This is a genomic window from Ruegeria sp. YTSA219, assembly GCF_059609985.1.
The window spans coordinates 277,688-334,313 of record NZ_JBXWMT010000003.1 but is presented as its reverse complement, the minus strand read 5'-3'; the positions used below and the strand labels follow the sequence as shown (position 1 = coordinate 334,313).

General features: G+C 58.0%; 53 protein-coding genes and 1 tRNA gene (2 of these 54 cut by a window edge). 18 read left to right on the top strand and 36 right to left on the bottom strand.

What is annotated here, in order from left to right:
* Positions 1-104: the 3' end of a hypothetical protein gene (locus AC2FFB_RS07155; RefSeq protein WP_281995326.1), read on the top strand. It extends 916 nt beyond the left edge of the window; the window shows 104 of its 1,020 coding nt (coding positions 917-1,020); its start codon lies off the left edge, out of view; its stop codon occupies positions 102-104.
* A gap of 145 nt (positions 105-249) precedes the next feature.
* On the opposite strand, the gene AC2FFB_RS07150 is transcribed toward AC2FFB_RS07155, so the two are convergent.
* Positions 250-325: transfer RNA gene (locus tag AC2FFB_RS07150), tRNA-Trp, on the bottom strand.
* A 143-nt stretch (positions 326-468) separates the two neighbouring features.
* Between AC2FFB_RS07150 and AC2FFB_RS07145 the strand changes: the two genes are divergently transcribed.
* Positions 469-1,176 (top strand): lysophospholipid acyltransferase family protein, encoded by a 708-nt coding sequence (locus tag AC2FFB_RS07145; protein WP_496688816.1) that lies wholly within the window; start codon positions 469-471, stop codon positions 1,174-1,176.
* On the opposite strand, the gene AC2FFB_RS07140 is transcribed toward AC2FFB_RS07145, so the two are convergent.
* From AC2FFB_RS07140 to AC2FFB_RS07120, 5 genes are all read right to left on the bottom strand, one after another.
* Positions 1,173-1,418, bottom strand: a complete 246-nt coding sequence (locus AC2FFB_RS07140) for a MoaD/ThiS family protein (RefSeq protein ID WP_142635798.1) — start codon at positions 1,416-1,418, stop codon at positions 1,173-1,175. The genes AC2FFB_RS07145 and AC2FFB_RS07140 overlap by 4 nt on opposite strands.
* Positions 1,411-3,666, bottom strand: coding sequence for a xanthine dehydrogenase family protein molybdopterin-binding subunit (locus AC2FFB_RS07135; protein ID WP_496874709.1), 2,256 nt, complete (start codon positions 3,664-3,666; stop codon positions 1,411-1,413). The genes AC2FFB_RS07140 and AC2FFB_RS07135 overlap by 8 nt, the downstream gene beginning before the upstream one ends.
* Positions 3,666-4,145: a (2Fe-2S)-binding protein gene (locus AC2FFB_RS07130; protein ID WP_142635794.1), complete on the bottom strand. Its 480-nt coding sequence runs from the start codon at positions 4,143-4,145 to the stop codon at positions 3,666-3,668. Before AC2FFB_RS07130 ends, AC2FFB_RS07135 begins: the two co-directional genes overlap by 1 nt.
* Positions 4,142-5,008, bottom strand: coding sequence for an FAD binding domain-containing protein (locus AC2FFB_RS07125; protein WP_496874708.1), 867 nt, complete (start codon positions 5,006-5,008; stop codon positions 4,142-4,144). The genes AC2FFB_RS07130 and AC2FFB_RS07125 overlap by 4 nt, the downstream gene beginning before the upstream one ends.
* A gap of 128 nt (positions 5,009-5,136) precedes the next feature.
* On the bottom strand, positions 5,137-8,349 hold the full coding sequence (locus AC2FFB_RS07120; RefSeq protein ID WP_496874707.1) for a reductive dehalogenase: 3,213 nt from the start codon (positions 8,347-8,349) through the stop codon (positions 5,137-5,139).
* A 76-nt stretch (positions 8,350-8,425) separates the two neighbouring features.
* Here AC2FFB_RS07120 and AC2FFB_RS07115 point away from each other — a divergent pair, with 76 nt between their 5' ends.
* Positions 8,426-9,331, top strand: coding sequence for a LysR family transcriptional regulator (locus AC2FFB_RS07115; protein ID WP_496688822.1), 906 nt, complete (start codon positions 8,426-8,428; stop codon positions 9,329-9,331).
* On the opposite strand, the gene AC2FFB_RS07110 is transcribed toward AC2FFB_RS07115, so the two are convergent.
* From AC2FFB_RS07110 to AC2FFB_RS07095, 4 genes are read right to left on the bottom strand one after another with little or no spacing between them, the layout of a single operon-like run.
* Complete coding sequence (locus AC2FFB_RS07110; protein ID WP_496688824.1) at positions 9,318-10,586, bottom strand: NAD(P)/FAD-dependent oxidoreductase; 1,269 nt, start codon at positions 10,584-10,586, stop codon at positions 9,318-9,320. The genes AC2FFB_RS07115 and AC2FFB_RS07110 overlap by 14 nt on opposite strands.
* 41 nt (positions 10,587-10,627) lie before the next feature.
* Complete coding sequence (locus AC2FFB_RS07105) at positions 10,628-11,662, bottom strand: ACP S-malonyltransferase (RefSeq protein WP_282021580.1); 1,035 nt, start codon at positions 11,660-11,662, stop codon at positions 10,628-10,630.
* A complete protein-coding gene (locus tag AC2FFB_RS07100; RefSeq protein WP_496693645.1) occupies positions 11,659-13,851 on the bottom strand; it encodes a dehydrogenase E1 component subunit alpha/beta in 2,193 nt (730 codons plus the stop codon). The genes AC2FFB_RS07105 and AC2FFB_RS07100 overlap by 4 nt, the downstream gene beginning before the upstream one ends.
* A 10-nt stretch (positions 13,852-13,861) precedes the next feature.
* Positions 13,862-15,031 (bottom strand): pyridoxal phosphate-dependent aminotransferase, encoded by a 1,170-nt coding sequence (locus AC2FFB_RS07095; RefSeq protein WP_496693680.1) that lies wholly within the window; start codon positions 15,029-15,031, stop codon positions 13,862-13,864.
* Between the two features lie 98 nt (positions 15,032-15,129).
* On the opposite strand from AC2FFB_RS07095, the gene AC2FFB_RS07090 reads away from it, so the two are divergent.
* Positions 15,130-16,023 carry a LysR substrate-binding domain-containing protein gene (locus AC2FFB_RS07090; protein ID WP_496693644.1) on the top strand — a complete coding sequence of 298 codons (894 nt, stop codon included), beginning with the start codon at positions 15,130-15,132 and terminating at the stop codon, positions 16,021-16,023.
* A 55-nt stretch (positions 16,024-16,078) separates the two neighbouring features.
* Here AC2FFB_RS07090 and AC2FFB_RS07085 read toward each other — a convergent pair whose 3' ends face one another.
* Both AC2FFB_RS07085 and AC2FFB_RS07080 read right to left on the bottom strand, forming a co-directional pair.
* Positions 16,079-17,236 (bottom strand): acyl-CoA dehydrogenase family protein, encoded by a 1,158-nt coding sequence (locus AC2FFB_RS07085; protein ID WP_496874706.1) that lies wholly within the window; start codon positions 17,234-17,236, stop codon positions 16,079-16,081.
* Positions 17,237-17,342: 106 nt separating this feature from the next.
* Positions 17,343-17,918: a TetR/AcrR family transcriptional regulator gene (locus AC2FFB_RS07080; RefSeq protein WP_496874705.1), complete on the bottom strand. Its 576-nt coding sequence runs from the start codon at positions 17,916-17,918 to the stop codon at positions 17,343-17,345.
* A 296-nt stretch (positions 17,919-18,214) separates the two neighbouring features.
* Here AC2FFB_RS07080 and AC2FFB_RS07075 point away from each other — a divergent pair, with 296 nt between their 5' ends.
* From AC2FFB_RS07075 to AC2FFB_RS07045, 7 genes are all read left to right on the top strand, one after another.
* Entirely contained in the window at positions 18,215-18,679 is a 465-nt protein-coding gene (locus AC2FFB_RS07075) for a nuclear transport factor 2 family protein (RefSeq protein ID WP_142635774.1), read from the top strand.
* 72 nt (positions 18,680-18,751) lie between these two features.
* Complete coding sequence (locus AC2FFB_RS07070) at positions 18,752-19,312, top strand: pyridoxamine 5'-phosphate oxidase family protein (protein WP_496874704.1); 561 nt, start codon at positions 18,752-18,754, stop codon at positions 19,310-19,312.
* A 47-nt stretch (positions 19,313-19,359) separates the two neighbouring features.
* Positions 19,360-19,521 carry a hypothetical protein gene (locus tag AC2FFB_RS07065; protein WP_496790931.1) on the top strand — a complete coding sequence of 54 codons (162 nt, stop codon included), beginning with the start codon at positions 19,360-19,362 and terminating at the stop codon, positions 19,519-19,521.
* A gap of 103 nt (positions 19,522-19,624) precedes the next feature.
* Positions 19,625-22,105, top strand: coding sequence for a heavy metal translocating P-type ATPase (locus AC2FFB_RS07060; protein ID WP_496874703.1), 2,481 nt, complete (start codon positions 19,625-19,627; stop codon positions 22,103-22,105).
* Positions 22,102-22,491 carry a Cu(I)-responsive transcriptional regulator gene (gene cueR, locus AC2FFB_RS07055; RefSeq protein ID WP_142635768.1) on the top strand — a complete coding sequence of 130 codons (390 nt, stop codon included), beginning with the start codon at positions 22,102-22,104 and terminating at the stop codon, positions 22,489-22,491. Before AC2FFB_RS07060 ends, cueR begins: the two co-directional genes overlap by 4 nt.
* Positions 22,492-22,588: 97 nt before the next feature.
* On the top strand, positions 22,589-23,461 hold the full coding sequence (locus tag AC2FFB_RS07050) for an NAD(P)-dependent oxidoreductase (protein WP_281972465.1): 873 nt from the start codon (positions 22,589-22,591) through the stop codon (positions 23,459-23,461).
* A gap of 108 nt (positions 23,462-23,569) precedes the next feature.
* Positions 23,570-26,635 (top strand): aminotransferase class III-fold pyridoxal phosphate-dependent enzyme, encoded by a 3,066-nt coding sequence (locus AC2FFB_RS07045; protein WP_496712055.1) that lies wholly within the window; start codon positions 23,570-23,572, stop codon positions 26,633-26,635.
* Between the two features lie 52 nt (positions 26,636-26,687).
* Here the strand turns inward: AC2FFB_RS07045 and AC2FFB_RS07040 are convergent, their stop codons facing one another.
* Both AC2FFB_RS07040 and hemP read right to left on the bottom strand, forming a co-directional pair.
* Entirely contained in the window at positions 26,688-27,164 is a 477-nt protein-coding gene (locus AC2FFB_RS07040; protein ID WP_142635764.1) for a hypothetical protein, read from the bottom strand.
* The gene (gene hemP / locus AC2FFB_RS07035; RefSeq protein ID WP_142635762.1) at positions 27,161-27,328 is read right to left on the bottom strand and encodes a hemin uptake protein HemP; all 168 of its coding nucleotides are present in this window, start codon (positions 27,326-27,328) and stop codon (positions 27,161-27,163) included. The genes AC2FFB_RS07040 and hemP overlap by 4 nt, the downstream gene beginning before the upstream one ends.
* Before the next feature lie 220 nt (positions 27,329-27,548).
* Here hemP and gph point away from each other — a divergent pair, with 220 nt between their 5' ends.
* Complete coding sequence (gene gph / locus AC2FFB_RS07030; protein ID WP_496688840.1) at positions 27,549-28,214, top strand: phosphoglycolate phosphatase; 666 nt, start codon at positions 27,549-27,551, stop codon at positions 28,212-28,214.
* Between the two features lie 324 nt (positions 28,215-28,538).
* Here the strand turns inward: gph and AC2FFB_RS07025 are convergent, their stop codons facing one another.
* The 5 genes from AC2FFB_RS07025 to AC2FFB_RS07005 form a co-directional block, all read right to left on the bottom strand.
* Positions 28,539-29,294, bottom strand: a complete 756-nt coding sequence (locus tag AC2FFB_RS07025) for an ABC transporter ATP-binding protein (protein WP_142635758.1) — start codon at positions 29,292-29,294, stop codon at positions 28,539-28,541.
* Between the two features lie 9 nt (positions 29,295-29,303).
* Positions 29,304-30,059: an ABC transporter ATP-binding protein gene (locus tag AC2FFB_RS07020; RefSeq protein WP_142635756.1), complete on the bottom strand. Its 756-nt coding sequence runs from the start codon at positions 30,057-30,059 to the stop codon at positions 29,304-29,306.
* A 9-nt stretch (positions 30,060-30,068) separates the two neighbouring features.
* A complete protein-coding gene (locus tag AC2FFB_RS07015; protein WP_142635754.1) occupies positions 30,069-31,274 on the bottom strand; it encodes a branched-chain amino acid ABC transporter permease in 1,206 nt (401 codons plus the stop codon).
* Positions 31,275-31,277: 3 nt separating this feature from the next.
* Positions 31,278-32,309, bottom strand: coding sequence for a branched-chain amino acid ABC transporter permease (locus tag AC2FFB_RS07010; protein WP_496874702.1), 1,032 nt, complete (start codon positions 32,307-32,309; stop codon positions 31,278-31,280).
* Between the two features lie 96 nt (positions 32,310-32,405).
* Positions 32,406-33,752, bottom strand: coding sequence for a substrate-binding protein (locus tag AC2FFB_RS07005; protein ID WP_142635750.1), 1,347 nt, complete (start codon positions 33,750-33,752; stop codon positions 32,406-32,408).
* Between the two features lie 781 nt (positions 33,753-34,533).
* Between AC2FFB_RS07005 and AC2FFB_RS07000 the strand changes: the two genes are divergently transcribed.
* The gene (locus tag AC2FFB_RS07000; protein WP_246097200.1) at positions 34,534-35,379 is read left to right on the top strand and encodes a helix-turn-helix transcriptional regulator; all 846 of its coding nucleotides are present in this window, start codon (positions 34,534-34,536) and stop codon (positions 35,377-35,379) included.
* On the top strand, positions 35,379-35,870 hold the full coding sequence (locus AC2FFB_RS06995; protein WP_142635747.1) for an A24 family peptidase: 492 nt from the start codon (positions 35,379-35,381) through the stop codon (positions 35,868-35,870). The genes AC2FFB_RS07000 and AC2FFB_RS06995 overlap by 1 nt, the downstream gene beginning before the upstream one ends.
* Positions 35,871-35,883: 13 nt before the next feature.
* Here AC2FFB_RS06995 and AC2FFB_RS06990 read toward each other — a convergent pair whose 3' ends face one another.
* The 9 genes from AC2FFB_RS06990 to AC2FFB_RS06950 all read right to left on the bottom strand — a co-directional run bounded on the left by AC2FFB_RS06990 (position 35,884) and on the right by AC2FFB_RS06950 (position 44,401).
* On the bottom strand, positions 35,884-36,867 hold the full coding sequence (locus AC2FFB_RS06990; RefSeq protein WP_142635745.1) for a type II secretion system F family protein: 984 nt from the start codon (positions 36,865-36,867) through the stop codon (positions 35,884-35,886).
* 13 nt (positions 36,868-36,880) lie between these two features.
* Positions 36,881-37,909 (bottom strand): type II secretion system F family protein, encoded by a 1,029-nt coding sequence (locus AC2FFB_RS06985; protein ID WP_496688845.1) that lies wholly within the window; start codon positions 37,907-37,909, stop codon positions 36,881-36,883.
* Positions 37,910-37,920: 11 nt separating this feature from the next.
* Positions 37,921-39,318: a TadA family conjugal transfer-associated ATPase gene (locus tag AC2FFB_RS06980; protein WP_496693638.1), complete on the bottom strand. Its 1,398-nt coding sequence runs from the start codon at positions 39,316-39,318 to the stop codon at positions 37,921-37,923.
* 48 nt (positions 39,319-39,366) lie between these two features.
* Positions 39,367-40,572: a CpaE/TadZ family protein gene (locus AC2FFB_RS06975; protein WP_142635739.1), complete on the bottom strand. Its 1,206-nt coding sequence runs from the start codon at positions 40,570-40,572 to the stop codon at positions 39,367-39,369.
* A gap of 11 nt (positions 40,573-40,583) precedes the next feature.
* Positions 40,584-41,222: a TadE/TadG family type IV pilus assembly protein gene (locus tag AC2FFB_RS06970; RefSeq protein WP_496693637.1), complete on the bottom strand. Its 639-nt coding sequence runs from the start codon at positions 41,220-41,222 to the stop codon at positions 40,584-40,586.
* Positions 41,219-41,710, bottom strand: coding sequence for a TadE/TadG family type IV pilus assembly protein (locus AC2FFB_RS06965; protein ID WP_271948250.1), 492 nt, complete (start codon positions 41,708-41,710; stop codon positions 41,219-41,221). The genes AC2FFB_RS06970 and AC2FFB_RS06965 overlap by 4 nt, the downstream gene beginning before the upstream one ends.
* Positions 41,707-43,191 (bottom strand): pilus assembly protein TadG-related protein, encoded by a 1,485-nt coding sequence (locus tag AC2FFB_RS06960; protein WP_496712060.1) that lies wholly within the window; start codon positions 43,189-43,191, stop codon positions 41,707-41,709. The genes AC2FFB_RS06965 and AC2FFB_RS06960 overlap by 4 nt, the downstream gene beginning before the upstream one ends.
* A 30-nt stretch (positions 43,192-43,221) precedes the next feature.
* On the bottom strand, positions 43,222-44,049 hold the full coding sequence (cpaB, locus tag AC2FFB_RS06955) for a Flp pilus assembly protein CpaB (RefSeq protein WP_142635731.1): 828 nt from the start codon (positions 44,047-44,049) through the stop codon (positions 43,222-43,224).
* 163 nt (positions 44,050-44,212) lie between these two features.
* Positions 44,213-44,401: a Flp family type IVb pilin gene (locus AC2FFB_RS06950; protein ID WP_271948255.1), complete on the bottom strand. Its 189-nt coding sequence runs from the start codon at positions 44,399-44,401 to the stop codon at positions 44,213-44,215.
* Between the two features lie 381 nt (positions 44,402-44,782).
* On the opposite strand from AC2FFB_RS06950, the gene AC2FFB_RS06945 reads away from it, so the two are divergent.
* Positions 44,783-45,781, top strand: coding sequence for a LacI family DNA-binding transcriptional regulator (locus tag AC2FFB_RS06945; RefSeq protein ID WP_496693635.1), 999 nt, complete (start codon positions 44,783-44,785; stop codon positions 45,779-45,781).
* On the opposite strand, the gene AC2FFB_RS06940 is transcribed toward AC2FFB_RS06945, so the two are convergent.
* Complete coding sequence (locus AC2FFB_RS06940; protein ID WP_496874701.1) at positions 45,782-46,915, bottom strand: Gfo/Idh/MocA family protein; 1,134 nt, start codon at positions 46,913-46,915, stop codon at positions 45,782-45,784. It lies immediately after the preceding gene.
* A gap of 37 nt (positions 46,916-46,952) precedes the next feature.
* Positions 46,953-48,056, bottom strand: a complete 1,104-nt coding sequence (locus AC2FFB_RS06935; protein WP_496693633.1) for a Gfo/Idh/MocA family protein — start codon at positions 48,054-48,056, stop codon at positions 46,953-46,955.
* 126 nt (positions 48,057-48,182) lie between these two features.
* Here AC2FFB_RS06935 and iolC point away from each other — a divergent pair, with 126 nt between their 5' ends.
* Genes iolC through AC2FFB_RS06920 form a run of 3 tightly spaced genes read left to right on the top strand, consistent with a single transcriptional unit; the run spans position 48,183 to position 50,833 of the window.
* Positions 48,183-49,151, top strand: a complete 969-nt coding sequence (gene iolC / locus AC2FFB_RS06930) for a 5-dehydro-2-deoxygluconokinase (protein ID WP_496790951.1) — start codon at positions 48,183-48,185, stop codon at positions 49,149-49,151.
* Between the two features lie 9 nt (positions 49,152-49,160).
* Positions 49,161-49,997: a 5-deoxy-glucuronate isomerase gene (locus tag AC2FFB_RS06925; RefSeq protein ID WP_496874700.1), complete on the top strand. Its 837-nt coding sequence runs from the start codon at positions 49,161-49,163 to the stop codon at positions 49,995-49,997.
* On the top strand, positions 49,994-50,833 hold the full coding sequence (locus tag AC2FFB_RS06920; protein WP_496874699.1) for a class II fructose-bisphosphate aldolase: 840 nt from the start codon (positions 49,994-49,996) through the stop codon (positions 50,831-50,833). The genes AC2FFB_RS06925 and AC2FFB_RS06920 overlap by 4 nt, the downstream gene beginning before the upstream one ends.
* A gap of 49 nt (positions 50,834-50,882) precedes the next feature.
* Here the strand turns inward: AC2FFB_RS06920 and AC2FFB_RS06915 are convergent, their stop codons facing one another.
* The 6 genes from AC2FFB_RS06915 to AC2FFB_RS06890 all read right to left on the bottom strand — a co-directional run.
* A complete protein-coding gene (locus AC2FFB_RS06915) occupies positions 50,883-51,641 on the bottom strand; it encodes an SDR family NAD(P)-dependent oxidoreductase (RefSeq protein ID WP_496874698.1) in 759 nt (252 codons plus the stop codon).
* Positions 51,638-52,444 carry a 5-deoxy-glucuronate isomerase gene (iolB, locus tag AC2FFB_RS06910; protein ID WP_281972475.1) on the bottom strand — a complete coding sequence of 269 codons (807 nt, stop codon included), beginning with the start codon at positions 52,442-52,444 and terminating at the stop codon, positions 51,638-51,640. Before iolB ends, AC2FFB_RS06915 begins: the two co-directional genes overlap by 4 nt.
* Positions 52,445-52,483: 39 nt before the next feature.
* Complete coding sequence (locus AC2FFB_RS06905) at positions 52,484-53,665, bottom strand: phytanoyl-CoA dioxygenase family protein (RefSeq protein WP_496874697.1); 1,182 nt, start codon at positions 53,663-53,665, stop codon at positions 52,484-52,486.
* A 48-nt stretch (positions 53,666-53,713) separates the two neighbouring features.
* Positions 53,714-54,613, bottom strand: coding sequence for a myo-inosose-2 dehydratase (iolE, locus tag AC2FFB_RS06900; protein ID WP_142635712.1), 900 nt, complete (start codon positions 54,611-54,613; stop codon positions 53,714-53,716).
* Positions 54,610-56,442 (bottom strand): 3D-(3,5/4)-trihydroxycyclohexane-1,2-dione acylhydrolase (decyclizing), encoded by a 1,833-nt coding sequence (gene iolD, locus AC2FFB_RS06895; protein WP_496693679.1) that lies wholly within the window; start codon positions 56,440-56,442, stop codon positions 54,610-54,612. Before iolD ends, iolE begins: the two co-directional genes overlap by 4 nt.
* Positions 56,443-56,525: 83 nt before the next feature.
* Positions 56,526-56,626: the final stretch of an ATP-binding cassette domain-containing protein gene (locus tag AC2FFB_RS06890; protein ID WP_142635708.1), read on the bottom strand. 721 nt of this gene lie beyond the right edge of the window; the window shows 101 of its 822 coding nt (coding positions 722-822); the start codon falls outside the window, past its right edge; its stop codon occupies positions 56,526-56,528.

Here is a 56,626-nt window from a genome sequence, read left to right as displayed (position 1 = left end):
ATAAGCTGACAGAAGGAACAGGTGACATCATCCGCGCCGGCTTCGCCCTGACGGCCCCAATCTTGGCCGCTTTTGCCGGTGGCATATCACCGATTTTGGGTTAGACCGTGATTTGTTGAGCAACCAGAACGCGGTTTATCGCATCGGTCGAATGCTCTGCTGGTCCAAGTTGTAACAGCTAGGCTGCGCAAAGGGTCACACGTGTCCCATTCCGCCCAAGCTGGCACAAACTTCTGGCAATGGAGAGAATGGCAGGGGCAGCAGGGTTCGAACCCGCGACCTACGGTTTTGGAGACCGTCGCTCTACCAACTGAGCTATACCCCTAAGGTGCGCCTCAAATATGCTAGCCGCGCGGCGGACTCAAGAGGCTTTTTCAGATTCCTCCTCAGTTATGCGCACGACAAACAAGTTGCGTATGGCGTTGAGTTCTATAAGACACGGTTTGATCAATATGAGGGTCACCATTAGTGAGTATCCGCAAGAAAATCGCCGATAGCGAGGCCGTCCTGAATTGGACCGCCCGCCGCATCGCGAGCTATATTCGGATGGTTAACCGCAACACCCAATGGCAACGCATCGGCTATGAAGAGCTGGACCAACTGGCCGATCAGGGCGAGCCGGTCATCGTTGTCCTTTGGCATCAGCGACTGGCACAATCGCCCTATTTCTTTCCGTTGGATAAGGGGCGTATCTGCTCGATCACATCCTCGGCACGCGCTGGCAGCATGGTTGGTCGGGTGCAGAAACTGTTCGGCATGGACACCATCGCCATGACCAGCAAAAACGCCAACAACATCGCGGTGTCACGCGAAGTGATCGGCAAGATCAAGCGCGGCATTTCCATCGGGATCGCTGCTGACGGCCCGCGCGGCCCGGAACGGGTGCTGTCGACCGTGCCTCTGGTTTGGGCCCGCACCTCGGGCAAGCGGGTCTTCGGGATCACCTTTTCCGCTCGCCACGGCAGCGAGGCCGGAACCTGGGACCGCCTGCTGATGCCACGCCCTTGGCGCAATCAGGGCGTCTTTTTGTGCCGGGAATGGACCGAAAACGTTCCCCGCAAGGCCAGTGAAGAAGAACTCGAGGCCCTTCGCCTCAGCCTTGAGGCGCATATGAACGACATCACCGCCGAAGCAGACAGGATGGTCGGGCGCGAACCTTGGTCTCCCCAAGGCTAACCGCCGCGCAGCCTTTGCATCAGATAGACTTCGCTGCCCTCGGGGATCGGTTCAGTCAGCCCGCTGGCGATCACGCGCCCGTTGATTGAGATAGATACACCGGCATCAATCGGTGCCTGAAGCTGCGGATGAACCCGCGCAAGTTCCCGCAGCAGCTCGCCGGTGGTTTTGGCCTCGACCTCGACCACCTGTTGACCCCCGGTCAGAGACCGGAGGCCGGACCAAAGGTGGACCTCAACCATTGTCCTTGAGCGCCGCCAAAATGCGCGGCGGTGACATTGGCAGTTGCTTCATCCGCACTCCTGCAGCGTTCGAAACCGCGTTGGCGATGGCTGCCAGCGGCGGCACAATGCCGGTTTCACCCACACCACGCACCCCAAACGGGTGGCCGGGGTTGGGAACTTCGACGATCACCGTATCGATCATCGGCAAGTCGCTGGCGACCGGGATACGATAATCGAGGAAGATCGAGTTCTGCAGACGACCATCCTCGCCATAGACATATTCCTCGTTCAGCGCCCAACCGATGCCCTGCGCCGCGCCACCCTGATACTGGCCTTCCACATAGGTCGGGTGGATCGCCTTTCCGGCGTCTTGAATGACCGTATAGCGGGTGATGCTGGTCTTGCCGGTTTCCGGGTCGACCTCGGCATCGACGATATGTGTGCCGAATGACACGCCTGCGCCTTCCGGGGTCGCTTCGAAATGGCCCGAGATCGGACCACCGGTCGCACCCATATCGGCGGTGATATCGGCCAGCGGCATCGGATCGAAATCGCCCGCATTGGGGCCCGAGGGCACCGCGCAGCCGTTTTCCCATTTCACCGCATCTACCGAGATGCCCCACTTGGCCGCCGCGCGTTCGCTCAGCTTTTCAACCGCATGCCGGGCCGCCTTGATCGTGGCCAGCCCTGAGGCATAAGTCACGCGCGAGCCGTGCGAAACGTCGTTATAGCCGAGTGTTGCCGTGTCCGCGATGGTTACGCGAATATTCTCGTAGGGAATGCCCAACACCTCGGCTGCCATCAGCGCCATCGACGCGCGCGAACCGCCGATATCGGGCGTGCCGACCATCAGCTGGGCCGAACCATCCTCGGACAGGGCCAGCGACACGGATGTCTCGCCCCCGTGATTGAACCAGAATCCACAGGATATCCCACGCCCCTGCCCTGGTTTCAGTGGCGCAGAATAGTGCGGATGCGCCTTGGCGGCCTCAAGCGTTTCGACCAGACCGATGCGTTCGTAGCGCGGGCCATAGCTGGCCTTGGTACCTTCGTAGGCGGCGTTTTTCAGGCGCACATCCACGGGGTCCAGCCCCAGCTTCTTGCACAGCTCGTCAATCACCGATTCAACCGCAAACGCCCCCATCGGCGCGCCGGGCGCGCGATAGGCGGCCTGTTTCGGGCGGTTGGCCATGACATCATAGCCCACCTGCTTGACGTTAGTCAGGTTATAAGGAGCAAAGGCACACATGGCCGTCATATCACCCGGCGCGCCGGGGAAGGCCCCACCCTGCAGGCGGAACACGCCTTGCGCTGCGGTGATCGTGCCGTCATTCTTCATCCCGATCTTGATATCCATCGACGCGGAGGCCGTCGGACCGGTGGCCCGGAATACCTCGGATCGGGTCATCACCAGCTTGACCGGGCGGTTGGCCTTGCGGCTCAGCGCCAGCGCGACCGGCTCGATGAATACGGTTGTCTTGCCACCAAAGCCGCCGCCAATCTCGGACGCCGTCACCCGCAGTTGCGATGTTTCGATCCCCAGCAAAGCCGCACAGGTTTTCTGCGCGATCCAGTGCCCTTGGGTGGTGCACCACAGCTCACCCTTGCCGTCATTTCCCAGCGTCGCCAAACAGGCATGAGGTTCGATATAGCCCTGATGGGTTGCCTCGGTGACGAAGCTGTCTTCAACAACCAGATCCGCTTCGGCAAAACCGACCTCGACATCGCCATGCCCGCTTTCGTGATAGCGCACGACGTTCGGGTGCATCCCTTCGGGCACGGAATAATCCGCCGCCCCCTCGCGTATAACCGGAGCGTCCGGGGCCATCGCTTTGTCGACATCGGTCACATGGGGCAGCACCTCATATTCGACCTCAATCAGATTGAGTGCGTCACGAGCCGACAGCGCCGAAGTTGCCGCAATAGCTGCCACCGCGTGGCCGTCATACAGGGCCTTCTCGCCTGCCATAACGTTTTCCAGCACGTTCCAGAACTCACCTTCAAGACCGGGCTTAAACGGCACCTCAGCGAAATCGTCACGGGTCACAACGGCTTTGACGTCTTTATGCGCTTGGGCCTTGGAGGTGTCGATCTTTACGATCCGCGCATGGGCATGGGGCGAGCGCAGAATAGCCCCGTGCAACATGCCCGGTGCGGTGGCGTCAGCACCAAATTTCGCGCGCCCCGTGACCTTGTCCAGCCCGTCAGGGCGGTTCGGTCGGGTGCCAACGAAAGTGAATTCAGATTTGCGATCGTCGAGTGCCATTACGAAGCCTCCCGCAGTTCAGCCGCTGTATCCATCACGGCGCGAATGATCTTGTCATACCCGGTGCAGCGGCAGAGATTACCAGCCAACCAATACCGTGTCTCTTCCTCGGTCGGGTTCGGGTTCTTTTCCAGCAACGATTTGGCCGCGACCAGAATACCGGGGGTGCAGATACCGCATTGAAGAGCAGCATATTCAATCATCTTCTTCTGCAGCGGATGCAGAACGTCCCCGTCTGCAATACCTTCGACCGTCTCGATCTGTTTACCCTCTGCTTCGATCCCAAGCATCAGGCAGGAACAAACCAAACGGCCATCGACAGTTACCGAGCAGGCACCGCAATCGCCGGTGCCGCAGCCTTCTTTCGCACCGGTAAGGTTCAGCTTGTCGCGCAGACAGTCCAGCAGGGTCTCGCGTGGGTCACATAGGTATTCGACCGTGTCACCATTGACGGTGGTGGATACGTGGAACTTGCTCATGCTTGCTCTCCCTTGGCGCGGGCATAGGCGATTTTCGCGGCGCGTTTGGCCAGAACCCCGGCCACTTCTGTACGGAATGCGATCGTGCCGCGCTTGTCGTCGATCGGGTTACAGGCAGTAGATGCGGCAGCGGCAAGCGCGTCCAATGCAGCATCGTCAAGGGTGCTGCCCATGATCGCCTTGGCGCAGTCTTCGACAAGTAGAACAGTCGGAGCCACAGCGCCCAGCGACACGCGGACCTCGGTGATGGTATCCCCGTCCAGACGGAGATTTACACCTACGCCAACCACCGCAATATCCATCTCGGTCCTTGGGATGAACCGCAGATAGGCATCACCTCCGTTTTCGCCGCGTGCAGGAATATTGACCGCCGAGATCAGTTCACCCTTGGTCAAGGACGTTCTGCCCGGGCCGGTCGGAATATCTTCGACGGCAACCTCACGTGTGCCACTTGGTCCGGTGACTGTCACGGTCACGCCCGCTGCCACCATGGCTGGCACCGAATCCGCCGCAGGCGAGCCATTGCACAGGTTGCCAGTCAGCGTCGCCCGCCCCTGCACCTGAGTCGATCCGATCAAATCCATCGCTTCGACCACGCCGGGCCAGTCGAGGCCCAACCCAGGGTGTTCGCTCATTTCCGCACCTGTCGCCGCCACGCCCAGCGTCCAGCTGCCGTCAGCATTGCGGGTGATATCGCTTACGCCATTGATTTTCTTGATGTCTATCAATGTATCAGGCGTCACCAATTCCGAGCGCAACTGCACCAGAACATCGGTGCCACCGGCAAGAAACCGTGTAACGCCTTTTGCATTTTCTGCCAGAGCCGACGCCTCGGCAAAGCTGGCAGGGCTGTGATAATCCATGATTTTACCTCGCGCCTGTTGGTCAGGATCCACTGGGGTTCGCAGGGACGTTAATGCAGCAACACACTGGCGTCCATGGCAAGAACGACCTATTTTTCGATCCCGAAATGACGTTTCCAGACCTCGGATCAGAGGTCGATCTCGACCACCCCGTCCGGGTCCGCAGCACGGCTTTGGCACAGGATGATTGCGCCTTCGCGCTGCTTGTTCGACAGCACGAAATCCCTATGCTCGATTTCACCCGAAATCACACCGCATTTACAGACGCCGCAAATTCCGTCCGAACATTTCACATCGACCTGAATTCCGGCTTCGTTCAGCACCTGCGCCGCGTGTTTGTCGGCGGGAACCTGCAGCTCTCGCCCCGATTTGACCAGTTTCAGCGTGAAAGAATGGTTCTCATATTCGGGCTGCTCGGGAACGGAGAAATACTCCAGATGCCGCGCCTCGTCTGGGAACCCCTGACGTTCCGCTGCCTGCATCACGCCTTCCATGTACCGATCCGGGCCGCAGGTATAGACGTGCCAACCTGCCTGATATCCCGACAGGATTGACTGTAAATCAGCGCGCGTACCTTCGTCCGAGAAATGATAGTGCACGTGATCGGCCCAGGGCATTGCGGCCAGATCGTCCAGATACCCCGCCCCGGCGCGGGTACTGGCCGAGTAATGCAGGTCAAAGGGTTTGCCCAGACTGTGCAGGCGGTGGGCAAAGGCGATCATCGGCGTGATGCCGATCCCGCCGCCCATCAGGAATGTCCTGGTGGCGGTCTCATCCAGTTCGAAATGGTTGATGGGTTTCGAGATGAAAACCTTGCGCCCTTCGGTAAAAATCCGGTGCAACAGGGCCGAGCCGCCCCGCCCCTCATCCTCGCGCAAGACACCGATCTGATAGGTCGCTGGGTTCGCCGGATTGCCGGACATTGAATATTGCCGCAGGAACTCTGGCGCGACCAGCACGTCCAGATGGGCGCCTGCGGTCCACTGAGGCAGCGGCGCGCCATCCAGCGTCGCGAACTCATATTTGGTCACATCATCCGTCATCCGGTCGACCATGCTCAGCTCGACCCGCATGACAGGGGCATCACCTGCGATCGAATAGTTGTGAACAACAGACATGTCCCCGGCGGCCTTGCGTGCCTTGTACTCCTCTGCCGTGACCATCGCTTCATAAGCTGCAATCCCGGCTTCGCGGTCCATGGCAAAAGGATAGGGCCAGGGATGCGGGGCCAGATAGGCGGGATAGACCGCCAGCGTCTGATCCTCATATTTCAGGGCAAGGTCCGTCTGCAGGTTGCGCCGGTTCAGCGGATGCTGGGTCGGGCGATACGCGCCGTCGGGCTGCAATTCGATATCCCACCACCATTTCTTGGTGTCGTTCAAGCCACCATTGCCCACTGCATCGTCCAGTTTCGCCAGCGCTGGCGCGGCTTGGGGGAAGTTCATCGCGGCCCAGCGGAAGGGACGTTCCTTGAAGATGCCTTCCAGATTCCATGGGCAGGTTTTCATGCACCGCCCGCACATCGCACCACCCGATGTTGTCACCCGATAAGTGGCGCATTTCTGGCTGTCGGATTTCCAGATTTCATAGCCATTGAACATCAGTTTTGGCCCAGCGGTGATCGCCCCCGAGGGGCATTCTCGCGCGCATTTGTTGCAGCTTTCACAAAAACTCTGCAGTCCAAAATCTATCGGCTTGTCATGAGCCAGAGGCATGTCCGTTGTCACCGCGCCGGATTTCAGACGCGGACCCAGATAGGGGTTCAGGATGACCTCGCCAATCCGGCTGACCTCTCCCAGTCCCGACAAGAGCAAAAGCGGAGGCTGCAGCACCTCGCCATCCATCACCGTATGGGCCTTTGCCTTGTACCCAAGGTTGCGGATCTGCTGTGCAACGACCCCACCCATAAGCGAGAACCGCAGATAGGCGCGCATGGATTGGGCCACTGCAATCCAGTCGTCACCACTGGACCCTTCCATGGTCTCGTAACCCTGATCAATGATCATGCTGATGGCTTGATCATGCGGCGGCGTGATCTCTTCTCCGGCAGCATCATGTGAATACCACGCCCATACGGGGCAGCAGCTGAGGCCCACCGCATCCGCACCAAGGAAATAGCTCGCCGCTTTGATATTAGCGGCATTCCGGGCGGCATCTGTCGGCGGCGCTGTCTCGGCGCTGTCGCCATCCTGCAGCAGAACAAACGCGCCCAGCGCGCGCCGCTGCGCGAAACTGGGGGCCGCCTTGCGCACGTAATGCCCGCCCTTGGCCGCGTCCTGCATGGGTTTTCCCATGTCGCCGAATTGCGCCCGTGCAAACATGTCGGCCCGTTTGGGGACGCGGGCGACGTTTTCTTCATCAATGTAGGTGGTCGGCGTTTCGACGCGCTTGAGCTTTTCGAACGGATGCGCCCCATCCACATAACGGCGCTTAGCATAGGGGTCGCGGTTCAGCGCATTCTTGGCAAAACCCGACCCCAACCACCATGCCGGACCTTGCGTACGAAACCACGGTTGTTGAGCCATCGGACACAGCGGCTTGTCATGCGTGATCTGCAGCTCGGTCGTTACCACGGCCAACCCGAACCGGGTCCCAAGCCACGGGGCAACAAGTTGTCCACCTTCGGCCGAGGCCAATCCCGCGGCGACCGCCAGTTTGCCCAGATCAACATCCGACGACATCGCCGTATGCGCCCGTGCATCAAAGCCAAGCAATCGGATGTAGTTGGCAATCACCACCGCATTCTCGGTTGCCAACAAACAAGCGCGATGATCCTGCGCATCCACGATCCAATCGGTTCCGGGCTCGGACAGGTCCGGGTCTCGGTTGTGTTCGTACAGAAACACGATTGCATGGCGGTGGCTGTCGATTGGCTTTGGCGCAGCCTCGATACTGTCCTTCAAATCCGCCATGATGACATCAATGCCCGAGGCCAGCGTCTTGGTTTGCCGTGTCCTCAGGGCATCAGCCAGCCGGTCTATATCAGGGTTGCGGCGCGGCTCGGGCAACAGTGCTTCGGGCGGCAGTGGTCCGCACCCAATCATCGACGCATCGTTGAAATAACCAAAGGCTTTCAGATGGTTGGCGCGCGCATTCGGATCTGACGGGATATCGCCCATTGCCGGGTTCACCAACCCGTCGCGGATCGCATCCATCATCGCCTGAAACTCACCCATCGCATTGACGATGCTGTGGGGCTGATCGGGGCGGCGAAAACTAAGATCGCCCATAGGCGGCACCTGTGACAGGTCCGGCATTGTGTCTTGCCGCGCCAACCGCTCTAGCGGGTAGCCGCCCATATGAACTGGCCTGTTCCGGTCTGAAAAGAAACGGATTCCCATAGCGTGCCTCCCCTAGCCCGTCTGACCCTTAATGCCCGGTAGACAGCAAAACCATTCATACTTAATCATAAATAATATGAATAAAAATGATTTTACTGATTTGGACGGCAAAGTCCTGCGGGTCTTTCTGACAATACTCGAGGAAAGCTCGGTCTCGAAAGCAGCGGATCGGCTGGGGGTCACGCAATCGGCAATCAGCCACACGCTGTCCAAACTGCGGCAGGTGCTGGGCGATCCGTTGTTTGTACGTTCAGGTCAGGGCCTGACCCCGACCGAACGTGCCTTGTCCCTGAAGGACCCTATTCAAACGGTGCTGGACGGGATGCGTGCCTTGACTGACGGTCGCCCCTTTGACCCGTTATCCGAACAGATCGACATTCGCATCGCCACAAATGACATGCCACGCGAAGTGATATTCCCAAGGCTGTTGCGCGACACACGCGCCGAGGGTGCACGGCTACGGTTGGAGTTCATCCCATCGGGCGTTCCCGATCCGGACCTGTTGCGCAGCGACCGGTGTCAGTTGATGGTCACCCCTCTGCCACCGGATGGGCCGGACATTTACCAGAAACGGCTGCTCGAAAGCCCGCTGATGATGTTTTATGATGCCGGCCATTGCACCCCGCCAAACAGTTGGCAGACCTACTGCGAGAGCGACCATATCGAGGTTCGCTTTTCCGATGGCCGCAACACCCGTGCCGTCATGCGGGGCGTTGATCAAAGCCAGATCAGGGCACCGGTTGTGACTCTGCCCCATTTCAACGCGATACCGGCCTTTGTGCGGGGCAGCTCGTTGATCTCGACCGATACCGCCTTGATGAGACAAGGTCCTCTGGCCGGGTTGGACTGTGCGCATTTGCCCTTCGAATGCACCCCGGTTCCGCTTTACATGGTCTGGCACCAAAGGTCGGCCAATGACCCGGCGCATCGTTGGCTGCGCAGAAGGATCGAAGCCATAGCAGCTGACATCAGCGCGCCTTGATCAAATGGGTCAGTGCAGCACCGGTTTCAAAGTAGGCGTGACGCAGGCGGGTCCAGCGTTCAGTATGTTCCGCCACAGCGGGAACTGGCAGCAACGCCGGATCCCCTGCCAAAAGGCTCTCAGCCGCCATACGGCCAAACACCGTGCCCGGCCCGATACCCCGGCCTGAATAGCCATGGATCGAAACCGCATCCGGTCCGATCCGGGTGATCTTGGGAATGTGGTCCGAGGTCATCGCAATGCGGCCATGCCATCCCTGCTGCAAGGGTTGATCCGCAAGCTGAGGATAAAGCTCTGACAGTTTGCGCTTGATCCATCCGGTGTGCGCGGCGCTGCCCGCATGTTCTAGATTGCCCATTGCGCCGAGGATAAAGCGCCCGTCGTGATCCATTCGGAAAGAGGTCATGATCAGGCCGGTATCCCAACATCCTTCGGCTCCGGGAAGAATACTCGCGCGCAGATTGTCGGACAACGGCGCAGTAGTGAATTGAAAATACGAGACAGGAACATAGGCCGGTGCCGTATCGGGCAGGTTCCGATGATACGCGTTGGTGGCCTGGATCACTGATTTGGCGCGCACCGTGGCCTGCGGGGTTTCCAACAGCCACTGGCCATCGACATGGCGCATCGTCATCACTGGGCTGTGCGTGTGAACGCGTGCCCCGGTTGCGGCAGCCGCGCGGGCCAGACCACGCACATATGCCATCGGCTGGATCGTTCCGGCGCGCGGGTCGAACAGAGCTCCACGAAAGGTGGCGCTGCCCGTGCGCTGGTACGTCTTGTCCGACGACAGCAACTCGACCGGAGCGCCTGCCTGACGCAACTGTGCATGGCGTATTTTCAAATCAGCAAGACCAGAGCCAGAATGCGCACAATGCAACGTGCCCTTGCGCATCGGCTCGCACTCGATCCCATGTGTCTGGATCACGCTGAATACTTCACTTGGGGCCGCCGCAAGGATTTCGATCAGACGCGTTCCGTCCGCATCCCCCAGATGGGCGCAAATGTCAGCAGGGCGCACCCAGAGTCCGGCATTGACCAGCCCCACATTGCGCCCGGATCCCCCATGCCCGATCTCCTGTGCCTCCAAGACACAGACCGAGGCTCCGGCCCGTGCGGCCGTCAAAGCCGCGGAACAGCCAGTATAACCGCCGCCGATCACCGCAAGGTCCACAGACAAATCGCTGGTCAGCGGGGCGCTCTCCACATGCTCGCGGCAGGTGTTTAGCCAAAGGGATTGATCGTAGTCGCTCAATGCGGGCTCCTTGCGGTGTCAAAAACCATTAGGACGCGGGATCAGGTCGTCGCAAGAGCCCTTTGATCCTCACGCCCCATCGCGATCAGGAAAGGCCGCGCCTTTTGCTGCGACTGAAACGCTGCCCGATCGCACATCCCCTGCCACCCGGCCAGAACCAGCGATTGCGCAACGGCACCGCCCAAAGTCGCTCCGGGGCCTGTCACGATGAACAGGTCAGGCGCGAATTCGCGCGCGGCGGTCTGGATTGCGCGGGTGAAGTCATAGGCAGCGGTCACCTGATGTCCCAGGGTGTAATCCCACAGTGCCTGCGTGTCCGTCGCACCCGGCCACCAGATTTTGCCACGCCCGTCGATCAGAGGCCGGTCAGGCTGTTTGAACAGCTCCGCACCAAGTTGCGTGCGCCCTTCCGCAGCCACCGGAGCTTGAAGGTGGGTGTGAAATGCGGCGTGATTTGCCAACCTCATGGGGAACCTGTCTTGCACACTCGGCCACGATGCCTCGAACGCTCGCAAGCCCTCTTCGTTGCCCGCCAGAACCAGCATTCCACCCAGATCAATCGACAATGCCAGAACCTGACCGTCCTGCGCGTTGATCCGCGCCACATCGGCCAGCAATTCAGCCTTACGCTGTGGGTCATCCGCCCAGCTATTGTCTGTGAATGGGTATACGAGCTGCCCACCAATTAGGTGGTCCTGCATCAACGTCCCCATTGTATTCACCACACGAAAGCCATCCTCAGGCGACACCGCGCCTCCGGCGGCGAGGGCGATGTACCAGCCCATCGAGTTGCCGGTGACAGCCACCACTTCAATGTCATCGGCCAGCACCTGAGCATCAGCCAAAGAGGCCGCATAAATCAGGGGTGAGGCCACATCACCGCGCGAGTACTTACTGACCGTGAACCGATCAGCACCGTCCAGCGCCGTGACTGCCGCTTGCCCCGCATTGGCGCGGATGGCGTCAAACCCGCCAATCATCTGCATCCGGTTTGCGTGATGACGGTGCAAATACCCCAGCTCGGCCTTGTTATAGGTGCCCCGACCCGGGCAGATCACAACGGCGGTACGGGTCATGAGCGGTTTCCAGTCAGATTGAGCGCAGCGGCGACAATATTATCCTTTGACGGCAATGGCGCAGCATATGCAGGCCCGGTCGCGATAAAGCTGTCTTCTGCCACTACCCGGGCGATTGGGGTGTCGGGGCTTTCTTCGACGAAGAAAGTTGTCAGCGCCTCTGACTGGCTTCCGGTCCGGCGGCATTCGTCAACGACCAGAATATGCGCACAGGTTTTGCTGGCCTCGCGCAACGCTTCTGCAGGTAATGGAGCCAACCATCGCATGTCGATAATCCGGGTTCGGATCCCTGCGGCCTCAAGTTCGGGCAAGGCTTGCCGCGACAGGTAGTGGCCGTTGCCATAGGTCACAATCGCCAGATCGGTGCCGTCCCCCTGTACCCCGACCTCGCCCAGGCGGATGCTGCGATCCGGCGAAGGATAGGTCGTCATCCATCCGGCATCCTGCGCCTGATGAAGGTCGCGCATCGGATAAAGCGCAATGGGTTCCAAGAATGCCACGACGCGTTGTTCTTCGCGCGCCAGCCTTACGCATTCGCGCAGCATCTGCACCGCGTCCGAACCGGTCGAGGGGCAGGCAATGATCACACCGGGAATATCGCGCAGAACGGCCAGAGAGTTGTCGTTGTGGAAATGCCCTCCAAACCCCTTCTGATATCCCAGCCCCGCGATCCGCAGGACCATCGGGTTGGTGAATTGCCCGTTCGAGAAAAACGGCAAGGTCGCGGCCTCGCCCCTGATCTGGTCCTCGGCATTGTGCAAATAGGCAAGAAACTGAATTTCAGGGATCGGGACAAAGCCGTTATGCCCCATACCGATGGCCAGCCCCAGAATGGACTGTTCGTCCAACAGCGTGTCGATCACCCGATCCGGGCCGAACCGCTGTTGCAGCTTTTGGGTCACGCCATAGACGCCACCCTTGCGTCCCACATCTTCGCCCATACACACGATCTCGGCGTGTTCCAGCATCAGATCGGTCAGTGCCCAGTTGATCAGACGACTCATCGGCTGGGGATCGTCCATCGCGCGCATGTCGCCGCCAAAAGCGGCTGCACGGGCCTCGGCCCCCGGACCATTGGTGGGTTTGCAGGTGCGTTTTGGTGGGATCAAGCTGGCCATGACTTCGGACGCGGTGGTCAGATGCGGGCGGGTCACGGCCTCTGCCGCGATCCTGTCGGTGCGGGCGCAGGTATCCTGATATATCTTCAGCGCCTGATCCGACGATAGCGCCCCGGCCTGTTCCAACAGCCGCACCGAATGCAGCAGCGGATCATTTGCCTCATCAGCTTCGACTTCGGATTTCGCCATATAGGTCGTCGGGACGTCCGCCCCCGCATGGCCATAAAGCCGAACGGTTCTTAGATGCAGGAAAGCCGGTTTGCGCCGAGTGCGCACGTATTCCGCTGCCTCTTTCGCAACCGCATAGGTTTCGAAAATATCCAAACCGTTGGCCTGAAAATATTTGATCCCCGGCCGGTGCTGCATCGACGCTTGAACCCATCCCTTTGGCGTTCTGACCGAGATACCGATCCCATTATCCTCACAGACGAACAACAGGGGCAAAGGGGTCGACTGTACGCTGGTCCACCCCGCCGTATTGATCGCCCCCTGCGCAGTCGAGTGGTTGGCCGATGCGTCCCCGAAGGAACACATGGCGATCCCGTCGGCAGGCAGTTCGCGATGGTCGGGCGGGTGCCGCCGTGCCGCGCCAAGCGAATAGGCCGCACCCACAGCTTTGGGCAGATGACTGGCGATGGTCGAGGTCTGCGGCGGGATCATCAGCGCCTTTGAGCCCAGTACCTTGTGCCGACCACCCGAGATCGGGTCCTCTTTCGAGCAGGCGAAACTCAGCAACATATCCCAGGCGATTTGCTGGCCCGGCACTTGTTCGGAACGTGCGATCTGAAAGGCGGCATCCCGGTAGTGCAGAAACGCGATATCCGTGGGCCGCAGCGCGTGGGCGACAGCCGCCATGCCTTCGTGGCCGGACGAGCCGATCGTGTAGAACCCCTGCCCCGCCTTCTGCATCGCGCGGCTGGTCCGGTCCAACGCCCGGCTGAGAACCTGCGACCGGTACAGCGACACCGCCTCGGTATTGCTAAGTCCGGGGCGCGGGGCTGCGCCGTCAGGCAGGTGGCCTTGCGCCACACGTGTCAGGAAATTCTCATGAACGATCTGAGCGCGATCCATGGCGGCCCCTCTACTTCAATCTGGCGGTCGCAACAGAAATGCGCCGCAACCCTTCTTGCAGGCTTTCGGTGGCGTAAGCAAAAGAAAGCCGCAGATGGCCCGGCAAACCAAAGGCACGCCCCGGCACCAGTGCCACCCCGACTTCGTCCAGCAGATACCGGCAGAATTCGTGATCGACCGGCATTTCAGCCGGTGTTTTGGGAAAGACATAGAACGCGCCATCCGGAACGGCACACTCCAGACCCGCGGCATTCAACCTAGCAACCACAAGATCACGGCGTGCTCGCATCGCCTGCAGGCGTTCGCCCAAAAGCGTTTGCGGCCCGGTAATCGCAGCCAATGCTGCCGCCTGCGCGATGGAACATGCGCCTGATGTAATCTGCCCCTGAACAGCGGTCATCGCCTTGATCAAGGGTGATGGCCCGATTCCCCAACCGATCCGCCACCCGGTCATCGAATAGGCCTTGGAAACTCCATTTACGGTCAGCACTCTATCCGCCAGATGCGGCACGGCCTGAACAAATGGCGTGAAGGGAACATAGGTCAGGTGTTGGTAGATCTCATCCGAGATCACCCAAACATTGGGATGCCTGTCCAAAACGCGACCCAGGGCCTGCATTTCCGATTCAGTATAGACCGCGCCGGTCGGGTTTGAGGGCGTGTTCAGCAAAAGCCAGCGAGTGCGCGGCGTAATTGCGACCTCAAGCTGTGCTGGGGTCAGCTTGAACCCCTGAGAAACCGGACAGTCCAGGACAACCGGAATACCGCCGGACAACCTGACCATATCCGCATAGCTGGTCCAGAACGGCGCCGCGGTAATAACTTCATCCCCGGGATCGAGCGTGGCCATCAGCGCCCCGGACAAAACCTGTTTAGCACCGGTCGAGACGATCACGTTTTCCGGCTGGACACTGGCCCCGACGGCGATAGCCGCCCGAACGTCCGGCGCCCCTGCCGTCGCCGGGTACCGTGTTTGCCCGGCCAGCGCCGCTTTATGGGCCGCTTCGACCACATGTTCAGGGGTCGGAAAATCAGGTTCGCCAGTACTGAGCGCGACCACATCGACACCCTGCGCCTTAAGGCGCGCAGCCTGCTCAGAGATCTGAACAATCTCTGACAACTCAATCCCGCGCAGCCTGTCTGCACGCCTAAAACTATCTGCTGCGATATCCCTGGACACTGCCAACGTCTCTCTTGACCAAAATATTCATTTGGTATCGGGCTGGCGGGCCCTAAAAGCCAGTGATATTCCATCCGAAAGGTATGAGGAATTATCATATGATCGCCCCCCGTCGTTTTCTGCCGTCTATCCCCTCTCTGCTGGCAATCGAGGCCGTTGACCGCCTTGGCAGTGCTTCGGCGGCAGCGGAAGAGCTTTCGCTGACCCAAAGCGCCATCAGCCGACAGCTCAAGTCGATGGAGGAACAGCTGGGCATCGAACTGATCCAGCGAACCCAGATGCGGCTGCAGCTTACCCCGGCGGCAAAAGAATACGTTCAGGTCGCGCGCAAAAGCTTGCACCAACTGGCGCAGGCCTCCCTAAAACTCAGAGCCAATCCGACCGGAGGATCGCTGAACCTGTCGATCCTGCCAGCGTTTGGGATGCATTGGCTGGCGCCGCGTCTTCAGGACTTTGCCCGCCGACATCCCGAGGTGACCGTCAATCTGAACACCCGGCTTCGCCCCTTCGATTTCGAAACGGAACATTTCGACGCCGCGATTCATTTCGGACGTCGAGATTGGCACGGCGTCAACTACCTGCCGATCATGCGTGAAAACGTTGTACCGGTTTGCGCCCCGGAAATTCTGCCCAAAAACCCGGAACAGATTGACTGGCTAATGAATGCCCCGCTGCTGCACCTGGAAACGCGCCCTGATGCCTGGGAGCAATGGTTTGCCGCACAAGGGCTTGTGGCATCCGGGCTTGGCGGCATGTTGTTCGACCAATTCTCGACCATGGGACAAGCCACAATTCATGGGCTTGGGGTGGCGCTACTGCCCAGCTATCTGGTCGAAGACGACCTGAAAACCGGGCGACTCGTTCCCGCCTGGAAAGGCCCGGGCGTCAGTCTGGGCGATTTCTTTCTGGTCTGGCCGCAATCCCGGGTGGCATCCGAGCCGCTGAAGTCGTTCTGTTCTTGGCTGCAAGGCCAAGTCGACCAAATCTCGTGACCGGGCCATTCCGACCACCCTAGAAAACTGCGGGGCGGGAGCGTTCCGAACAGGATTATGTGTCCAACGACCGAGCAATGAGTTCCTTCATGATCTCATTTGTCCCGCCATAGATCATCTGAACCCGCGCATCCGCGTAAAGCCGAGCAATCGGATATTCCATCATGAACCCATAGCCGCCAAACAGCTGCAGACATTCGTGCATGATCTCATTCTGCACCTCAGACCCCCAGTATTTGGCCATCGACGCGGTCGATGCATCCAAAGTTCCAGCCTCAAGTCGGGCAATACAGTCGTTGACAAAACTGCGCAGCACTTCGGCCTTGGTTTTACACTCGGCAAGCTTGAAGCGGGTATTTTGGAAATCCATCACGCGCTGACCGAAGGCTTTGCGCTCCTGCGTGTATTTCACTGTTTCGGCAATCGCGAAATCAATCGCACCCAGGGCACCGATTGCAATCGTCAGGCGTTCCCAGGGAAGTTGCCGCATAATCTGGTAAAAACCCTGCCCCTCTTCCGCTCCAATCAGGTTTGTCATCGGGACCTTGACGTCCTCAAAGAACAGCTCGGCCGTGTCATTGGACTTCATGCCCAGTTTCTTGAGGTTCCGCCCCTTGCGGAACCCATCTGCGCCCTGCGTTTCGACCGCGACCAACGATACCCCTTTCGACCCTTGGGTCTTGTCGGTCTTTGCGGCCACAAGGATCAAGTCCGCAGATTGCCCATTGGTGATAAAGATCTTGGATCCGTTCAGACAGTAGGAGTTACCGTTCTTTTCTGCAGTTGTGCGGATCGACTGCACATCCGAACCGGTTCCGGGCTCTGTCATGGCCAGCGCGCCGACCATCTCGCCCGAGGCGAGTTTCGGCAGCCATTTCAATTTTTGATCTTCGCTGCCATAAGCGGTGATATAGTGGATGACAATCGACTGGATCGCATAGCCCCAACCGGAATCTCCGTGCGAGGTCTGGGCGTACATGGTCAGAGCATCAAATCCCATGCCACCACCGACACCGCCGTGTTCTTCGGTGATCGCGCCAGCCATCAGTCCCATGTCACCGGCCTTGCGCCAGAACGCACGATCAACAACCCCGTTTTCGGTCCAGCGCTCGATATTGGGCACCAGTTCGTCCTGCATGAAACGGTCCGCCATTTCGGCAAACATCTGGTGCTCTTCTGACACCCAGCTGGATGTAGGGGTAATAAGAGACATTGCGCATCCTCCAAGATCAACTTGCTGCCAGCGTAATTTGGACCGCCAAGTAATCCAATGCGTTGGATGAAACGCTACGCAACGTCTTTTGGAAGATTTCGCCGGGTCACTGGATCGGTGCGGCCAACGCGTTTTCCAGCAAGACCCGCGCTGCAGCTTTGGCATCTTGCGCGGGATCACAGCTTTTCAACAGAACCGCCGTCACGATTGCCCCTTCTTTCAGCAGAAGGATCTGACCTCCCAGGCTTTCAGGGTCGAAGGCACCGGCTTTGCGGGCCAGATCCGTGAAATATTCCAACAACAACCGCTTGTGCTCCGCCGCCTGCACGTGGATCGGGTGCTCTTTCTCCTGGAACTCGGCGCCAGCCTTGATGAACATGCAGCCGCGAAACCCGTCTTCGGCGAACCACTCGCCCAGTGCATCAAAGCTTGAAATCAACTGGTCCGCAGGGGTGTCGGCCAATTCCTCGACACGACGCATGAACCAGTTGCGGAAATTCTCGTCCCGCAAGCGCAAAGCCGCCAGTATCAGATCTTCCTTGGTGCGGAAATGTTTGTACATCGAAGTCTTCGACACACCCGTCTCAGCCACCAGCTTGTCCATGCCGGTCGCATGAAAACCGTCACGATAAAAGACCTTTAGGGCCTTGCGGACCAGCTCATCCCTTTTGTTTGGGCGCATGATTCGCCTCCTATACGTACCGATCTGTACATAATTGTACCCTCCATAATCCGCAAGGGCCACCAATGTTCAGGAAATTCTCTTTATTTTCCACCTGGATAGAGAAAAATTTTAGATATTTTACAGGCGCCCCTTGCAAATAGGTACCGATCAGTACACCTAAGCAACATGATGTACCGATCAGTTAACCATGGAGCCGTCATGAAACGCCGTACCAGCCCCTTCAACCGCCAGTACATCCCAATTCTGTTGACCCTTGCGCTGCTCGCTGCATCGCTGACCTGAAGGATCATGACATGAGCCGCCCCCCTCTGCCGCCATTCACTGCTGAGACCGCTACACAAAAGGTCCGCATGGCTGAAAATGCTTGGAACAGCCGCGATCCGGATATCGTGACGCCCGCCTATACCGAGGACAGCCAATGGCGGAATCGGGCCGAGTTTGTCGCGGGCCATGCTGAAATTCACGCGCTTTTGACCCGCAAGTGGAGAAATGAGCAGGAGTACCGGCTGATCAAAGAACTCTGGGCCTATTCGGAAAACCGTATTGCCGTGCGCTATGCCTATGAATGGCGGAACGACAGCGGCCAGTGGTTCCGCTCATATGGTAACGAGAACTGGGAATTCGATAGGGATGGTCGGATGGCCAAACGTCATGCCTCGCTGAACGACCTTCCGATCAGGCAACAGGATCGGGTTTTCCTTTGGCCTCTTGGTCCGCGCCCTGACGACCATCCCGGCCTGTCTGATCTGGGCCTGTAGAAAGGACCTATTATGCCACGTGCTTTTTCCAAACTAACCTTCACGCCTGCCGTTCTCACCCATCAAGAAAGGATGGGATCGGCAAAAATCTATGCGAAATTCCTGGAAAGCGGCTCTGTGCAGGGTCACGAAATCAGAGCCGCCGAAAAAGAGTTCATCGAGGCCCGCGACGGGTTCTACCAATCAACCGTGTCCGAGACCGGCTGGCCATATGTGCAGTATCGTGGCGGACCCGCGGGGTTTTTACGAGTACTTGATGCGCAGACCATCGGGTATGCTGATCTTTCGGGCAACAAACAGTATATCTCGCGCGGGAATTTGGATGGCAATGACCGGGTTGCGCTGATCCTGATGGATTATGCCAACCAGCGACGCCTGAAAATACTTGGGCGTGTCGAAATTGCCGAAGGCGCTGCGGCGGCTGCCAGCCTCTCCCCTGAAGGCACCCAGACCCCGGCCGAACGCGCCGTCATTATCAAGGTCGAAGGTCTGGACTGGAATTGCCCAAGTCACATTACCCCACGATTCACCGAGGCCGAGCTGCGCCCCCACCTGAACGAATTGGGTCAGCAGCTGGCCCAACTTCAGGCAGAAAATGACCGGCTGAAACGGGAATTGGAAAATAAGAAATAAGCCCCAGTGCCAAGCATTCCCCAACTTGTGATTCAAGGACTGACACCATGATAACGTTAACGCTTCACCGAGCCTTCATAGTCCTGTTTGGTTTCGCTCTGTCGATTGCCTTTCTTATGCTGGGATTTTTCGCATCCCCCGAAGCTGTTCGGACATCCCCGCCCGCGCTTTATAATTCGCTGCTGCTGGAAAAACTGGCCCGAGACTAAGAACCATACGGCCCTCGAAACAAGAGATTGTGCCTGAATCATGATCTCTGCCCTTGACCTTCCTGTGACTGGAACCTCCATCTAGGGTTGGAAACAGGACAGGATGAGTCGATTGGCCACCCCACATGCTATCAGACTGAAGGTCACCGGAATGAACTGCGCATCCTGCGTAGGCCGCGTGGAATCTGCGTTGCGCAATGTTCCCGGGGTTACCGAGGCTTCGGTCAACTTCCCAACCGAGACTGCACAGGTCACTTATGACGGGCCGATCAGCGACCTGACCGGCGCGCTGGACAAAGCTGGTTATCCGGTGTCAGTGGCAGAAGCCGTTCTGCAGATTGACGGTATGAGTTGTGCTTCTTGCGTCGCAAGGATTGAACGAGCACTCTGCGCAGACCCGGCCGTCATAAGTGCTCGGGTCAACCTGGCCACTGAAACCGCGACCATTCGTTTTGCCGACGGGGCAACTGATCCTGTGAAGCTGGCGCAGCTAAGCACCAAAGCGGGCTATCCGGCGCACCCTTCCAGGATGGCCGAAAGCAACGATGAGAAACCGGGCGAAGCCTCTGCGCTGATCCGCACCACCCTGATCGCTGCGGCGCTGGCTTTGCCCGTGTTTATACTCGAGATGGGCGGGCACATGATCCCAGCCTTTCATCACTGGGTTCAGGCAACAATCGGGATTCAGACCAGCCATATCATCCAGTTTGTCCTGACGTCGGTTCTGCTGATCGGCCCCGGAAGGGTGTTCTATGCCAAGGGTATCCCGGCCTTGCTGCGCGGGACACCTGATATGAATGCGCTGGTCGCGATGGGAACCGGTGCCGCCTATCTGTATTCCGTCCTGGCCACCTTTGCGCCTCAGGTTCTGCCACAAGGCAGTGCAAATGTGTATTTCGAGGCCGCCTCGGTCATCGTGGTCCTTATCCTGCTAGGTCGCGCGATGGAGGCGCGGGCAAAAGGCCGGACCGGGGCCGCCATTCGCAAACTGGTCGGGCTTCAACCGAAAACAGCCCGGCTAGAACAGGACGGGGGCACGGTCGATCGACCCATATCCGAAATACTGGTTGGCGATGTGCTGCAGATCCGACCCGGAGAGCGCGTCCCAGTCGATGCTCAGGTGTTGGACGGCACCTCATACGTGGATGAAAGCATGATTACCGGCGAACCCGTTCCTATAGGGAAATCGGCCGAAGATCAGGTGATAGGGGGCACGGTCAACGGCACGGGCGCGCTGCGCGTGCGCGCCACGCGTGTTGGGTCCGAAACGGTGCTGGCGCAGGTCATCCAGATGGTTCAGCAAGCTCAGGGTGCCAAGTTGCCGATACAGGGGCTAGTCGACCGGATCACGGCGTGGTTTGTTCCCGTTGTGATTGGCGTTGCCCTACTGACCATTGCGATCTGGCTGATCTTTGGCCCTGCGCCTGCCTTGCCGATGGCGCTGGTCGCAGGGGTTTCGGTTTTGATCATTGCCTGCCCCTGCGCCATGGGGCTGGCGACTCCGACGTCGATCATGGTGGGCACGGGGCGCGCGGCTGAACTGGGCGTGCTGTTCCGCAAAGGCGATGCTTTGCAGCAGTTGCAACAGGCCAAGATCATCGCTTTGGACAAGACCGGGACTCTGACACTGGGGCGCCCTGAACTGGCGAATGTCACGACCATAAATGGGTTTGACCGCGATACCGTTTTACGGCTGGCCGCTGCGGTCGAGGCGCGATCCGAGCATCCGATTGCCACGGCCATCACGCGGGCCGGACCGGCGGACCTGCCCCCTATCGCCGGCTTTGAATCGTTGACTGGGCTGGGCGCCCGCGCGTCTGTCGATGGGCACGATCTGTTGATCGGCTCACCCAGATTAATGGCGCAGAACGGCATTGATCTATCCGCGCTGAGCCAACAGGCCGACCAGCATGCCGCCGAAGGGGCAACCCCCGTATTCGTCGCGATCAACGGTCAGGCTGCGGCACTTCTTACGGTCTCGGATCCGGTCAAACCGGGCACGATCGAAGCTTTGCACCGGCTGCACACTATGGGCCTAACGCTGGCGATGGTCACCGGGGACAACGCCCTGACTGCGCAGGCTTTGGCAGACAAGCTGGGCATCGATCATGTCACAGCCGAGGTCCTGCCGGACGGAAAGCTCGCTACAATCAACGCCCTGCGCGACCAGTTCGGAGAGCTGGCCTTTGTCGGTGACGGGATTAACGACGCCCCGGCATTGGCTGCGGCGGATGTCGGCATCGCTATCGGCACGGGTACAGATGTGGCGATTGAAACGGCGGATGTGGTGCTGATGGCGGGCGATCTGCGCGCCGTTGCCAATGCAGTTGAAATCAGTCGCCGGACCATGAGCAATATCCAACAGAATCTGGGCTGGGCGTTTGGATATAATGTTTTGCTGATACCTGTCGCCGCCGGGATTCTGTATCCTTTTGGCGGCCCGCTTCTTTCCCCGGTTCTGGCGGCTGGAGCCATGGCTTTGTCCAGCGTCTTTGTCGTCACCAACGCGTTGCGACTTCGCAGGGTTCGCGCCAGCCTGCCCGAGGGATCACATACGGCGGCTCCACAAATGGTGACGTCATGAATATCGGCGACGTTTCCAACCAAACCGGTCTCCCGGCCAAGACCATCCGCTATTACGAAGATATCGGACTGATCAAACCGCTGCGCGATGATAATGGCTATCGCCGGTTCCGCAGTCAGGATGTGCACAAACTGAACTTTTTGGGCCGGGCCCGCGCATTGGGATTTACGATCGAAGATTGCCGGACCCTGATGGCCTTGTATGAGGATGAAACCCGCGCAAGTGCAGATGTGAAGAAGGTTGCCCGCGCGCATATGGTCCAGATCGAAGCGAAGATCGCCGACCTTAATGCGATGCGCGATACGTTGGGTCATTTAATTGACGCCTGCGCCGGCGACGACAGGCCTGATTGTCCGATCCTGAAGGATTTGGGCGGACAACCCTGACACGGGGTTGCCCTTTGTCTTCAGCTTTGCTTTGTCTCTGCCAAACAATCCGGCTTGCGGCGTCTGACCGGACCCGGACAGCAGAGAGGTTCACCAAATGGCAAAAGTTGCGTTCCTTGGTTTGGGTGTCATGGGATATCCAATGGCCGGCCACCTGCAGGCTGCAGGTCATGAGGTCACGGTTTTCAACCGAACAACCGCTAAGGCCGAGGCTTGGGTCGCCCAATATGGCGGCTCAATGGCCGCTACCCCGCGCGAGGCGGCTGAGCGAGCCGAGTTTGTCATGGCTTGTGTGGGCAATGACGATGATCTGCGCATGGTCTGCACCGGCGACGATGGTGCCTTCGGCGCAATGTCAAGCGGCGCGGTTTTCGTCGACCATACGACCGTCTCGGCAAAGGTAACCCGAGAGCTTTATGGCGCGGGCAAAGCCGCAGGGATTGCCTTTGTGGACGCGCCGATTTCGGGCGGTCAGGCCGGGGCTGAAAACGGCGTTCTGTCGATCATGTGCGGGGGGGATCAGGCTGCCTATGACGCGGCCGAGCCCATTATGCAGGTCTATTCCAAAATCTGTCGCCGCATTGGGGACAGTGGCGCCGGTCAGATGACCAAGATGTGCAACCAGATCGCCATTGCCGGACTGGTTCAGGGCCTCAGCGAGGCGCTGCATTTTGCCGAAAAAGCCGGGCTGGATGGCCGGGCGGTTGTGGAAGTGATCAGTCAGGGGGCCGCAGGCAGTTGGCAGATGGCGAACCGCTATGAAACCATGTTGGACGATCATTTCGAGCACGGTTTCGCGGTGGACTGGATGCGCAAGGATCTGGGAATTTGCTTGGATACCGCAGATGAAACAGGGGCATCCCTGCCGGTGACGGCTTTGGTTGATCAGTTCTATAAGGATGTGCAGAAAATGGGCGGGAATCGGTGGGATACTTCCTCGCTTATTAAACGGTTGCGCGCATTGGGGTAACGGGAAAAGGGGGCTGTCTGCCCCCTCTTGGCCCGCAGGGCCAATTCACTCCCGAAGATATTTTTAGCCAGATGAAAAGGACCCCGGTTTACTGGGACAGGGTTTCAAATGAACGACATCATCGCATTTTGGGCTAATGCTTTGCGGCAAAACTGGGGGCTGGACGCGCGGCTGAACCGATTGGACGGCGAATACGATCTTAATTTTCTGGTCCAGGCAACCAACGGACAGGATTATGTTCTGAAAGTCATGCGCCCCGGATGCGAAGCAGAGCTTGTGGACCTCCAGGTCAAAGCCTTGGAACATATCGCCTCAGAAGCACCGGGGCTGCCATTTCCTACAGTGTTTCCCGATTTGCAGGGGGATTATCTGCCCCGGATCGAAGATCACGAGGGGGTACCGCGCCTTGTTTGGTTGCTGGAATGCCTGCCTGGGCAATGCTATGCGAAATCGGCACCCAAATCCGAAGAGTTGATCCTAAAGCTGGGTCGCGTTCTGGGTGCTACAGACCGTGCATTAGAGCGGTTCACTCATGAGGGTTTGGCCCGGGGCGATTTCAAATGGAATCTGACGCAGGCAGGGTGGATCGAACAGCATCTGGACACCGTTAGTAGCCCCGCACGGCAGGCAGTGCTGGCCGAGATATGTTCCGAATTCAATGCGATATCAGACAAGTTGGCAGGCTTGCCCAGTCAGGCGATTCATAATGACGCCAATGATTATAACGTTCTGGTCGAAGCAGAGCCTGGCCAGCGCCCGGGGGTGTCGGGCTTGATTGACCTTGGCGATATGTGTGCCGCGCCACGCGTTTGCGATCTGGCGATTGCCGGGGCCTATATCGTATTGGATCATCCGCAACCCGATCGCGCATTGGCGGCACTGGTGCGCGGCTATCAGGCGGCAAACCCCCTGCGCGCGGACGAAGTCGAACTGATCTGGCCTCTCTTGCGGATGCGACTGGCTGTGTCGGTTGTGAACTCGACCCTGATGGCCCTTGAAAACCCGGATGATCCTTATGTCACTATCAGTCAGGCGCCGGCCTGGCGGTTTCTTGAGGACCAAAGCGTCAACGGCGGATTGATGCCAGCGCGCCTGCGCGTCGCCTGTAGTCTGCCGGTCACCGATGGGGCCGAACGCATCCATGCCTATCTGTCCGCGCATCGTGGTCAATTCGCCGAGATGTTTGGACAGGGTCTAAAAGATGTGCCCATGGGCTCGCTATCGGTCGAAGACTCTGTGTGGCCGCAAAACCCATTCCACATGCCCCTGGCCGAGGCGGCACGTGTTGGCGAGGAAAATGGCACAGACTTCTGGTTGGGGTATTACAATGAACCCCGCCTGATTTACGCAGAGCCGGGGTTCCGCAAAGGGCCATGGAAAGCTTCGGACCGACGCACCGTGCATCTGGCGGTGGATGTGTTCGCGCCTGCCGGCACTGTCCTGAATGCCCCGATCAGTGGCCGGGTCGAGGCGGTCGAGAATCGCGACAGTCACCTTGACTATGGCGGGGTGGTGATCCTGCATCACGAAACACCCCAAGGCGATCCGTTCTATACACTCTACGGACATTTGGACCCCGAGGTCTGCGACAGGCTGAACCCGGGCGATCCAGTCGCACAGGGAGCGGCGTTTGCACGGCTTGGGGATGTCACACAGAACGGGGGCTGGGCCCCACATGTACATTTCCAGCTGGCCCTGACTACGAACGGGATGCGGGCCAACTGGCCGGGTGTTGGCGACCCTGACGAGCTTGAACTGTGGCACGCCGTCTGCCCGAATCCGGCGGCTCTGCTGAACCTTCCCGATGACAAGGTGTTCTATCGGCCGACCGATAAACGGGCGATCCTGCAGGGACGGCAGGACCACTTCGGAGGCAACCTGTCCCTGACCTATGACGATCCAGTCATGCTGGTACGCGGTTGGAAGCATCACCTGTTTGACGAATGGGGTCGCCCTTATCTGGATGCGTATAACAATGTACCCCATGTGGGCCACGCCCACCCGCGCATTCAGGCTGTCGCAGCAGATCAGCTCAAGCGGATGAATTCCAACACCCGGTATCTGCATCCGGCCCAGACGGCTTTTGCCGATAAGGTTCTGTCCAAGCTGCCCGATCACCTCGAGGTCTGCTTCTTTGTGAATTCCGGCACCGAAGCCAATGAGCTCGCCCTGCGGCTGGCCCGCGCCCATACCGGCGCCAAAGGGATCGTGACGCCCGATCACGGGTATCACGGCAATACCACCGCCGCCGTGGCAATTTCGGCCTATAAGTTCAACAAACCGGGCGGAGTTGGTCAGGCGGATTGGGTGGAACTGGTTGAGGTCGCGGATGACTACCGAGGGTCTTTCCGGCGCGACGACCCCGATCGCGCCGAGAAGTTTGCAGATCTAGTGGACCCAGCGATTGCAGCCCTACAGGACAAAGGTCAGGGCGTTGCCGGTTTCATTGCCGAGACCTTCCCTTCAGTTGGCGGGCAGATCATACCACCCAAAGGCTATCTGCCCGCGGTTTATGAGAAAATCCGCGCCGCTGGTGGTGTCTGCATCGCCGACGAGGTGCAGACAGGTCTGGGGCGTCTGGGCGAATATTATTTCGGCTTTGAGCATCAAGGCGCGCTGCCGGATATCGTGGTCATGGGCAAACCCATTGGCAACGGTCATCCATTGGGCGTTCTGGTTACTACCAAAGAGATCGCCCGCAGCTTTGATAACGGGATCGAGTTCTTTTCGACCTTTGGCGGATCGACCCTGTCCTGCCGCATCGGCAAAGAAGTTCTGGATATCGTCGATGATGAAGGCTTGCAGGACAATGCCCGCCTGATGGGCGACAGGTTGATGACAGGCCTGCGTCAGATCGAGACCGATTTCGGATCTGTCGGTGATGTGCGCGGCATGGGCCTGTTCGTTGGAGTCGAACTGATCAACCCCGATGGCTCTGAAGGCCGTGAGATCTGCCAATATGTCAAAAACCGGATGCGCGACCACCGGATTCTTATTGGCAGCGAAGGCCCAAAGGACAGCATCCTGAAAATTCGCCCGCCGCTGACGATCGAGGCGGAAGATGTGGACATGATCCTGTGGGCATTACGGGATGTGCTGGCAGAAGTTGGTGATTACAGCCCGCCACCCTCATGCGATCATGACCATCACCACGCAGGGTGCGGCTGCTGCTGAGGGCACGGAACCCCGGCGCGCATTCGCCGGGGTTCTGCACCTGCCCTGCTGCTTAGTGCAGCGTGGCAGTGGGGTTCTGATGTCTTGGGGTTGGCATCGGGATCGAGACCGTCATGCGTCGCAAAGCCAGCCCTAATTCCTCAGACAAAGCGGCCAATGCGGGGGCAAAATCGGGACGGACGATCAGGGACGCCATCATCATAGCGTCTTCGCGCGCGCCTTCTGATGCCGCCGCAATCATCTGGGCGAAACAGTTTTCATCCGCGCCAAGGCAGACACAGCCCAACCCATGCCGGATCAGCGGGCGCCGCCCGTGATGGGCACAAAGCGAGCACAGCCGGTCCAGCGTCAACATCGCTGCCCGGCCCTGATCCGTACCCAGGGCGATCTGAAAGTCCTGCGCCGCATCCATACGCGTTTGCATTCCGTCCCCCCAGAGGCGCAGATACATGACCGCACCGGCCTCGACAGGGCTTAGGTCGGACAGACGGCCAACGGTCGCGCCACCCCGGGCTGCAGGCGCGCTCATTTCGTCAAGATCAGTTTGCCCGCGCGCGTGATGCGCAGGGTGTACAGCTGATCGCCCAGCTCGATATGGGCCAGATTGCCCCCTTTGGTCAGATCTTCAGCCTTATGTGCAGGCAGCATTGATACGGCAAAAGACTGGCTGGGATTCGGGTTCTGAACATTCATCAGGATCACTCCGGAAGGTTTCGGGCAATGCGCCTTATCGGTTTACTTTTCAGGTATCTGGCTGGCCCGATTCTGGGGTTGCTGACGGCTTGAAATATAATCTGATTATTTTAGTCAGGTATGTCAAGCCTCAATATCTCACTCTCGCAACCGGGTTGAATTGCACTGCCTGAACACACCAGTTAGGACTTGCGGTGCAGCTTCAGAGGCAAGGATTTCAATGAGCGCTACAATTATGTTCGATTTGGACGGAACACTGGTCGACAGCCTTCCGGACATCACCGCCGCTGCGAATGCAATGCTGCGGGACACTGGTGTCTCGCCCCTGCCCCAGGACACGATCAAACAATTCGTCGGCAATGGCCTCCCGAAATTGGTAGAACGCATGATGTTTCATTGCGACCTGCCTATGGATCGCCATGCCGAGCTATCGGAACTGACGCTGACCCACTACAACGCAGCCTCCAGCGACAAAACCGTCGTCTACCCCGGCGTGGCCGAAGCGCTTGAACAGCTGCGCCAGATGGGATGTGTTCTGGGTGTTTGTACAAACAAACCCAAAGCACCGGCTGACCATGTTCTGAAGTCGATGGGCCTGACCCATCATTTCGATGCCACCCTGGGTGGTGACAGCCTGGCCACGCGCAAACCAGACCCAGCCCATCTTGAGGCAAGTTTTAACGCAGTGGCCGCTATAGGTCCGCGCCTGTTCGTGGGTGACAGTGAGGTCGATGCAGAAACCGCTGAACGGGCCCAGGTTCCCTTTTTGCTATTCACGGAAGGTTATCGGAAAAGCCCGGTTTCTGAACTGTATCATACCCGTAACTTCGCCGACTGGTACGAAGTGCCTGCGCTTGTAAGTGAGCTTTTGGGGGAATTGGGTTGATGTCCCCCAACTAGTGAGGGGCCGGCCGAGGGGGTAAGTAGCCAGCCCCTCAAGGGGGAAAAGTGGTAGGTCCTTGGAAACTCCTTGGATGATTTGAAGTTAACGAATCGCTCCAATCAAAGATATAGGGGGTTTCCCGTAGCCCTAGATAGGGTATTGAAATTACATAATAAATTATCCGTAAATTCTAGAAATTCGTTGAATATTGTCATTTTCCGTTGGTGACCCGGCCCCAGGACACCGCCAATCGAAAATTGAACAACGAAAAAGGGCGGGGATGAACACCCCGCCCGACGGTTCAGAAAAATTGCTGAATCCGCATGTTCAGATTGCCAGATATTCCTCGCGCAGCTGTGGATTCTCTAACACCTCGCTGGCGGCTCCATCAAACACGATGCTGCCCGTATCCAGAATGATCGCACGGTCCGCCAATTCCAGGGCGCGCACCGCGTTCTGCTCGACAATGATCGTGGTCATACCCTGCTGTTTGACGTGAAGCAGAGTCTTTTCGATCTCATCCACAATCACCGGGGCAAGCCCCTCATAGGGTTCATCCAGAAGCAACACCTTGATGTCCCGTGCCAAAGCCCGCGCAATCGACAGCATCTGCTGCTCTCCGCCAGACAGGGTAATTCCTTCTTGCTTGCGGCGCTCACCCAGCCTTGGGAACAGCTCATAAAGCCGTTCCAGCGACCAGCCGACAGGTGGAGCGATCTGGGCGAGTTGCAGGTTCTCTTCGACCGTCAGACCGGGGATGATACGGCGATCCTCGGGCACAAGGCCAAGGCCTGCGGCGGCGGCCTCATAGCTGGTCATTTTGTGCAGCGGCTTGTGATCCAGCCAGATTTCACCATGACGCACCTCGGGGTCACTGACCCGCGCGATGGATCTGAGCGTCGAGGTTTTGCCAGCACCATTCCGGCCCAGCAGGGCCAGAATTTCACCTTCGTGCACGTTAAAGCTGACGCCCTGCACGATATAGCTTTCGCCATAGTATGAATGCATGTCCCATACGGACAAAAACGCAGGGGCGGTGCTGGCCATATTGGCGTTTTTCGAAAAGTCAGGTTTCTCGTTCATTGCTTTTCCTTACGCGGCCTCACCCAGATAAGCTTCGCGAACCTTGGGATGCCCGCGGATGTTTTCTGGCGTATCTTCGACCAGAGGTGTTCCCTGCGCCAGAACGGTGATGCGCTCGGCCAGGCTGAACACCACATGCATGTCATGTTCAATGATGGCGATGGTAATGTCACGCTCGTCCTTGATCTGTTTGAGCAGGTCGATCGTGTTGTTGGTATCTGCCCGGGCCATCCCGGCGGTGGGTTCGTCCAGCAAAAGCAGGCGCGGGTTCTGGCTGAGGCACATGCCGATCTCAAGTCGTCGCTTGTCCCCACGTGACAGCGATGCCGCGTGCATCTCGCGTTTGTCAGCCATGTTCATCTCTAACAGCATCGCCTCGGCCTGCTCGACAATCGCCTTTTCACTGGAGATGGTTTCATAGGCGTGCATCCGAAAAGCGCCGTCCCGCATCGCAAAGATCGGGATCAACATGTTCTCCATCACAGTCAAATCGCCGAAAATCTCGGGCGTCTGGAACACACGGCTGATACCCATCTGGTTGATCTGATAGGGTTCCAACCCCAGAACAGAATTGTTGTCGAACAAAACAGAACCGGTATCCGGCATCAGCTTTCCCACCAAACAGTTCAGCAAGGTTGACTTGCCCGCACCGTTCGGGCCGATGATCGCGTGGACCGAGTTTTCTTCGACGTTGAGGTTCACATCCGACAGCGCCTTGAGGCCACCGAAGCGTTTGCTGACGTCTTTGACTCGTAGAATTGCCATGGTGCCCCCTTATTCCGCTGGCTCGGTTTTGCCCTTCGGGGCATCATCGGCGCCCGGTTTCTTACGCTTGAACCAGCCCATCAGCCGCTGACCACCTTCAACCAGCCCACCCGGCAGATAGATCACCACCAGCATGAACAGGATACCCAGCGTCAGATGCCAACCCTTGCCGATGAACGGATGGATCAGGAACACAACCGCGTCCTCAAGCCCATCGGGCAGGAAAGCGAACCAGCTGTGCAGAACATTGTCGTTGATCTTCGAGAAGATGTTTTCGAAATACTTGATAAAGCCTGCTCCCAGTACCGGCCCGATCAGGGTCCCTGTACCGCCCAGAATTGTCATCAGCACCACCTCGCCCGAGGCAGTCCACTGCATCCGTTCGGCCCCGGCCAGCGGGTCCATGGCGGCCATCAGCCCCCCCGCCAGACCGGCATACATGCCCGAAATCACAAAGGCTGCCAGTGTGTAGGGTTTCGAATTTAGACCGGTATAATTCATCCGCTGCTGGTTGGATTTCACCGCCCGCAGCATCATGCCAAAGGGCGAGCGGAATATGCGGATAGAGAGATAGAACACCGCCATCATGATCACCGCACACAGGTAATAGCCCGCGTTAAAGTCAAAGCTCCAGGCACCCACATCCAACGTATAGGTCGCGCGCATGGGAATGCCGAACAGATGCGGTAGGTTCGGCGCGCTGGCCGATTGCAGGATCTGCGGATCGTCCGCATAGACCTGCAAGCCGGTCTCACCATTTGTCAGGTTGAATTTTGGGTTCGAAAGCACCGAATAGGCCAGAGCAAAGCTCATCTGTGCAAAAGCCAGCGTCAGGATCGAGAAATAGATGCCCGACCGACGCAGGCTGACAAATCCGATCAGCAGCGAAAACACCCCGGCGACAAGAACGCTGAGCGCGATGGCCGGAACGACGTTATAGCTGAGCAGTTTGAACATCCACACTGCGGAATACGACCCCACCCCAAGAAAGGCCGCATGGCCAAAGGACAGGTATCCGGTCAATCCAAACAGAATGTTGAAGCCGATCGCAAAAATCCCAAAGATCACGAACCGCTGCATCAAATCGGGATAGCCCGCGTTGAACTGCGCCATGGCGCTGCCTTCGGGGAACGGGTTCAGGATAAAGGGCGCCAACAGGGTCAGTATGGCGACGATGATCAGCAGGCTGGTATCTCTCTTGTTCAGTCCCAACATGGCTTATTCCTCCATCACGCCTTTGCGCCCCATCAACCCGCGTGGACGGGTCAAAAGCACGATGATGGCGACAAGGTAGATGATGATCTGGTTGATGCCGGGGATCGTGGTCGTGGCCCAGGTGGTCGACGCAAAGCTTTCGAGCACGCCCAGCAGGAACCCGGCCAGAACCGCGCCCGGCAATGAGCCCATCCCCCCCACAACCACAACCACAAAGCTGAGAACCAGAAAGTCCATGCCCATGTGATAATTCGGGGGGTTGAGCGGCCCGTACATCACGCCTGCGAGACCCGCGACTGCGGCCGCAATCCCGAACATGATGGTAAACCGCCTGTCGATATTTATCCCCAGCAGGCCCACCGTTTCACGATCTGCCATGCCAGCCCGCACGACCATGCCAAAGGTTGTGAATTGCAGGAACGAGAACACCGCTCCGATAATGCCAACGGCAAACCCGAAATAGACCAGCCGCCAGATCGGATAGATGATGGCGTTGGGATCGAATCCAACCATGATGCCAAGATCAACAGACCCACTCAGCATATCGGGGGGCGGGGTCTGGATCGGATTGGCACCGAAGAAATATTTGATGATCTCCTGCAGCACGATCGCCAGGCCAAAAGTCACAAGGATCTGATCCGCATGAGGGCGCTTGTAAAAATGTTTGATCAGCCCGCGCTCCATCACGTAGCCGACAAACAACATGATCGGGATCGCGAACAGGACAGCCAGAGGAACGGACCAATCTATGATTGACGCGCCAATCTCGGGGCCGAACCAGGCCTCAATATACGGGGTTTCAACCTTCAGCGGGTTGCCCAGAAAATCTCTCTGACTTTCATCAAGGGTCACGTAGCTCAAGTTAAAGAGTTTTTGCAAAGACACGGCGCAGAACGCACCAATCATGAACAGCGCCCCATGGGCAAAGTTCACAACTCCAAGCGTTCCGAAGATCAGCGTCAGGCCAAGCGCGATCAGCGCATAAGCCGACCCCTTGTCCAACCCGTTCAGAATTTGCAGAAGAATGGCGTCCATAGTCCCCACCTTTGGCCTGTCCAGTGGACTCCCCCATAGGCGGGAGAGCCCGTTTTCTAGGTCAGAGAATTTTCGTCGAAAATTCTCGCGCTTGTGTTACGCGCCCGGATTGCATTTACCCAGTTCGCCACCGGCAAACATCGGGTGCTCGGGATCGTATTCGACCTGCGCGCGTGGGGTGATCTCGACGATCTCCAGCGTGTCATAGGCGTTGGTCGGGTTCTCGTTGCCCCGCACCACCAGCACATCCTTAAAGCACTGATGATCTGCACCACGATACCAGGTCGGCCCGTTGCCCAGACCGTCGAACTCGAAATCTTCCAGCGCTTCGGCGACACCACAGGGGTTGAAGGTACCCGCTCGTTCGCACGCATCTGCATAGAGCAGAACCTGTGCATAGCAGGTCTGAGCCGAATTGGACGGCGGCTTGCCGTATTTCTCACCAAAGGATTTCACAAAGGCCTTGGTGCCTTCGTCTTGCAGCTGCCAGTTCCAGTTCATCGAACCCAGCACGCCCTTGATGTTCTCGCCAGCACCGGCAGCCATCAGTTCGGAATACAGCGGCACGACAATCTTAAAGTCTTTGCCGTTGGCCACCTTGTCGAGCAGGCCGAACTGAATCGCATTAGTCAGCGAGTTCACCATGTTACCGCCATAGTGGTTCAGAACCAGCACATCCGCGCCCGAGTTCAGAACCGGCGCGATATAGGACGAGAAGTCCGTCGACGCGAGCGGTGTTTTGACCGTGTTGACCGTTTCCCATCCCAGGGCTTCGGTCGAGGCCACAATCGACTCTTCCTGAGTCCAGCCCCAGTTGTAGTCAGCGGTCAGATGATAGGCCCGGCGTTCACTGCCCATTTCGGCAGCAAGAACCGGCGCCAGAGCAGCGCCCGACATATAAGCATTGAAGAAATGGCGGAAACCGTTCGCCTTCTTGTCCTTACCGGTCGTGTCGTTGGCATGGGTCAGGCCAGCCATGAAGATCACGCCCGCTTCCTGACACAGACCCTGAACTGCGACAGCCACGCCCGAGGACGAGCCGCCGTTGATCATGATCGCACCGTCTTTTTCGATCATCGACTTGGCCGATGCGCGTGCGGCGTCCGATTTGGTCTGGGTGTCGCCGGTTACGAACCCAACCTTTTTACCAAGAATCCCGTTCCCTTTCAGGGCCTTGGACGTAAAGGTGTTCAGGCAACCGCCATCGCCCTCACCGTTCAGATGCTCGACTGCAAGCTGCTGTGCCAGCAGTTCATCATTACCCTCTTCTGCATAAGGCCCGGTCTGCGGAACATTGAAACCCAATGTGACAGACGACCCAGAAGGTTCGTTAGTATATGCAGCAGCCGACGATGCGGTAAAAATCGTAGGTAGGGCCAGACCGGTACCGGCAACAGCACCAGACTTCAGCACGCCGCGGCGTGTGACAGATTTATTAGTCATTCATTCCTCCCAGTTCCCTGTTTTACGTCTGTTGGCTCCTCTTCCAGCAAACGATTGCGCAGGTTTACGCACCGCGAGTATGGCGGGGGTTCTGAAAATTTCTCAATAACCTATTCAAAAAGCAGCTATGTTATGTAAACAAATGAACACCTGGGTGCGGATTCTTGTAAATTCTTAAACATCTTATGCTTCTTAATAATTGAAATTAAAAGGTATTATCTGAAAACATGCGGGTGATCGCCATGCAGGCAGTGCCGCTCTGCTCGGCAAGCAAGAAGTTGTTGCTAAATCTACAAGAAGTTGTTGCTAAATCTAAAGGAGAGCCCGGGCCGCATGATACAGCTCAGATGGTCACCGGGACGAGCTGACTTCCCCTGGAGATCAAACCGTTTGAACCTGGGTTCTCAAACCCGAAGCATCGTGCAAATCAAGAATTGTGACAAATTGAAAAACGGTTAATCCCTCCACGGCTGCATCGGTGAATACAGGCAACCGCCCGACCAACCGACGACCAAACAAGCGCAATAACCTTACAAAAAAGGCATAAACCACTACGCTTCACCCCGCATTCCGCGAATAGGTCAAAGAAATAGTCCGCGGATTTTGTGCAGTTTGTTTACTGAAACGCGACGAATTGATCGTACATAATTAGGTTAATGATTTTTTAGATGAGTTTTAGACGATTATATAGAACTATAGGAATGTAAAGAATCGGTAGGAGGTTGCGCACTCTTATATTGCAAATGCGCGTTTATGTTTGTTCGAGTACAGGTTGTTATCTATGGTCCGGGGGAATGCTCAGAGCGCTGCGTGGTTGCCAAACGCGCTTCATGCCAGAGCCATCATTAATTTCATTCATTGGAGCCAGGCAGGCGTCGTTCTTGATGCCGCGCTTGAAGGTATCGTCAAAGCATTTGGCGCCGATTGTGCTGTCATCAGCCGTGTGTGGCTGAACAAAGGGGCCCATCGTGTTGCCGCACGGGCTGACACACGGGATCCAAAATTCCAAAGACCATTGTTTCATTCTTTCGCCAACGACGCCCTCGGCCCGTTTCGGAACAAACCAAAACGCGCCTCGGTGTTTAGTCTGCGAGATGACGGGGCAGACCCCAGTGATATCTCCGCAGTTTTGTTAGATTGGATGTCGCACCGCAAGCTGGATGATATTCTGTTCATATGCCTGGACCATAACGGCGGCGAAATCGACTTTCTGGAACTTCATTTCGGGCAGAGTTCCGAACCCGGTTACCGCGAAGCTATTGAACAGGTGGCTCCGCAACTATCCGAGACCTATCAGGCCCGCCGAGCCGGACTGATCACTGAATCATTGTCTCGGCAATCAGTCACCGCACTCAGAAAATCATACAGTGAAGCACCTATTCTCAGCACCGAGAACCCTACGGGCCTGACCCGTGCCGAATGGCGTGTTTGCGTTCTTGTTTCACGCGGGCTGTCGCCTCAGTCCATTGGTGCCGAACTTGAGATCGGACCAGCGACAGTTCGCACGCATCTCAAGCATATCTATTCAAAAACGGCGCTGGACACCTTCCACATGCTGGCCCGGCGCTTGGTATCGGTAGAAGAGCGCGAGGCCCTTTTTGGGAAACCTGGCCAGGCACGTGCCTGATGCCTGAACTGGACTGGCAGTCCTGGCTGACATTGTGGGTATTCACACCGCTGTTCGTAATGATCGCCTGGACGGATTTCACCCAAATGCGCATCCCTAACCTGTACTGCCTGCTGGGCGGTGCAGTCGTGCTTGTGACCGCGCCGTTTCCGGATTGGAACCAACTGCTGCTGCGCCTTCTTGTGGCCGCAGCGTGTTTTGCGATTTGTTTCGGCCTGTTTGCAGCGGGTTGGCTGGGCGGTGGCGACGCCAAGATATTGCCAATCGTATTTGCCGCAATTCCGGTCCCGGTCGTATCGACCTATCTGCTAATACTGGCAGGCTGCATGGCAGCGGGGCTGATCGGAATGTCGCTGTTTCGGCGTCTCGCCCGACAAACTTCCCCGCATATCAAGTCGACCGCCCAGTCGCGCGAATTTCCTCTTGGAATTGCTATCGGATCATCCGGGGTGATCCTTGCAATCTGGTCGGCTACTGCGCTTTGGTTCTGACCATGTCAGCGTCTTAGGGGCCAAACGCATCCATATAACGGATCACGATCGGGGCCAGGATCAGCCCAGCGATTGCAGGCAGCATAAAACTGGCCATAACCGCCGACATTTGGACAGGCAACTTGTTGGCCTTTTCCTGTGCCCGCACCTCGCGCAGTTCACGCATTTCTTCGGCATAGGTGTTCAAAGCCGCAGCCAGGGGAACGCCAAACCGGGTCGATTGCAGCACAACGCTTACGAATGAGCTCATTTCCTCGATACCTGTTCGACGCGCCATACGCATCAGCGCGGTATCTCGGTCACGCCCTGCCTGAATCTCGGAAAGCGCAATCAGCATCTCTTCGGACATTTCTGGCGCGACAAGTTGCATTTCGACCGCCACTTTCAGCAAGGCCTGATCAAAACCGAGGCCAGCCTCGATACCGATCTGAAGCAGATCCAGCATGTTCGGAAACGCATTTTCCATCAGACGCTTGCGCTCTTTGATCCGGGCGCCCATCCATAACTGCGGTATGAGATACCCGATCCCGCACAATACGCCGACATTCCGGATAATCTCGAACGCGTTCAGGCTGGACGTATATTCCGCGATCCGCGCACCCAAGTTGTTTGCCGGTTGCCAGGACATCAGGAAGAGGAAGGCCAGCGGCAGGAACGTCGCCAGCCCCAAACGGATAAGATAGAAATTCACGATTGCGTTTTTGCTGCGAAATCCGGAACGCGCCAACACTTGCCCAACTTCGAAACGTACACTGGCATCGCTGGGTATCAGGGCCGCACTCAAACCTGTCGGCGCTTCGCCCTCGACTTTTTCAGGAACTGCCCGTGACAAAGCCTGACGTGGTCGGCTTGACACCATGCGCTCTGCGGCTGTGGACCGTTCGCTAAGCGAGGACGAGATACCAAGAAACGCTACGACCGCACCTATCAGCACACAACCCAGAACCAGGATCTGCGTTGATAATTCGCTATCAAAAATCGAACTCAAATACTCCATCGAATACGCCTCTTCAAATCCGGAAATTCACAAGCTTGAACATCACAATCGCGTTCAGGACGATGGTCACTGCGATAACGCTCATGACTGGCACAAAGGCCGGAGAGTCCGCGACATCGCCATAATATGTCGGCGTCATGATGGTCATGAACACGGCAATGCCAACGGGAATGGATGACAGGATATAAGCCGTCATGCGGCCTTCGGCCGAGATGGCCTTGACCTTGCGACGCAATGACATTCGCGCTCGGATCACGCGGGCCAGCGTGCGCAAGATGCCGGCCAGGTCACCACCTGTGCCGTGCTGCATCATCAGCGCAACAGCTAGATACTGGATATCTTCTTCATCGATGCGGTCAGCCATGCTTTTGATCGCAGTCGTCAGTTCTTCGCCATAAGAGACCTGATCAACGACCAGCCCAAACTCAGTTCCAATTGGGTCAGGCATTTCTTCGGCGACACTTTGTAAGGTTGTGTTCAGTGGGTGCCCGACCTTCAATCCACGGGACATCAGGTCCAGCGCATCGGGCAACTGCTTGATCAACGCCGCCTTGCGCTTGCGCAACGTCACCCCCAACGCAACCAGTGGCGCAATCAAGAAAACAAGGGCGCAGGTGGGGACCACTTTCAACGGATCAGCCACCATAGACCCACCAATGGCCGAGATCAGAAAGGCTGCGCCGCAACCGGCCAGAAACATTTCGGGAACCATGTTCAGGCCCGAAACCTTCAACGCCAGAGGCAAATCCCCCACCAGCGGGAAACTCCGCAACAGTGGCTTGGCTTCCTGCGGTTTCAACAGGCTGAGAACATCCTCACCCGACTTCCCCTCGGACAGCATCTGAATTCGGCGGTTGATCGCCTCTTCGCGGTTTTCGCCACGCCGCATAAACTGACGCAGCCCTTCAAAAGCAATCAGCGCACCCAGGAAAACCGCAAGCGCCAGAACAAACCTGACATCGAACCCGGCAACTTCCATTTCCGGGCCGATCAGGTTGTTGATGTTCAGATTGGCCAGATATGACCTGATTTCCTCGAACATCCCGGACCTCCTTAGTTGAACTTGACCGTGGACAGGTCGACCCCGGCAGCCGCCAGTGCATCGCTGGATTTTGGCCGAATTCCCGTGGGCATGAACCGGCCCAGAACCTTGCCATCTTCATCCTTGCCTTCGCGCTTGAAGACAAAGATGTCCTGCATGGTGATGATGTCGCCTTCCATTCCAGTCACTTCCGAGATTGAAGTAACCCGGCGCGTCCCGTCTGACAGTCGGTTCAACTGAAGCACAAAGTGGATGGCCGAAGCGATGGTGGCCCGGATCGCCGAATGCGGCAGCTCCATCCCGCCCATCTGTACCATCTGTTCGACCCGAGACAGCGCATCGCGTGGACTGTTGGCATGAACGGTCGTCATCGAACCGTCATGGCCGGTATTCATCGCCTGCAGCATGTCGAAGGCCTCTGATCCGCGCACCTCGCCGACCACAATACGGTCAGGGCGCATCCGCAGCGCGTTGCGGACAAGATCACGCTGGGCCACAGCGCCGGTCCCGTCCAAACCGGCTGGGCGGGTCTCCATGCGGAGAACATGTTCCTGCTGCAGTTGCAGTTCAGCAGCGTCTTCGATGGTCACGACCCGTTCGTTGCCGCCGATATAGGAAGACAAGGCATTCAGCATCGTCGTTTTTCCTGATCCGGTTCCTCCGGAAATCAGGACATTCATCTTTGCCTCGACCAGACCGCGCAACAACGACGCGGCACTGTCATTCAATGCATCGTTCTTAACCAACCGCTCCATCGTCAGCGGTACGCGCGCGAATTTACGGATCGATAAGGCCGGCCCGTCCAGCGCGCAGGGCCGAATGATCGCGTTTACACGGCTGCCATCCTCAAGCCGCGCATCCACCCAGGGTTGGCGTTCATCAATACGACGGCCGACACGACTGACAATCTTGTCGATGATCCGAAGCAAATGACGTTCATCCCGAAAACGCGCCGAGGTTTTTTCCAGAATACCTGAACGTTCGACGAAAATCTGCTTGTGACCGTTCACCAGAATATCGTTGATCGAAGGGTCGGCCAGCAAAGGCTCCAGTGGCCCAAGCCCAAGCACCTCGTGCATCAGTTCTTCGACCAAAAGCTTGATTTCCTCAGACCGCATGGCCCGGCCCTCGGACCGCAACAGATCAGTTGCGTGTTTGCCGATTTCGCCCCGCAATGTGTCTTCTTCGACCTTGTCGATCACAGCCAGATTCAGCTTATCAAGCAACGAGTTGTGCATTCGAGCCTTGAGGTCAATACGGTCCATCTCGCGCTCGCGCTCCATGGCACGGCGTTCGGCGTTCTTGACCTCGATATCAGCAACATTTCCGTTCGGCTGTTTCGTGTCCAACGGCACAACTTTTGGGGATTGGGATGTTGTGCGACCCGTTCTGTCAAATTCACGAAACATTCTGCTTTACCTTTTACTTAACTGATCTTCACATCTTCGGACTTCGATTTACTGTTTGCCCACGCGTGGCGGCAGAGAAACTGTGGTTTCCTGCGCGATGCGGCGGATGGCCCGTGTCAGAGGCGCCCGGTTTGAGACCTCTTGCAGAGGTACGCCCCGATCCACGCATTCACGAACGGTTCGCTCATCCTTGGGGATCCAGTGGGCGAAATCCTGTTCCAACAGCTTTGCCGCTGCGCGGTGATGCGCGGCCGGGATCAGGGGTTTCTTTTCCAGGCTCGCAACCAGCTGGATTTCCAAGGCCGGGTTTTCGGCGTGATAGAAATCCATCAATTTCCGTGCTGACCGGATCGAAGGCACCGCGACATCCGTCACCAAAAGCAGCCGGTCGGCTTGCGACAAAACCGGCGTGATCCACTCGACCAGAGCTCGCGGCAGATCAATAATCACATAATCATGGCTGCGCTTAAGGCTGTCCAAAATGGCCGAGATCTGTTCTTCATTAATGGCACTGAGAGGACCAAAGCGCGACGGTGCAGCCAGAACATCAACCCCACAGGGGGATTTGGTCATGGCCTGTTCCAGAAAGGCGCCATCGGGAATGCTCTCATCCATCGCCATCCGCCACATGGCGTCACTTTCCTCAACATCCATCAGGGCGGCAATAGATCCGAACTGAAAATCCAAATCGACAACCGCGACTTCGTTGGCGGCTTTCTTCTTGAAGAACCCTTCCTTGGCCTGTAGCTCGTTGGCCAGATTGGCAGCGACGATAGACGATCCAACCCCACCACGGGATTTGGCCACGGCGATCACTTTGCCCAGGGTTGCTTGACCGCCCCACACGGCCGGCAACTGCGCTTGACGGCGGGCCCGGATTGCGTCCACCTGCGGCACAATTTCCTCGTCGATCCACTTTCTCGGAAGAACGTCGTCGACACCAAGCTTTTTCAACTGGCGCGCCTTTTCCAAGGGCAGATCCTCGTGGGCCAACGCAATGATGATCGCATTTGGCATACGGGCATCACAGATTTTCCGTGCGGTTTGCAGTAGGTCCCCGGAATTCTCATCCACATCGAACAGAACAACATCATGCTCTGCAGTCAGCGAGATCGCAGAGCCGTTTACCCCCGCAACGGTGTCCTGACGACCGGTGAACCGGCAGTTCGCCTGCCCCCGTAACGAGCCTTCTATGGCCGAGTAAATCTGCTCGTCCGGTGAAATCAACAATACTGAAATCTGCTTGGCACTCATTATGTTTCTCCTTACTCACTCGCCCCGGCCGCCAGATCTTCGGCGGGAACCGATGTGCTCATCGCGGGAAGAGAAATACTGTTGGGGGTATTTGACGCAGGTGTTGTGCCGTTCGACGCAAGAGCGGCCAGACCGGCGATTGGCATCATGAAGTTAAAGTCTACGTTAACAAGTTCGGCGGTAACGACCGGCGTATATGGCCCCCCTAAAAATCCAAGGCGCGCGTCATGCGAATATCCGATCTGCACGTTGGCGGCAGTCGTTCCCGGTGGCAGCAACATGCGGATATCATTCCAGACACGTGCGCCGTAATCCGTCGCGGTATTCAACGGGCAAGGCGCAGGCAGGGCAGGCACGGCACAGACATTGCCACTGCGGCAGAGCACCCCAAATTTCGTACTTGTAGGAGCGCCGCTTGCCAGCGTGTGCTCGGTCGGCAACGCACCGCAAAGCGGAGGCCCAAGAGTTGCCAGCCGGGATGCTTTTTGCATCGCCTTCTGCGCCATGGTTGTCGACCAGAACAACCGGCCATAATCCACTATGCCGAACATCAGCAACAGGAACAGTGGAATGACCATCCCCAATTCGACCAGGGCGGCGCCACGCTCCTGACGCCGGAAGGTCCGCAGGATATGCGACACCCGGGTCATACGCCGAACACCCGGCTCTGATCCGAAATCACCGTGTCAAGCGTGCTAACAGCCCCGCCGAACAGGCCCAGAACATTGCCCAGGATAAAATCAATCTGGATTTTCGCGGTCACTTCGACCACTGAGGTCGGGTCAATACGATAGCTGCCAGACCGCGATATGCAGGTCGGGGTTACATCTACCAGCGTTGTTCCGACCGGCAAATGCGCCCCACCGCCCAGTCGGTTGGCGACAATATCTGTGGCCATTGCATCATAGCTTGCGACGCCGCCCGCGCTGCATAGATCCAGCGGTGCGATGCGAGCGATCATGCGTGACGCATCCCGTACGCCGGCAGATGTCGCCTGATGTATCCAGGTGATCCGGCTGCCCTCGATGATCACAACAAAGAACAGCAAGATAACCGGCAGAACCATGGCGAACTCGACCATCGGCGCGCCAGACTCGCAGCGCTGAAAGCGTGAGAGGAAGCGACCCAGCGGCTTCATCGGTACAGCCTCACGACATCGCGGAAAATGCCATCAACGGCACTGCCACCAACTCCGCCGCCAACCTGTTTGACCACCTCGACGAAGATGTCGAAATCCGAACCTGTGGATTCTTCAAGCGGCTGAAACAGAAAGACTTTTACGAATTCCTTCACCGGCACATCGGTGGCCCGCCCGGAAACCGGATTCGCGGTGCAGTCAATCGCTGCGGCGATAAATGTCCGGCGGTCGGGGTCGGTGCTGGGCTGGCTTGAACATTGGGCGCGGCCGGTCTCGTCCCGTCCGGTGACGATATCGCCTGACCCGGCCCGGCTGACCTCATCCAGATATACCTGATACCGGGTGTTTCCTGTCGGTGCACCCTGCGCGTGCGGTGTCAGCGTACCGTCCGGTCCAACGCCATAATTCATAAGGTTGTAAGCTGCTTGCCCTGACGTCCAGTTGCCATCGCCAAAACGGCTGCCATTGCAAAGACCACTCACAGGGTCAAAGCAATCATCCGGCGGCATTGGAATAGTATTGGTCGACAGCGTCGGATTGTTGTTCAAACATCCCCCACCAGTATGGTCCCAGCCTGAAATCACATTTGGACCCGGCGCATAATCTGGATCGTTCTTCAGTTGGTTCATGGTCGCCTGGAACATATCGAACCGCGAATTGTAGATCGCGCTGCCAATCCCGTTCCGCTGACCGGGTTCGGTGTCGACACCGCGCTGGGACACACATTTGGTCAGGTTCCCATTCGCAGCAATGAGGCAGATATACAGCTTTGAGCCAGTCAGACCGGCGCATGGCCCGTTTGGATTGATCCCGATATCCGTTGGATCCAGAAATCCGAAATTCCCCGGCCCCCAGGCCGAGTTGTTGCCGCCAGTACGCAATTTGATGGAAGCGCCGATATTGGCGCTGGAGGTCCAGCCCGACGGGATGCAGAACATCAACGGCGTTACGTCACAGGCATATGCTGAATACCCAGCGATCGAGACTGAATTCACCTCTCCGGACGGATTGGCGACGCCCAACAAGCTGGCCAGCGATCGGCCAAAAGGCAGGAAAACAGTCCGTGGTGTCGCGGTCACCTCGACCAAGACGGCACGCGCCGGGTCTGTCGTCACAAAGGGCGTAACCGAGTCGTTATCGTCTGGGTCTGCCGCCGAAGCAGGCAATCCAGTCAGAAAGCGAAGCGAAAAATCCGCAGAAGTTCCAAGGCTTTGGCTGCCATCCGCGAAAAACTGTTCGTCGTCGATCATGCCGGATGCCGCAGCTGTTGCACGGGTGATGGCGTCAGCATTGCCATCCAGCTCTCCTGCGGCGGCAAGCGCCACGTGGTCGGTATAGGCTTGCAGGTCAGTTTGGGTAGAGGCGATACGCCCCAGATCAAAAGTCAGTGCAGCCATTCCGATCATGACGACCATGAACATGCCGACAAATACCAGAATTGTGCCGTCTTCTTTGTTCCTGATTTTGCGTAGCGAAGTCATATCAACCTCCCTCGAAAGACCAACCTGACCTCAGTTCACCGGCTCAGTTGTTGCACTGGTGTTACCAAAGACCTGAATTTCCTGAACGTCGGTTGCCCCACGGCGAACTTTCACAATCGGCCTGGGCGTGCCCTCTTCTAGCGGTGATTTTTCAAGGAGGATGTCGCTGAGGCGAACCGCTTCCAGCGGCTTATCCTCTTCTGTTTGCAGAGACCGCAGAGACAGGCTGAGCTGCCCGGCCTTCTGCGCCAGAGCCAACTTCTGACCTTCATCCGGGGTGACCTCAATCGTAACCGTGCGGGCAATGCCGGGTTGGTCAAGTTCTTCATCCGCGGTTTGGTCCACGCCGATGACCCGGATATTCTGCAGGATCGTCACTGCTCGCAGTGTATCATTGGTACCGCGGGTCAGAACAATGTCGACAAAGTCGCCAGGCGTTACAAATCCGCCTACCCCTGTCTGCGCGTCGACATTGATCGCCATCGCGCGGTTATTCTCGCCAATCGTCTGAACGATTGTCACTTTTTCACCAAAATCGGAAACTTTCGAGGTCAAAAGAATTTCGCCCTGCGCCAAAGCGCGCTTGGCCCGGCGAGGTTCTATGCCTGCGGCAGGCAGGACATCATCAAAGCTTGTAAAAACACCTGCAGGCACAGATGCAGTAGGCCAATCAATGGTCGTCAGCTTGTGCCCTTCGATCGGCGTTCCGAACGCGATATCTTCGGCCACGGCCACAACACGAACTATGGTTGGTTCACCCGCTGACTGATTCCTTCGGATCTGATCCTGCGCCAGAATAACCGCGCCACCCGCCAAACCTATTCCCAGGAAAGTCATCAAAAATGATTTAATACGCATGGTATCCTCCAATTCCCGGGAAAACTCAGGATAATTACTTAATTGGGCCTGAATGGCCAAACAGACCGCTTATGCAAATCAAAGGTGGTCTGGTAGGAAACTGACGCCCCACGCTTGCGAATGGGAAGTCAGGTTTTTTTCACTTAGGAAATTGGCGCGCAGCTTAAGGCGTTGTCCGCTGGGCTGCCGAGTTTGCATCACTAAAGTTGCTGCTGGTCGTGCCAGCCAAATTGGTCAGAATTGTCCCGCCGACGACAATCGCAACAAACAGCGCGATGCCATATTCAACCAGGGTGGCGCCACGCTCGTCTTTGCGCAGCTTCAGAAATACTTTGCGAATTCCATTCAACATTACTTGAACTCCAGACTGTTTTACCAAAGTGCGAAATCCCGCACTGACACGAGGAACACACCCCCGTTAACTAAATCGTTACCGATGAGGCGGTGCCGAAACCTCCCCACAAACGAAAAGAAATTCCCGCTTAGGGCGAATTTTCGATCATTTTGGGCGGAAATGTGTCAAATCGCGGACCGATTTACGGTGCGCGGCGGCTGATTTACCTGATCTTCCGTCAGAAAGAATCGACTGGTGAGAAGCTGCTCGGGGTCAATAAACCGGGCCCCGCGTCAAACGAGCAATCATTTGCAACCGATTGCAGCCGCCAGACAAACTGGCTTAGTATCACGACATGAAAATGTCTGTCATCCCAACTTTCTTCTGCAGGTACGAAACATGAGCGTCACCCTAAAAGACGTCGCAGCTCTGGCCGGGGTGTCGCGCTCTGCCGTGTCGCGCACCTTTACCGAGGGCGCCTCGGTTTCGGCAAAAACCCGAAGCAAGGTGGAAAAGGCCGCGGCGGAACTGGGTTACAGCCCAAACGCCCTGGCCTCGTCCCTGACCACGGGGCGGACAAAACTGATTGGGTTGATCTCGAACAACTTTCACAACCCGATTTTCCTTGAAGTGTTCGATCAGTTCACACGTGCCTTGCAAGAACGTGGATTACGCCCGTTGATCGTGAATCTGACGGATGAGACCGAGCCTGCCAATTCCGTTCGGATGCTGCGCCAGTATTCTGTTGACGCTGCCATCGTGGCCTCTTCGACCCTGCCGCCTAGTTTCGCCAAGGCGTTTCACGATGCCGGTGTTCCGGTTGTGCATACGTTCGGGCGCTCGGCGACCTCACCAGAGGTACATGTCGTCGGGATCGACAATGTCGAATGTGGTCGCATGGCAGCCCGCGAGCTAAAGGCGCGGGGTTATCGGCGCGTTGGATATTTAGGCGGGCCAAAAGATGCGACCTCGGCCATGGATCGCTATCAGGGCTTTATGGAAGAGGTCGAAAAGCACCCCGATCTTGAGGTGACATACTCTTTCGCCGGGGCCTATTCATTTGAGGCGGGGCGCGCTGAAATGCTGGATCTGCTAAAGGGTCAACCAGCCGAAAGCTATTTCTGCGGCGATGACATTCTGTCCGTCGGTGCGCTGTCCGCTCTGTCGGATCACGGGCTGAAACCGGGCAAGGATATCGGGATCATCGGCCTGAATGACATGGAGATGTCGCGTTGGGAAAGCGTGAATCTGACGACCATCCACCAACCGATCAAGCAAATCATCACCTCGTCTGTGGATCTGGTGGAAGAGATGCTGAAAGACCCCGAGCGTTATCCCGAGGCCCGCATTTTCCCCTGCCGCGTAGTCGAAAGGGGCACGCTGCGCCCCCGCACCTAGTCAGCGGAACATAGGGGGGCGCGCATCCTTCCAGGCTCCGTCTTCATTGCCCGACGCAACGGCAGCATGGACCGCTGCGATAGACCGCACCCCATCCGCTGCGCCTGGCAACCCGTCGCGGGTTTCGCCACGAATGGCATCGGCCAGATCGCAATAGATGTTGGCCACAGCCAAGGGAAACCCTTCAGGATGTGCGATGGCCACCCGCGACAGGCGCTGGGCGTCCTCGTACAAGCCACCTTCGCCCTTTTCAATGATCTGTGTGCGGCCGCCGACCGGTGTATAGAGCAACTGGTTGGGCTGTTCCGAGGTCCAGCGCAGACCGCCGGTTTCACCGAAGACCTGAATGTCGAACCCATGTTGGCGCCCGATCGCAACGGACGAAGTCCACAAGCGCCCGACGGTGCCACGCTCTGTCCGGAAGTTGACCATGGCATCATCCTCCAGCACGCGGCTTGATATGGTCGAGGCCATGTCGGCGGACAGCGACGTGACCTCATCATCGCAAATGAAGCTGGCCATATGCAGCGCGTGTATACCGCAATCCGCGAACTGCCCCGAGACACCGGCCATCGCCGGATCATACCGCCAGCGCACGCGCGGATTGTCGGCGTCAGTGGCATCCCCGTGGTGGCCGTGGCTGAAATTCGTCACGACCAGACGCACCTTGCCGATATCCCCGACCCTCACCATTGCACGTGCCTGGCGCACCATCGGATAAGCCGAATAGCAATAATTCACGGCGCATAGCTTGCCCGATGCTTCGGCGATGCGCACGATCTCTTCGCCTTCTTCCACGGTCATCGTCATCGGCTTTTCGCACAGAACGTTAAAACCCGCCTCGAGATAGGCCTTGGCAATTTCAAAATGGGTCGAGTTCGGTGTCGCGATTGTAACCAGATCGATGCGGTCGCTACGGTCTTTTTCACCGGCTAGCATCTCTTGCCAGTCGCCATAGGCGCGATCAGTTGCAACGCCCAGACGCTGTGCATATTCACGTCCCACGTCGGGGCGGTGGTCCATCGCTCCGGCAGCGAACTCAAACAGCCCATCGGCCTGTGCGCCAAGGCGGTGCGCAGGGCCAATCTGGCTGCCTTCACCGCCACCGATCATGCCCCATCTCAGCTTTGTCATGGTCTTAGTCTCTCTTTGGAAATTGGGTGGTGTGCTTTCAGAAATCGCTGATATCTGTCCATTGCCGCCCGTCTGACGATGCCAATGCAGCCGCCAGAACGCGGTTCACCTCGTGCCCATCGTGGAAGGTGGGCCAGATATTCTGCCCGGAATGGATGGCCTGCAGGAAATCCTTGGCCTCGATAATGATCTGATCCTGATATCCTGTCCCGTGGCCAGGGCCCTGGCAAAAGGGCTCGTAATCCGGATGCGCGGGGCCGGTCAGGATCTTGGTGAACCCGCGCGTGGCCTCGGGGCCTTCGCGGCGATACAGCCACAGGGCGTTCTGATCCTCTTGATCGAACCGGATCGCACCTTTGGTACCCGAGATCTCATAGGCGTAACCCATCTTGCGACCCGTTGCGACGCGGCTGAAATAAAGGTTTCCCATGACCCCGTTTTCAAAACGGCACATCATCTGCGCGTGATCATCATTGGTAACTTCGCCGCCGGGGCGATGCCGGTGCACCGTCTCCACATCGGCCATAACCTGAGTGATCGGCCCGATCAGCGCCAACGCACCATTCACCATATGCGGAGCAAGATCGCCGATGGTTCCATTGGCCATTCCCGTTGTGCGCCAGGTTGCCGGGGCCTCGGGGTCGGCATAGAAATCCTCAGTATGTTCGCCACGGAACCATGTGACCTGACCGATTTCCCCTTCAACAATAAGCTGACGCGCATATTGGCTGGCGGGCGTACGGATATAGTTGAACCCGACCATGTTGATTGCACCTGTGGCCTCGGCTGCCGCCACCATCGCGCGGCTGTCGTCCAAGGACGCCCCCAAGGGTTTTTCGCACAGCACCGGTTTACCAAGGGCAAACGCCGCCTCAGCGATTTGACGGTGTGTCGACTGAGGTGAGGCGATCACAATGGCCTCGACCTTTGGATCCTCGACCAACATGCGCCAGTCATCGGTGGCGCGCTGGAACCCGTAGGCGGCACGATAGACTTCCGCGCTTGCAGATGTCGAGGCACAGATCACCTCAAGTCGCGGGCGCAGCACGGTGTCGAACACCGCACCTACCGCTGACATCGCGACCGAGTGGGCCTTGCCCATATAGCCGCCGCCAACAATTCCAATTCCAATTTCAGGCATCTGCCGCGGCCTCGCACATATCATTTGCAACCGGTTGCAAAATCAGTATCGTGTGAATCGATTCAACGCAAGGATCAACACACCTTGCCGACCCTTTTCGCCGGAGGAAATGACTTGACCGCTTTGATGGACGGTATCAAAGGAAACCGCTTTGGCGTCTTGGGTCGTGCGGGCATGGACCTGTTTGCCGATCCCATCGGCGAGAAAAGTGAGGATGCCGACGCGTTCCGGGCCGATCTGGGCGGTTCATCGGCAAATATATGTGTGGGTCTGGTCAAGCTGGGCAGTCAAGCGTCGCTGATCACCTCGGTATCTGACGACGCGGTCGCGCGGTTCTGCCTGAACCGGCTGGCGCATTACGGCGTCGATACGTCCAACATACGGGTTGTAAGGGGCGAATACCGCATGTCGCTGGCAATCTACGAAAGCCGGACAGAAGATTTCCAGAATGTCATCTACCGCAATGGCGCAGTCGATTTCCAAGTCACCGAAGAGGATATGGACCAGGTCGATTTCAGCTCCTTCTCGGCTGTGATCTCGGCCGGAACCGTCTTTGCGGCCGAGCCTTCGCGCAGCGCCACATTCCGGGCCATCGATACGGCCCGTAAGGCCGGTGTGCCCGTAATATTTGACATAGACTATCGCCCTTACAGTTGGCCCTCACCCGAAGTCGCGTCCGAGGTCCTGTCCCGCGCCGGTGACGCCAGTGATCTGATCGTAGGCAATGACGAAGAATTCGGTTTCATGGCGGGCGGGATAGACAAAGGGTTTGCCAAGGCGCAGGAACTGGCGGCCAAACCAGGCCGCGTGGTGATCTATAAAATGGGTGAAAAAGGCGCCATCACGCTGATGGACGGGCAGGAATTTCAGACAGGCATCTATCCGGTGACTGCCGTCAAGCCGAATGGCGCAGGTGACAGTTTCATGGCCGGGTTACTGGCCTCGGTTGCAGCGGGGTACTCGCTGAAGGACGCGGTGATGCGCGGTTCGGCCTGCGCCTCGATCGTCGTGTCTCAACCCGGCTGCGCGCCCGCGATGCCGACCACCGAACAGCTGGACGCGTTTCTGGCCACCCATCCCGGCCCAACGGCATAGGAGATCCCAATGCATATCGCCCCCTATGACAACCAGAACAAACCCATCGTGGATGTCGATGACCCAATGGTGCCCCTGAACTATTTCAACATCGTCAAACTGAAACAGGGCGAAGCGTTCGAATATCAAGTGCCGGGGTATGAGACCTGCATCGTCCCGGCCACAGGTTCGGTCGATGTGGATGTCGAAAGCGTGCAATTTGCCATGCTGGGTAACCGAGGAGAGGATGTCTGGGATGGAGAGCCAGAGGGCGTTTATGCACCCGTTGGCGCCAAGGTGCAGATCGTCTGCATCTCGGATCATTCCGAAGTCTTCATCGCAGGCGCCAGATACGACAAGGTTCTGGACCCGTTCGATGTCCGCCAGCATGATCTGGTACAATACGGCAGCGACGACACCAAAACCCACCGCAAGATCAAGCACATCCTGGGCCAGAAACAGCACGACAAAGTCGGTCGCCTGCTGGTCAGTGAGCTGTTCACTGTTGGTCAAGGCGGCTGGTCCGGCTTCCCCAGCCACAAGCATGACACGAACCGTCTGCCCGACGAGACGCGGCACGACGAGACCTACAATTTCCGTTTCAAACCCAACTGGGGGTCGGGCCTTCAGATGCTGCAGCGCGAGGATAACGAACCGGGCGACGCCTATCATATCATGGACGGATCGACCGTCTGTATCGACAAGGGTTATCACCCCTGCTGCGTCCTGCCGGGGTACGAGATGTACTATTTCACCATCCTTGGCGGTCTGACTCAGCGTTCGCTGGTCCAGTACTTCCAACCAACCCATGCCTATCAGGTCGAGACCATTCCAGGCATCAAAGACATGATTGCCAAATTCAAATGACCCTCGCCACACTCAAAGACGTCCTCACCCCTGCATACGAAAACGGCTACGCTGTTGGCGGGCTTGTTACACTGGGATGGGAGGATATGCGCGCCTATGTAGCGGCAGCCGAGGCGGAAAATGCGCCGGTGATCCTTCAGGCTGGTCCAAGCTGCCGCGAACACACACCCCTGCCTGTTCTGGGAAAGATGTTTCGCTTCCTGGCCGAGAATGCCTCGGTTCCTGTCGTGGCCCATCTGGATCACGGTTATACATTCGAGGACTGCAAGATCGCATTGGACAGCGGGTTCACATCGCTCATGTTTGACGGGTCACGCAAGCCGCTGCAGCAAAACATCGACGAAACTGCTGCCATTGCCGAAATGGCCCATGCGGCAGGTATTTCCTGCGAAGGTGAGATCGGCTTTGTCGGCTATTCCGGCGGCGAAGGATCGAACGGGACAGACCCAAACGAGGCCGCGCAGTTCGCTCGTGAAAGCGGCGTGGACGCAATGGCCATCTCAGTCGGAAACGTTCATCTGCAACAAAACAAAGAAGGCGGATTGGACGAGGCTCGCATCGCCGAAATCGATGCCGTGACCGAAGTGCCTTTGGTCATTCATGGCGGGTCCGGTGTGCCGGTAGAGCAGCGTATGAAGCTGGCGCGCGAGACCTCGATCTGCAAGTTCAACATAGGAACCGAGCTGCGTATGGCATTCGGAAATGCCATGCGTGAAGCCGTCAATCGTGATCCTGAACGGTTTGACCGCGTCACGATCCTGAAGGAAACGCACGACCCGGTTGAGGCTGCTGCCCGCACCGTGATCCGTGCCTTTGGCGCCCCGCCGCAGCGCTAGGTCGTCATGCTACCAGTCGACCGGGAGCGCATCGCCAAGCGGCATCACCTCAGATCGAGCCGCCTTCGACCATGAAGTTCCCCGCGCTGCACATGGCCGCGTCGTCCGAGGCCAGAAACAGGACCATGCGCGCCACATAGACCGGCTCAATCGGGTCCGGCAGACATTGACGATCCACCTGCTTGGCCAGCGCCTCGGGTGTCACCCATAACTCTTTTTGCCTCTCCGTCATGATCCAGCCCGGAACTACCGTGTTCACCCTGATGCGATGGTCGCCCAGCTCGCGCGCCATGGTGCGGGTCAGGCCATGAACGGCAGATTTGGCGGTGGCATAGGCCGGGAACCCCGCCCCGCATTCCCACCAGGAATTCGAGCCTAGGTTGACGATGGCCCCCTTGCCCTTAGCGATCATGCCCGGGGCCACCGACTGGATGGCAAAGAACATATGGCGGATATTGGTTGCCATTCGGTCATCCCAATACTCCGGCGTTACCTCGTGCCAGTCGTGGCGTTCGTCATGGGCAGCGTTGTTGACCAGAACATCCGCCTCGCCCAGCGCGGCGACCAGCCGCTCGAAGGCGGCCTGCAATGCCTCAATGTCGCGCAAATCGCATTGGGCAAAGGCATGCTGCCCATCCAGTTCTGCCAGCAGCGCTTGGCCCGCATCTGCGTTCAGATCAACAAACCCGACCCTGGCCCCCTGGGCGGCAAAGGCGCGAACCGTTTCGGCGCCGATCCCCCCGGCCCCGCCGGTGATAAAAACTGTTTTTCCCGCAAGACCGGGGTAATTCGCAAAATTCGCGCTCATGCGTCACGCTCCATGATCCATTCAACTTCGGGGGCGGCAACAAAGCGCCATTTCCGCAATGGGCCGGCCATGACGTTCAGATAGTACATCTCAAACCCATAGGGCGCACCGCAGGGATGATGCCCGCGCGGGACGATCACGACATCGCCATCAGATACAGCCATAGCCTCGTCCAGATCGCCATCATCGGTATAGACCCGCTGAATGCCGAACCCGTTCGAGGGGTTCAGACGGTGGTAATAGGTCTCTTCCAGATAGGTTATGCGAGGAAAGTCATCCTCATCATGGCGATGGCTGGGGTAGGAGGACCAGTGGCCATTGGGCGTGAAGACCTCGGTCACCAGCAGGCTGTCAGCGACGTCTTCGGCCTCCATCGCGATATTGTTGATATAGCGGGTATTCACACCCTTCCCGCGTTCGGTCAGTGTGATGCCACCCGGCCCGATCCGTCGCGCCGGGTGGCCACCTGTGCCGGGGGCCGAACACACGGCCACAACACAATCGGTTTCCGCCACGGCCTGCCAATCGGTTCCGTTGGGCAGGTACAGACAATGCGGCGGCGTCTTTTCAAAGACATCCATGCGGTCACCCAGCACACCCCAATCCTGCCCGGCCCCGGTGATATGCGCCTTGCCCTCGACCATGACCAGTATGACCTCATTGTCACCGGTTTCTTCGGTCGCCCTGTCGCCTGCGCGTAGGTGGTAAAGACCGAACCCGACATAGCGCCATCCCGCAGAGGCAGGGGTGATGTCATGCACCTTGCCATAGGGGCCGCGTGGTTTCCTGAGCAGGTTGGCCATGGGGCCTCCTTTCTGGGCGCGCTGGCCCGGTTCGTAACGTCAGGCGGATTGTCGGGTTTTCAACGCCGAAAGTGCCGAGGTCAGTTGCTCTGACGTCCATTCTTCGGCGACCGCACGCCGCAAGATATCCGCCTGGCTTTCCGGAGCATTACCGCCAATCGGGGGATCTGTGTCCAGATTTGTCGGAAACGGATAGCCTTCGGCAGTCGCCGCGATGGCCGCGTCCAGCTCGGACCCAGTCAGCTCGCCGCTTCGCTTCAAGGCCACCAGTGACGGCAGTACGGCCTGCGCCATGGACCGGTGGTCGATGGCCTCCATCGCACGACCAAAAGCGGATGAGATCTGCAACAAGTTCGCCATACGGTCGATATCCGTGCTGCGGTTCTCGCCGGCCGAGTGGAACAGTGCGGGGTTGAAGAACACCGCGTCGCCTTTGTTCAACGGCACCTGAACATAGCTCTTCTCAAAGTGGTCCCTGTGCGCGGGGTCGTGAAAGCCAATATATCCGGCTGGATATAGCTGTGAAAACGGCAACAGTTTGGTGGGCCCGCTTTCCACCGGCATGTCACAATGTGCCACTGCCCCCTGCAAGGTCAGCGCCGCCGTCAGCAGATGTGCATGCACCGGGTACCGGGCAGCGCTTTCAGCGGTCTGAAAGCCCAGATGGTAGTCCCTATGCGCCTGCTGTGCCTTACCGCCGGGGCGGACCTGATTGACCTGAGCCGTGACCTGATAGTTCGGCCCCAGCCATGCCTCGCCGGCGGTGGCAACAGCAGCGTTGCCGAAGTATTTTGAGAAACCTTCCGGATCGCGCAGGCAGTGCTTTTGCAGCGCATTCCAGATCCGGTCATTCGCACCCGAGGCGGCAAAATGATCACCCTCGCCTTCGCCGCTTTGGCGTTCCTCGTCGATGATCTGCCGAAAAACCTCGGTCGCCCGGTCGATCACCGACAGATCCTGATAGGCCCCTTTCAGCGCGATCACCCCGGCGGATTGGTTCAGCACATGGCCCCATTCCGCCATCAAAGCGCGCCGTTGCCCTGTATCTTCCAGCGCGGGACGCAGGGCATTCATGTCATAGACGGGGACGTTCTTTTCGATCATCGCGGCCTGCGGAACCATGTCCGAGGTCAGTTTCCGAGAGGTCAACACCTTGAATTCGTCCAGATCACAGGATTCCCGGTCAAAATACCCGACATATCCAATTCTTTGACTTACCATGATTTTCTCCTTCTTCATGGCCTTGGTGTTGCCCCTTGGGGCGGTTTGTTAGTTGGTGATCTCCAATCTTGCCTGAGCGCAGACATCGACAATGTGGTCGTAACCCATCTTGGAATACTCTTGGGGTGGGGCCTTGGCGGGGTCCTGTTCGGCCTCGACCACGATCCAGCCGCTATAACCCATAGATTTCAACGCATTCGCCACGGCTTGAAAATCAATGCAACCATCACCAGGCACGGTGAACGCGCCCGCGACGACAGCATCCAGGAAACTGCGGTTATTCTCGCGCACATCCTGGACAACGGCCGGGCGGATGTCCTTGAAATGCACATGGCGCACCCGGTCGCCCCACCGATTGAGCGTCGCCATTACATTGCCCCCACCAAACAGCAAGTGGCCGGTATCAAAGCACAAGCCAACCTCGGGGCCCGACCCTTCCATCAACCAGTTCACATCCTCTTCGCTTTCGATAATCGTGCCCATGTGGTGGTGATAGGCCATCGGCATGCCCTGATCAGCCATCCATTTGGCCAGCTCGGTGATTTTGGCGGCATAGGCCAACACCTCATCCCGGGATAGTTTCACCCGGTCATTAACCGCGACCCCGATCTGCCCCTGCACGGTGTTCGAACATTCGGCATAGACGATGCACGGGCTGTCGAGCGCTACGAATTGTTCGACCTGCGCGCGCACGGCCTCGCGCTCGGTGGCAAAATCGTTAACCAGAGAAGCCCCAGAACACCAACCGCCACACAGGACGATATCATTGGTGTCGAGATAGGCGCGCAGACCTTCGGTATCGCCGGGCATCCGCTGACCGCGTTCGACGCCGGTATAGCCGATCTCGCGCGCCTCTTTCAGGGCCTGTTCCATCGTGTAAGCCGCGGTCAGGTCCGGCAGATCATCGTTCTGCCAGGCAATCGGAGAGATGCCGATCTTCACGCTCATTTCGTGTTTCTTTCCTTGATGGCAACCTCATAGGCTGCGCGCTTTTCATTCACTTCCGGGCGGATGCTGACCTCGGGCACGGCCACTTCCCACCAGGTGCCGCCATATTCGGTCGACGGGTACGGATCGGTGTCTATGACGACCACATAGGGGCCGGTGACCTCGCCACGTTTGGCCAATGCCTGCTCCAGCTCAACGATCGAGCCCACCTTGACCGAGGTCGCCCCCATCGCCGCCGCATGCGCAGCGAAGTCTATGGCCGAGGGCGTTTCGTGCACCGCATGATCCAGCAGATTGTTAAACTCGGCTCCGCCAGTGCCCATTTGCAGACGGTTGATGCAGCCAAAGCCCCGATTGTCGGTGATCACCACGGTGAAAGAGACCCCCATCATCGCCGCCGTCGCCATTTCCGAGTTTGCCATCATATAGGTGCCGTCACCGGTAAAGCAGATCACGTCGCGATCGGGCTGGGCCATCTTGATCCCCATTGCACCGGCGATCTCGTAGCCCATGCAACTGAACCCGTATTCCATGTGATAGGCACCGGGGCGGGGCGCTTTCCACAGTTTGTGCAGCTCACCCGGCATGGTGCCCGCGGCGCACATGACCACAGTGTTATTGTCCGAGGCGCGTTGTACCGCACCCACCACCTGCATATCCGTAGGCAACGCGTTTCCATCACCGGGCGCGTCGGTCAGTGCATCCACCTTGCCAAACCAATCTGCCTTCAGCGTGTCCGCCACCGGGTCGGCCCGGTAGCCGTGCAAGGCTTCGCCAAGTTCCTCTAACCCGACACGCGCATCGCTTTGCAGCGGCATTGCGCCGTGTTTTTCGGCGTCATAGGCGGCTGTGTTCAGGCAGATCATCTCGCGGTTCGGATTGGAAAACAGCCCCCAGGACCCGGTGGTAAAGTCCTGCAACCGCGTCCCAACAGCAAGCACCAGATCGGCCTCGGCGCAGGTGGCGTTGGCCGGTTCACCACCGGTTACACCAACCGGGCCAAGGTTCAACGGATGATCCCAGGCCAGCGCCGATTTCCCGGCCTGCGTCTCGGTGATCGGGATATTGTGGGATTCCACAAAGCTCTGCAGCACATCCGTCGCTCCGGAGTAATGCACGCCACCTCCGGAAACGATAACGGGACGTTTGGCTGATCTGATCGCAGCCACCGCACGGGCCAACTCCGCCTCATCCGGGCGAATGCGGCGCTGATACCAGACCCTCGGCTCGAAGAAACTCTCGGGATAGTCATAGGCTTCGGCCTGAACATCCTGGCAAAAGGCCAACGTCACAGGCCCGCAATCGGCCGGATCGGTCATGGTGCGAAAGGCACGAGGCAAGGCCGTCAACAGATGTTCAGGCCGCGAGATGCGATCATAGTACCGGCTGACCGGGCGAAAACAGTCATTGGCACTAACCGTACCATCACCAAAGCTTTCGATCTGTTGCAACACAGGGTCAGGCCCGCGGGTGGCAAACACATCGCCGGGGATAATCAGAACCGGCAACCTATTCACATGCGCCAACGCCGCCGCGGTGACCATATTGGTCGCCCCCGGTCCAATGGATGAGGTCACCGCCATCGCCCGCATCCGCCGCGTCTGCTTGGCATAGGCAATCGCGCAATGTGCCATTGTCTGTTCATTTTGCCCGCGATAGGTTGGCAGGCTGTCTTTCGCGCCGTGCAGCGCTTCGCCCAGCCCGGCCACATTGCCATGGCCAAAAATGGCCCAGACACCGGCGATAAAGGGCTCGCCCGCTTCGTTCATCTGCGCGCCCAGATAGCGCACCAAAGCTTGCGCTGCGGTCAGTCGGACTGTGTTGCCCATAGTGATACCTTTCAACACAAGGCCATCTCGGCCATTCCTGCAATTTCGAAATTAGCGGGCCTGTGGCCCAGACGGGGGAACGGTTAAACCGTTCCGCCCAAAGAGCCTTCCAGCTGGGCCATTTCCTGACCTCCGGCCATCAGGTCCTGCAATTCCTCGGGTGTGATCTCTCCACGTGTGGCCG

What these genes read in the sequence shown, in the direction of transcription:
- AC2FFB_RS07140 (WP_142635798.1), bottom strand. Translation starts at nt 1,418, where the DNA reads ATGGTTGAGGTCCACCTTTGGTCCGGCCTCCGGTCTCTGACCGGGGGT.
- AC2FFB_RS07135 (WP_496874709.1), bottom strand. Translation starts at nt 3,666, where the DNA reads ATGGCACTCGACGATCGCAAATCTGAATTCACTTTCGTTGGCACCCGA.
- AC2FFB_RS07130 (WP_142635794.1), bottom strand. Translation starts at nt 4,145, where the DNA reads ATGAGCAAGTTCCACGTATCCACCACCGTCAATGGTGACACGGTCGAA.
- AC2FFB_RS07125 (WP_496874708.1), bottom strand. Translation starts at nt 5,008, where the DNA reads ATGGATTATCACAGCCCTGCCAGCTTTGCCGAGGCGTCGGCTCTGGCA.
- AC2FFB_RS07120 (WP_496874707.1), bottom strand. Translation starts at nt 8,349, where the DNA reads ATGGGAATCCGTTTCTTTTCAGACCGGAACAGGCCAGTTCATATGGGC.
- AC2FFB_RS07115 (WP_496688822.1), top strand. Translation starts at nt 8,426, where the DNA reads ATGAATAAAAATGATTTTACTGATTTGGACGGCAAAGTCCTGCGGGTC.
- AC2FFB_RS07105 (WP_282021580.1), bottom strand. Translation starts at nt 11,662, where the DNA reads ATGACCCGTACCGCCGTTGTGATCTGCCCGGGTCGGGGCACCTATAAC.
- AC2FFB_RS07100 (WP_496693645.1), bottom strand. Translation starts at nt 13,851, where the DNA reads ATGGATCGCGCTCAGATCGTTCATGAGAATTTCCTGACACGTGTGGCG.
- AC2FFB_RS07090 (WP_496693644.1), top strand. Translation starts at nt 15,130, where the DNA reads ATGATCGCCCCCCGTCGTTTTCTGCCGTCTATCCCCTCTCTGCTGGCA.
- AC2FFB_RS07085 (WP_496874706.1), bottom strand. Translation starts at nt 17,236, where the DNA reads ATGTCTCTTATTACCCCTACATCCAGCTGGGTGTCAGAAGAGCACCAG.
- AC2FFB_RS07080 (WP_496874705.1), bottom strand. Translation starts at nt 17,918, where the DNA reads ATGCGCCCAAACAAAAGGGATGAGCTGGTCCGCAAGGCCCTAAAGGTC.
- AC2FFB_RS07075 (WP_142635774.1), top strand. Translation starts at nt 18,215, where the DNA reads ATGAGCCGCCCCCCTCTGCCGCCATTCACTGCTGAGACCGCTACACAA.
- AC2FFB_RS07070 (WP_496874704.1), top strand. Translation starts at nt 18,752, where the DNA reads ATGGGATCGGCAAAAATCTATGCGAAATTCCTGGAAAGCGGCTCTGTG.
- AC2FFB_RS07065 (WP_496790931.1), top strand. Translation starts at nt 19,360, where the DNA reads ATGATAACGTTAACGCTTCACCGAGCCTTCATAGTCCTGTTTGGTTTC.
- AC2FFB_RS07060 (WP_496874703.1), top strand. Translation starts at nt 19,625, where the DNA reads ATGAGTCGATTGGCCACCCCACATGCTATCAGACTGAAGGTCACCGGA.
- cueR (WP_142635768.1), top strand. Translation starts at nt 22,102, where the DNA reads ATGAATATCGGCGACGTTTCCAACCAAACCGGTCTCCCGGCCAAGACC.
- AC2FFB_RS07050 (WP_281972465.1), top strand. Translation starts at nt 22,589, where the DNA reads ATGGCAAAAGTTGCGTTCCTTGGTTTGGGTGTCATGGGATATCCAATG.
- AC2FFB_RS07045 (WP_496712055.1), top strand. Translation starts at nt 23,570, where the DNA reads ATGAACGACATCATCGCATTTTGGGCTAATGCTTTGCGGCAAAACTGG.
- AC2FFB_RS07040 (WP_142635764.1), bottom strand. Translation starts at nt 27,164, where the DNA reads ATGAGCGCGCCTGCAGCCCGGGGTGGCGCGACCGTTGGCCGTCTGTCC.
- hemP (WP_142635762.1), bottom strand. Translation starts at nt 27,328, where the DNA reads ATGAATGTTCAGAACCCGAATCCCAGCCAGTCTTTTGCCGTATCAATG.
- gph (WP_496688840.1), top strand. Translation starts at nt 27,549, where the DNA reads ATGAGCGCTACAATTATGTTCGATTTGGACGGAACACTGGTCGACAGC.
- AC2FFB_RS07025 (WP_142635758.1), bottom strand. Translation starts at nt 29,294, where the DNA reads ATGAACGAGAAACCTGACTTTTCGAAAAACGCCAATATGGCCAGCACC.
- AC2FFB_RS07020 (WP_142635756.1), bottom strand. Translation starts at nt 30,059, where the DNA reads ATGGCAATTCTACGAGTCAAAGACGTCAGCAAACGCTTCGGTGGCCTC.
- AC2FFB_RS07015 (WP_142635754.1), bottom strand. Translation starts at nt 31,274, where the DNA reads ATGTTGGGACTGAACAAGAGAGATACCAGCCTGCTGATCATCGTCGCC.
- AC2FFB_RS07010 (WP_496874702.1), bottom strand. Translation starts at nt 32,309, where the DNA reads ATGGACGCCATTCTTCTGCAAATTCTGAACGGGTTGGACAAGGGGTCG.
- AC2FFB_RS07005 (WP_142635750.1), bottom strand. Translation starts at nt 33,752, where the DNA reads ATGACTAATAAATCTGTCACACGCCGCGGCGTGCTGAAGTCTGGTGCT.
- AC2FFB_RS07000 (WP_246097200.1), top strand. Translation starts at nt 34,534, where the DNA reads ATGGTCCGGGGGAATGCTCAGAGCGCTGCGTGGTTGCCAAACGCGCTT.
- AC2FFB_RS06995 (WP_142635747.1), top strand. Translation starts at nt 35,379, where the DNA reads ATGCCTGAACTGGACTGGCAGTCCTGGCTGACATTGTGGGTATTCACA.
- AC2FFB_RS06990 (WP_142635745.1), bottom strand. Translation starts at nt 36,867, where the DNA reads ATGGAGTATTTGAGTTCGATTTTTGATAGCGAATTATCAACGCAGATC.
- AC2FFB_RS06985 (WP_496688845.1), bottom strand. Translation starts at nt 37,909, where the DNA reads ATGTTCGAGGAAATCAGGTCATATCTGGCCAATCTGAACATCAACAAC.
- AC2FFB_RS06980 (WP_496693638.1), bottom strand. Translation starts at nt 39,318, where the DNA reads ATGTTTCGTGAATTTGACAGAACGGGTCGCACAACATCCCAATCCCCA.
- AC2FFB_RS06975 (WP_142635739.1), bottom strand. Translation starts at nt 40,572, where the DNA reads ATGAGTGCCAAGCAGATTTCAGTATTGTTGATTTCACCGGACGAGCAG.
- AC2FFB_RS06970 (WP_496693637.1), bottom strand. Translation starts at nt 41,222, where the DNA reads ATGACCCGGGTGTCGCATATCCTGCGGACCTTCCGGCGTCAGGAGCGT.
- AC2FFB_RS06965 (WP_271948250.1), bottom strand. Translation starts at nt 41,710, where the DNA reads ATGAAGCCGCTGGGTCGCTTCCTCTCACGCTTTCAGCGCTGCGAGTCT.
- AC2FFB_RS06960 (WP_496712060.1), bottom strand. Translation starts at nt 43,191, where the DNA reads ATGACTTCGCTACGCAAAATCAGGAACAAAGAAGACGGCACAATTCTG.
- cpaB (WP_142635731.1), bottom strand. Translation starts at nt 44,049, where the DNA reads ATGCGTATTAAATCATTTTTGATGACTTTCCTGGGAATAGGTTTGGCG.
- AC2FFB_RS06950 (WP_271948255.1), bottom strand. Translation starts at nt 44,401, where the DNA reads ATGTTGAATGGAATTCGCAAAGTATTTCTGAAGCTGCGCAAAGACGAG.
- AC2FFB_RS06945 (WP_496693635.1), top strand. Translation starts at nt 44,783, where the DNA reads ATGAGCGTCACCCTAAAAGACGTCGCAGCTCTGGCCGGGGTGTCGCGC.
- AC2FFB_RS06940 (WP_496874701.1), bottom strand. Translation starts at nt 46,915, where the DNA reads ATGACAAAGCTGAGATGGGGCATGATCGGTGGCGGTGAAGGCAGCCAG.
- AC2FFB_RS06935 (WP_496693633.1), bottom strand. Translation starts at nt 48,056, where the DNA reads ATGCCTGAAATTGGAATTGGAATTGTTGGCGGCGGCTATATGGGCAAG.
- iolC (WP_496790951.1), top strand. Translation starts at nt 48,183, where the DNA reads ATGGACGGTATCAAAGGAAACCGCTTTGGCGTCTTGGGTCGTGCGGGC.
- AC2FFB_RS06925 (WP_496874700.1), top strand. Translation starts at nt 49,161, where the DNA reads ATGCATATCGCCCCCTATGACAACCAGAACAAACCCATCGTGGATGTC.
- AC2FFB_RS06920 (WP_496874699.1), top strand. Translation starts at nt 49,994, where the DNA reads ATGACCCTCGCCACACTCAAAGACGTCCTCACCCCTGCATACGAAAAC.
- AC2FFB_RS06915 (WP_496874698.1), bottom strand. Translation starts at nt 51,641, where the DNA reads ATGAGCGCGAATTTTGCGAATTACCCCGGTCTTGCGGGAAAAACAGTT.
- iolB (WP_281972475.1), bottom strand. Translation starts at nt 52,444, where the DNA reads ATGGCCAACCTGCTCAGGAAACCACGCGGCCCCTATGGCAAGGTGCAT.
- AC2FFB_RS06905 (WP_496874697.1), bottom strand. Translation starts at nt 53,665, where the DNA reads ATGGTAAGTCAAAGAATTGGATATGTCGGGTATTTTGACCGGGAATCC.
- iolE (WP_142635712.1), bottom strand. Translation starts at nt 54,613, where the DNA reads ATGAGCGTGAAGATCGGCATCTCTCCGATTGCCTGGCAGAACGATGAT.
- iolD (WP_496693679.1), bottom strand. Translation starts at nt 56,442, where the DNA reads ATGGGCAACACAGTCCGACTGACCGCAGCGCAAGCTTTGGTGCGCTAT.